The following is a 57,671-nucleotide window of genomic DNA, read 5'->3' on the forward strand; positions in this document are numbered from 1 at the left end:
CAGTGTGGAGTTGCTGGTCAGGCATTGTTGGTTCGTGGTGGGGCGTGAGTTCGTCATCCGGGTCCTGTGACACCGGCACGGACGAATGCGGGAACAGTGCCCGTGACCTGCCGAATGTTGCTCCCGCAGTCCCCGTGGAGCAATTCCCCCGGACCGATTCGCCGGGTCGTCCATAGCACGTGACCCCTGTCGCGCCAGGCCTTCCCGGAACATGGGACGGTCGCAGGTCGAAATGCTTCCGACGCTTGCGCGGCCGGGTCGGGTATTGACAAAAGTCATCGGGCCTGCGTGTGTGGCGGGGTATGAGCGATTCATGATTCCCCTGTGATGAACCTTCGCGTAGACGGTGAGCGCAGGCCTTGTTGAAACACATGCCCGTGCAGCAGGTTTAGATGACGTTCCGCATCACCGGGCAAGCTGCGAGAGGGGACTCCCATGTCTGTCAATGCGACCGAGATTCTCAATGCCTTCTTCTTCGACGGCGCCGACGCTCCGGTGGAGGGCGACGTCCGGATCGACGTCGTGGACAGCTGGACCACCAGCGACCTGGCGGCGGTCCGGCCCACCACCATCAGCTGGAGCGAGGCCCGGACGGACACCGTCCGCTGACGGAACGCGGCGCGACCGACACGGCGCCGACGACCACGAGCTGATTCACGGGGGGAACGAAGTGACAGACACCGACCTGTGGGTGCGACGGTTCCACCCGGCGGACGCGGCGGCGACCAGGCTGCTCTGCCTGCCGCACGCGGGCGGTTCGGCCAGCTACTTCCTCCGGGTGGCCAGGACGCTCGCACCCGAGGTCGACGTGCTCGCCGTCCAGTACCCCGGTCGCCAGGACCGGCTGCGGGAGCCGGCCCTCACCTCGGCCCACGAGATCGCGGACCAGCTGGTGGCGGCGCTGCTTCCGCTGGTCGACCGGCCGATGGCCGTGTTCGGTCACAGCCTCGGCGCGACCATCGGATTCGAGGTCGCGCTGCGGCTGGGGCGGGCGGGCGTCAGCCCCACCGCGCTGTTCGTCTCCGGCAGGCGGGCGCCGCACCTGCGCAAGGAGGAGCGGACCCACCTGCGCGACGACGCCGGCCTGATCGCCGACGTACGCGCGCTGGCGGGCACCGACACCGCCCTGCTGGAGGACGAGGACGTGCTGCGGATGGTCCTGCCGGCCATCCGCTCCGACTACACCGCCGCCGAGACCTACGAGTACCGGCCCGGGCCACGCCTGGACTGCCCGATCGTCGCGCACATCGGCGACAGCGATCCGCGGGTGACGCTCGACGAGGCCCGGGCGTGGCGGGAACACACCGATGCCGGGTTCGAGTTCGTCGTCCACCCGGGCGGTCACTTCTATCTCAACGACAACATGTCCGCGGTGCTGCGCAGCATCAGGGCGCACACCCGGTCGCTCAGCCCGGCCCCGCGTGGCGGCGCCACGGTCGCCCACGCCGAACGATCGAGTTGAGTCGCCGGTCGATCCGAGCCTCAGGAGTGTCCGGAGGTGACCACATGGCACTGATCGAGAGAGAACACCTGCTGTCCGACCTGGCCGAGACGTACGCGTCGGCGGCCGAGGGCCAGGGCGGGGTCGCGCTGGTCGACGGCGGCGTCGCCAGCGGGAAGACCCGGCTGGTGAGCGCGGTCGCCGAGGTGGCCGTCGGCGACGGCGCGCTCGTGCTGACCGCGGCCTGCTCGGTCGCGGAGAGCATGATCCCCCTGGGCGTGGTGGGGCAGTTGTTCCACAGCCTCCGGGCCCAGACCACCTCGACCGACCACCTGCCGCTGCTGCGGCGCGACACCGGGCCGGCGATGGACCCGGGCTCCACCACCCTGCGCCACGCCGACGCGCAACTGCTGGAGGACGTCTGTCAGGTCCTCCTCGACGTCGCCGCCGACCGGCCCCTGGTGGTGGTCGTCGACGACGTCCAGTTCGCGGACTCCCTGTCCTTGCAGGCGCTGCTGTACCTGCAACGGCGCATCCGCTTCGCGCGGGTGCTGCTCGTGCTCAGCGGCTGCGTCGGCGCGCGGCCCGAGGCGGCGGCGTTCCGGGCGGAGCTCACGCGACAGCCGCACTGCCGCCACCTGCGGCTGCTCCCGCTGTCGCCCGAGGGCGTCGGTCTCCTGCTCGCCGAGCGGATCCGGCCGGAGACCGCCCGGCGGCTCGCCGCGTCGGCGCACGCCGTCAGCGGCGGCAACCCGATGCTCGTACACGCGTTGCTCGACGACGCCCTGACCGGCGCCGACGGCGACGTCGCGCCGACCGTGGGCGAGTCGTTCGTGCAGACCGCGCTCGCCTGCCTGCACCGCAGCGACCCCCGGCTGCTCGACGTCGCCCGCGCGCTCGCGGTCGTCGGCCCGGCGGCGTCCGCCGGGCTCGTCGCCGGGCTGGTGGGCCTCTGCGCGGCGACCACCCGGCAGGTGCTCGGCGCGCTCGCGGAGGCGGGCCTCACCCAGGGCCACACCTACCACCATCCGGCCGTGCGTGCCGCGGTGCTCGACGACTGCCCGCCGCAGACGCAGGCGGCACTGCGGTCGCGGGCCGCGCGGCTGCTGCACGAGGACGGCGCGTCCGCCGCCGAGGTGACCGCGCACCTGGTGGGCGCCGGCGAGCCCGCCGGGCCCTGGGCCACGCCGGTGCTGGTCGCGGCGGCCGGGGAGGCCGTCGCCGGCGGAGCCGTACGGCACGCCGTCGACTGCCTGGAACTGGCGCTGCGATCCACCGCCGACGCGCGCGAGCGGGCGGCCGTCGAGGCGGCCCTCGTCCGGGTGCACTGGCGCGGTGACCCCGAGGCGGTGCCGCGCCACCTGTCGTCGCTGGCGGAGGCGGGTCGTGCCGGTCTCCTCGACGAGGCCGACACGCTCCTGCTCGCCCGGTCGCTCGCGTGGCAGGGCCGGCACGACGAGGCGGCGCAGGCGCTCGCCCGGGTGGGTGACGTCACCGGGCACCCGGATCCGGACCTCGGCGCCGACCACCTCGCCACCCGGGGGTGGCTGCGGCACTGTCACCCGCACGGCGGCGACGGCCCCGGCGACCCCGGGCGGGACGCGGCGGTCGACCGCGCCGAGGAGGTGCTGCAACGCGCCCGCCCCGGCGACTCCCTGCTGGTGTCGGTGTGGCACGCGCTGCGGGTGCTGATCCGCGCCGCCCAGCTCGACCGTGCCGCCGAGTGGTGCGAGAAGCTGGCCGAGGAGGCCGAGGCGCACGAGATCACGAGCTGGCGCGCGGTGCTCAGCGACGTGCGCGCCGCAGTGGCCCTGTGCCGCGGCGACCTCGCCGCCGCCGAGCGGCACGCGCGCGACGCGCTGGCCACGATGCCGCCCGCCGCCTGGGGTGTCGCCGTCGGTTCGCCGCTCGCGCACCTGGTGCTCGCCTGCACGATGACCGGGCAGCTCGCCGGGGCCCAGGCGGCCCTGCGGGAGCCGACACCGGCCGCGATGCGGCAGAGCCTGTTCTGGCCGCAGTACCTGCACGCCCGCGGCGTCTACTACGACGCCGTGGACCGGCGGCACGCCGCGGTGGCGGACTTCCAGGCCACCGGCCAGCTCGTCGTGGGCTGGGGCGCCGACGATCCCGGCACGCTGCCGTGGCGGGTGGACCTCGCCCGGCTGTACGTGCGGATGGGCCGGCCCGACCAGGCCCGCAAGCTGGTCACCGAACACCTCGCGCTGCCGGGCGGCGACGCACCCCGCGCGAAGGGCATGGGCCTGCGGGCGTTGGCGGCGGCGTACGCGCCCAAGCAACGCCAGGTGATGCTGCGCGAGGCGATGGACCTGCTGCACGCCAGCGGGGATCGGCACGAGCTGGCGCACGTCTTCGCGGACCTGAGCCAGACCGGGCACGCCCTGGGCGAGTTCGGGCGCGCCAAGATGATGGGCGCGCACGCGCTCCAGCTCGCCGAGGGCTGCCACGCCGAACTGCTGCGGCGCCGGCTCAAGCCGTCCGACGACACCATCGAGGCCGGGGTGACCGGCGCGAAGGACGGGCTCGCCTCGCTGACCGACGCCGAGCGCCGCGTCGTGAACCTGGCCGCCCGTGGGCACACCAACCGGGAGATCGGCGACCGCCTCTTCATCACCGTCAGCACCGTCGAGCAGCACCTGACGCGGGCCTACCGGAAATTGAAGATCAGCACGCGTACGGAGCTGGTGCACATCGACCCGCCGAAGGGCGCGCGAGGCGCGCGACGCCGGCGCGCCCCGGTCGGCCCACCCTCCGGCGACAAGGAAACCACGATGCGATCGGACAGGACATGACCGTTGCCGAGGAAGAACAGGTCGGTACCCGGGAGCGCACGCTCGCCCGGCAGATACTCGAGCTGGTCTTCCGCTTCCGCCGACTCGAACACGCCGACGACCCGTGCGGGGGGCAGCCGTGCGACGACTGCTTCGCCGTCCACGAGGAGCGGGTGGGTCGCTACCTGCGCAGCGGCGAGCCGCTGCACTTCGTACTGCCGGCGTTCCCCGCGAAGTCCCGCAACCCGGAGAAGGTGGTCGGTGCCCTGCCCGACCTCGGTGAGCGGATCTCCGTGGAGTTCCTCCAGTCCTTCTGCGAACAGGTCAGCCACTACCACCCGACAGGCGCGCGGATCCTCATCTGCTCCGACGGGCACGTCTTCTCCGACCTGCTCGGCATCCCCGACGAGGACGTGACCGCGTACCGCACGGAGCTGCAACGCATCATCGACCAGACCGGCGCCTCCTCGGTGTCGATGTACTCGCTCGACGACGCCTTCGGGGCGATGCCCTACGACGACATGCGCCGGCTGCTGCTCGACGGGTACGCCACGTCGCTGGAGGACATCCGCGCCGAGGTGCTGACCGACGTGGGCGCCCGGTCGCTGTTCAACGGCATGCACCGGTTCATGCTCGAGGACCAGGCCCCGCTGCACCCCGGCCTGAGCCGGACGAAGCTGCGGGAGCACTGCAAGGAGTTCGCCTACCAGATGATCCGGCGCAGCCGCGCCTGGGGAGACCTGGTCGGCACGAAGTTCCCGCACTCGCTGCGGCTGTCGATCCACCCGCAGCCCCGGCACGCCGAGAAGATCGGCCTGCACCTCATCCGCACCAGGGACAGCTGGCTCACGCCGTGGCACGGCGTCGTCCTCGACGACGGCGTCAACCTCACGCTGGTCAAGCGCAGCCAGGCCGAGAGCGACCGGGCCTCGCTGGTCTGGCGCAACGGCCGGCCGAGCCACTACGTCAACCCCCACTTCCGGCAGGAGGAGTTCGCGTCATGACCAGAGCAGACGAACTGCGGGTGGAGCGGACGTCGCTGGCGCCGTTCGGCACGCTCGTGACGGCACAGCAGGACGGCGCGGACCTGCGCGACATCGCGCCCGCGACGCTGGAGCGCTGGACGGTCGAGTCCAAGGTGGTCGTGCTGCGCGGCTTCCCGCTGCTCGACCGGGAGGACCTCGTCGCGTACTGCGAGGCCTGGGGCGAGGTGCTGACCTGGGACTTCGGCGCCATCCTGGACCTGGTCGTTCAGGAGGACCCGAAGAACTACCTGTTCAGCCGCACCGACGTGCCGTTCCACTGGGACGGCGCGTTCGCGCGGGCCGCGCCGCGGTACTTCCTGTTCCAGTGCGTCGAGGCGCCGGTGCCCGGCGGCGGTGGCGAGACGGTGTTCTCCGACAGCACCGAGGTGATCCGGCGCGCCTCGCCGGAGCTGGTGCGCGAGTGGGCGGCCACGGAGGTCAGCTACCGCACGGAGAAGCTGGGCTACTACGGCGGCGAGACCGTCTCGCCCCTGCTCACCACGCACTCGGAGACCGGCGAGACGATCATGCGGTACGGCGAGCCGCTCGACCCCGAGCGCTACCGCAACCCGGTGTGGGTGTCCGTCGGCGGCCGGTCGGCCGAGGAGGCCGAGCCGTTCCTCGCCGACCTGCGCGACCGGCTGCACCACCCGGACGTCTGCTACCACCACGAGTGGGTCGACGGCGACATCGTCGTGGTCGACAACCAGGCGCTGCTGCACGGTCGCAACGCTTTCCGCGGCAACTCCTCCCGGCACCTGCAGCGGATCCAGATCCTCTGACCACGGTCAGGGCCGCCCACGGGCGCCACCGAAGGTCCTCAACCCGAAGGAAGACACCATGACCGTCGAAGAGGCGCGCACAGGCGTGCCCACCCCGGCACCGGCCATCGCGCGGCGCCCGATCTACCACTCCATCCGCATCCGCCGGGTCGAGTTCCTGCCCGTGATGCTGGCCATCTACGCGATCCCGTCGCTGCTGTCGGTCGACGACATCGGCACCCTCGCGTCGGTCCACTTCGCGCTGGTGATCGTGATGGCGCTGTCCATCATGCACTTCATCGACATGACCAACGCGTACGCCGACCGTGACGTGGACGCCGTCTACAAGACGTGGCTGTCCCAGGCGGTGTACGGGCTGGGGCTGCGCAACGTCCGCTGGCAGATCGCGGCGACCGGCGCGGGCGTGCTCGCCCTCGCGACCTACTTCACCTTCCGCACCGGGCACTGGGACATCCTTCCCCTGGTCGCGTTCACCCTCTGGATCGGCGCCCAGTACTCCATCCCGCCGGTGCACCTCAAGAGTTCCGGCGTGGGGCAGATCCCGGGCCTCGCCGCCGTGCTGATCTGGCTGCCGATGCTCGTCGTCGTACGGTCCGTGCCCGGTGAGCTGTCGTGGCCGCTGCTGGCCGTGATCGTCGGATTCGGGCTGAACCAGGTCGGCATCGTCATGGTCAACACCGCCGAGGACTGGCCGGAGGACGCGGCGTTCGACATCCGCACGTGCGTACGCGCGCTGGGGCTGTCCCGCGCGATGGCCGTCGCGAGCGGGCTCATCGCGGTCGGCGGCACCACGGTGTGCGTGTCGGTGCTCGCCATCGGCGGGTTCACCTGGGGCGCCGTGCCGATGATCGCCGCCATCGCGTTCGCGCTGGTGCACGTGTCGGGCACCTGGCGCGGCGTGCGGGGCAAGCCCCTCGCGGACGCGCTGGCGTTCCTGCGGCCCCGGGCGAAGCTGGTGCCGCTGCAGGTGGCGAGCACCGGGTGGGGAACCGTGATCGCCGCCGCCTTCGCACAGGCGAGCTGAATCCCGGTGGGGAGGGACACCATGGCGCAGGTCGTGCTGCTCGACGAACAGGGACGTCCCGTCGGCGCCACCGAGGGCGCGACGGTGCACCACCTGCGTACGCCGTTGCACCTGGCGTTCTCCTGTTACGTCTTCACCAGCGACGCGAGGCTGCTGCTCACCATGCGCAGCGACCGGACGCGTACCTGGCCGGGTATCTGGACGAACTCGTGCTACGGGCACCCCGTGCCCGGGGAGCCGGTCCCGGCGGCGGTGACCCGCACCGTACGCGCCGAACTCGGTCTGGCGGCGCCCGCGCCGGAGCTGGTCCTGCCCGCCTTCCGGTACCGCGCGGTGATGGACAACGGGGTGGCGGAGAACGCCGTCTCCCCGGTGTTCCGGGTGGTCACCGACGAACGTCCCACCCCCGACCCGGCCGCCATCGGCGACTTCGAGTGGGTCGACTGGGCGGACTTCGTGTACGCGGTGGGCACGGGGGACATCTCGGTGTCGCCGTGGTGCCGGCTCCAGGTCGCCGAGCTCGTCATGCTCGGCGACGATCCGACGCGGTGGCCCACGGCCGACGAGTGTCTCCTGCCCGGCGGGGCGTTGACGGCCACCGGCTGAGCGGCGCGCGGCGGCCGTACCCACCGGCTGGGGTGGGCACGGCCGCCGCGCGCTCGTCGTCGCCCGGTCACGACCCAGCGCGGACCGTGGCCCGCACCGTGAACGTGCCGCCCTCCCGCCGGGTGAGCAGCGTGCCTCCCGCGTCCCGCAGCCGGTCGGCCAGCGCCGGCAGCCCGCTGGCGGCGATGTCGGGGCCGTTGTCGGCGCCGTCGTTGACGACCGTCAGGCGTGCGCCGGACGCCTCGCGGGCGATCTCGATCGTGCACCAGCGCGCCCTGTCGTGGCGCAGGACGTGGGCGCCCGCCTCCCGCAGCACGGCCACCAGCGGCTCGGTGAGCGCGGGCGGCAGGTCCCGCTTCGGCTGCGTCACCGAGCACCGTAGGCCGGAGTCGCGCAGCCCCCGGGCCACCGCGTGCGCCTGCTCACGCAGGCCGACGGCGCGGTAGCCGTGCACGGCCTCGCGCATCCGGGCCAGCGCGGACGCCGCGAGCGCCCGCATCTCGGCGGTCTCCTGTCTGGTCCGTTCCCCGTCGACCAGCGCCAGCCGCGACGCCAGCTCGGCCTTGAGGACGATCGCCGACAGCTCGTTGGCGAGCAGGGCGTACACGTCCCGGGCGCACCGCAGCCGCTCGTCGGCCGCCGCCAGGCGGGCCACGGCGTCGCGTCCCTCCCGGGCCTGCGCCTGGAACGTCCACAACCACAGGTGCAGCACGTTCCACACCGCCACGCACAGCCCGAGCACGACGGTGACGGTCACCGCGTCGCGCACGGGGCCGCCGAGCCACCAGGCCGTCGCGGCGGTCACCAGCACCGTCCCGGCCATCAGGGTCACCGCGTACCGCGGCGGCAGGAGCAGCGGCGCCGCCCCGGCGAGCGCCGCCCCCACGAACGCCCAGCCCCGCCCCGGGGTGGCGCCGAACGGCCCGACGAGCGGGGCCGACAGCACGACAGCCACGGCGCAGCCGGCGAGCAGCCGCCGGCCGTTCGCCGCCGCCGACCACGGCGGGACCGACCGGTACAGCGCGCCGGCCAGCGCCACGACCAGGAGCAGCGTCCCGAGCGAGGCGAGCACGATCCCGCGCGGGTCGGGCTCCTGACGCAGCTCCAGGGCGGCGAGCAGGACGCACGCCGCGATCCCGCTCGCGGCGGCCGCCAGGACGTACCACCGGGCCTGGCGCATGCCGGGGGTCGACACGGCGTGCGCCGGCCGGGTCCCGGTGAGCATCAGCGCCACGGCTTCCGGCGGACGTGACGCGTGCCGGGCGCGGCTGGCACGCGCGGCCCGGCCGGCGGGGCCCCGCCTGTCGTCTGCCGTACGTCGGTCGACACGAAACGCAGTATATCGATCACGCTCTGTTCGCGCCCAGGTGGCGGCCGGCCGTGACCGGGCCGCGGGTCGACGCCGACGCCGTCGGTCGCCGGAACCGCCCTGCGACTCCGTGCCGGACGCAACCCCCGAACCCGTTCCCGTCACCGACGTGTCCGGATGCCACCCGTCGTGGCGTCACGGTCGCCACCGGGAGAACCGCGCCGGTGAACCGTGCCCGATGCGCGCCAGGAGCGCCGAGGCGGTTTCGGAAATTGTGCGTTCCATCGCCTCGAAATCGTTTCCGCCATCGCTCGGTAATTTGCGCGGCAGCACTGCGTCGATCGGTGTTGTGCGTGATTGCGGTCGATGGTTCGACTCGGCTAATTTGCAGTCACGAAATGCCTCTCCTCTCTGGAGGCTGCTGTGTCCTCATCCGTCGGAATTCTGGGCACCGGATCCTGGGTGCCCACGCGAGCATTGCCGAACGAGGAAATCGCGCGTCGCGTACCGGGAGCGAGTCCGGAATGGATCGTGCGTCGGACCGCCATTCGTTCGCGCCGTTTCGCCGCGCCGGAGGAGGCCACGTCGGACCTCGCCGTACGGGCCGCGACGCGCGCGCTGCGGGACGCGGGCCTCGGCGTCGACCGCGTCGACTACCTGATCGTCTCGACGTCGACGCCGGATCACCCGCAACCGCCGACGGCCTGCCTGGTGCAGGACCGCCTCGGCGCGTACGGGGCCGCGTGTCTCGACGTCAACGCGGTCTGTGCAGGGTTCGTGCACGCCCTGGTGTTGGCGCAGTCGCTGGTGGCGGACCGGCCGGGCACCCACGCCCTCGTGGTCGGCGCCGACGTGTACTCGCGCATCCTGGACTTCGACGACCGGCGTACCGCCGTGCTGTTCGGTGACGGCGCCGGTGCGGCCGTCGTGGGGGCGGTGCCGGCGGGACGCGGCGTCGTCGAGTACGAGCTGGCCAGCAGGGGCGACGCCGGGGACCTGATCCGGGTGGCGGCGGGCGGCAGCCGGCTGCCGGCGTCGGCGGGCACCGTGGCGGACGGCGGTCACTTCTTCCGCATGCACGGCCGTGGCGTCAGCGAGCTGGTCCTGCAGGAGCTCCCGCCGTTCGTGGACAAACTGCTGGCCAGGGCGGGTTTCAGCGCGGCGGACGTCGCGCACGTCGTGCCGCACCAGCCCAACGGCCTGCTCCTCGACGAGCTGGTACGCGCGTGCGGCCTGAGCGCCGCACAGACGCACCGCACCGTGGAGGAGTACGCGAACGTCGGCAGCGCCTCGGTGCCGCTCACCCTCGACCACGCCCACCGGGCCGGCCTGCTCCGCGACGGCGACCTCGTCCTCCTGCTGGGGTTCGGCGGGGGGATGTCGTTCGGGGCGTGCCTGCTGCGCTGGGGCGGGGCGCCCGGCCCGCCACGGGAACGGGGGACGGTCCCCCACGCCGGATCCGATCGCGGGAGGGCCACGTCGCGTCCCCTGCCCGCTTCCACGTCAACCCTGTCGACACAGGACGGTCATCAATGAAAACCCTGACGAAACTCGGCGCGTTCGCGCTCGCCCTGGTGCTGGTGCTCGGGAGCGCCTACACCGTCGGCCGCGTGGTCGGGCCCCCACCAACCGCCGTACCCGCACCCGCGGCAGCCGCGAAGCCGGCCGCCGCGGCCGCGGAGGAGTCCTCGTACGGCCTGGCGCTCTCCCACGAGAGCATGAGCCTGAAGGTGCTCACGGACAACGTCCGGGCGGGCACGAAGCAGACCTTCGCCTTCCAGATCCTGCAACACGACGGTACGCCGCTGGTGAAGTACAAGCCGCAGCACGAGAAGCTGATGCATCTCATCGTGGCGCGGCGTGACCTGACGAACTTCCAGCACGTGCACCCCAACCTCGGCTCCGACGGCGTGTGGCGGGTGCCGCTGACCTTCGCGGCGGCCGGCGAGTACCGGGTCTTCGCCGACTACATGCCGCTGTGGGGCATCCACGGCGAGACGCTCGGGGCGGACGTCTCCGTGTCGGGCGACTACCGGCCGGAGGCGCTCCCCGCGCCTGCCAGCACCGCGACGGTCGACGGGTACACGGTGACCCTCGCGGGCGAACTCGCGCCGGGCAAGGACGGCAAGCTGACGCTCAGCGTCGCGCGCGACGGCAAGCCGGTCACCGACCTGGAGCCGTACCTGGGCGCCTTCGGGCACCTCGTCGCGCTCCGCGACGGCGACATGGCGTACCTGCACGTGCACCCCGAGGGCACGCCGGGCGACGGGCAGACCGCCCCCGGCCCGGACATCCAGTTCCACGCCACCGCGCCCACCTTCGGCGACTACCGGCTGTTCCTGGACTTCCAGCACCAGGGCGTCGTGCGTACGGCGGCCTTCACCCTGCGCGTGGACGGCCCCAACCCGCCCCCGCACGGCCTGAGCGAGGAGGCGTTCGCGGCGGCCAAGGCCCGCAACGAGGAGGCCGTGCGCAACGGCGGAGCCGCTGTCCCCGCCGACACGTCGGGCGGCAGCACGGGGGAGGGCACGCAGCATGGCCACGGCTGAGAACCACCTGGAACTGCTGATCGGCGGCATGACCTGCGCGGCCTGCGCGGCGCGCATCGAGAAGCAGCTCAACGCGATCGACGGGGTGGAGGCGACCGTCAACTACGCCACCGAGAAGGCGAAGGTGCTGGTCACGCCGGGGGTCTCGCGGGAGCGGGTGATCGCCGCCGTCGAGGAGATCGGGTTCACGGCCCGGCCGGTGCAGCCGCCCACGGCGGTGGCGGCGGACGCCCCGGACCCGGCGGCCCTGGAGGAGGCCGAGCACGACCGCGAACTGCGGATGGCCCGCCACCGCCTCTGGGTCGTCGCGGTGCTGGCGGTGCCGGTCATCGCGATGTCGATGTTCTCCCAGCTCCAGTTCGAGTACTGGCAGTGGGCCTGCCTGACGCTGAGCGCGCCGGTCGTCGTGTGGGGGGCGTGGCCGTTCCACCGGGCCGCCTTCGCCAACCTCCGGCACGCCGCCGCCTCGATGGACACGCTGGTCTCGGTGGGCACGCTCGCCGCCTTCGCGTGGTCGCTGTACACGCTGTTCCTCGGCACCGCCGGCGAGCCCGGCATGCGGCACCCGTTCCGGATCACGCTGGAGCGGACGCCGGGCGAGGGCAACATGTACCTGGAGGTCGCCGCGGGCGTGACCCTCTTCATCCTCTGCGGCCGGTACTTCGAGGCCCGCGCGAAGCGCCGCTCCGGCGCCGCGCTGCGCGCGCTGCTGTCGCTGGGCGCCAAGGACGTGACGGTGCTGCGCGACGGCGCCGAGACGACCGTGCCGATCTCGGCCCTCGCGGTCGGGGACCGGTTCCTGGTGCGGCCGGGGGAGAAGGTGGCGACCGACGGCGTCGTGGAGGAGGGTTCCTCCGCCGTCGACGCGAGCATGCTGACCGGCGAGTCCGTGCCCGTCGAGGTCGGGCCCGGCGACGAGGTCGTGGGGGCCACGGTGAACGCCGGCGGGCGGCTCGTCGTACGCGCCACGCGGGTGGGCGGCGAGACGCAGCTCGCGCAGATGGCCAAGCTCGTCGAGGAGGCGCAGACCGGCAAGGCCGACGTCCAGCGGCTCGCCGACCAGGTGTCGGCCGTGTTCGTGCCCGGGGTGATCGCGCTGTCGCTCGCCACGCTGGGCTACTGGCTCGGCTCCGGCCAGCCGGCGGCGGCCGCGTTCACGGCGGCCGTGGCCGTGTTGATCATCGCCTGCCCGTGCGCGCTGGGACTGGCGACGCCCACCGCGCTGCTGGTCGGCACCGGCCGGGGCGCGCAGCTCGGCATCCTCATCAAGGGGCCGCAGGTGTTGGAGTCCACGCGGACCGTCGACACCGTGGTGCTCGACAAGACCGGCACGGTGACCACCGGCGAGATGTCCGTCGTGGAGGTCGTGCCCGTCGACGGCGAGAGCGACGTCCAGCTGCTGCGGCTCGCCGGTGCCCTGGAGGCCGCGTCCGAGCACCCCATCGCCCGGGCGGTCGTCGCGGGCGCGCGGGAACGGTGCGGGGAACTGCCCGCCGTCGCGGACTTCTCCAGCGAGACCGGCGTCGGCGTGCGCGGCACGGTCGACGGGCACGAGGTCATCGTCGGGCGGGCGTCGCTGCTGGGCGCGTGGGCGCAGGTGCTCCCCCCGGAGCTGACCAGCGCCAGGGCGACGGCCGACGCGGCGGGCCGTACGTCGGTGATGGTCGGGTGGGACGGCGCCGTGCGCGGGATGCTGGTCGTCTCCGACCGGGTCAAGCCCAGCAGCAGGGCGGCGGTGGCGCAGTTCACGCGGCTGGGGCTGCACCCGATCCTGCTGACCGGCGACAACGCGGCCGTCGCGGCGGCGATCGCGGCGGAGGTGGGGATCGACGACGTGGTCGCCGAGGTGCTCCCCGCCGGCAAGGTCGACCTGGTCAAGCGGCTCCAGGCCGACGGCAAGGTCGTCGCGATGGTCGGTGACGGCGTCAACGACGCCGCCGCGCTCGCGCAGGCCGACCTGGGCATCGCGATGGGCACCGGCAGCGACGTGGCGATCGAGTCGGGCGACCTGACCGTGGTCCGCGGTGACCTGCGGGTCGTCGCGGACGCGATCCGGCTGTCGCGCCGCACCCTCGCCACGATCAAGGGCAACCTGTTCTGGGCCTTCGCGTACAACGTCGCGGCCATCCCGCTCGCGGCGAGCGGACTGCTCAATCCGATGCTGGCGGGTCTGATCATGGCCGGCAGCTCGGTGTTCGTGGTGTCGAACAGCCTTCGGTTGCGGCGGTTCAAGGCGTTGGCGGGCAACGAGCTCCCGGACCGGGCCGACCCGGTCGAGGCGGCGCGCCCGCCGATGGTCACCGCCTCCTGACGCGTCCACGTGTCGCGCGGGCACGCCCGAAACGGAAGAGATCGGAGCCGCACCATGGCCGAGCCGAGCCGGCTCGCGGAGGATCCTCAGCTCCTGCTGCTGCACGCGGCCGGCCTCGGCCGGGCGAGCTGGGACGCAGTCGTCGAGCGCATCCCGGGATTCGCCCGGACCGTCGCGATCGACCTGCCCGGCCACGGCAGCGTGCCGGGGGTCGCGTACGACCGTGACGTCGTGCCGAGGCTCGCCGAGTACGTCGCGGAGCGGATCGGCGCGCTGGGACTGCGCCGGCCGCACGTCGTCGGGCACTCGCTCGGCGGGGTCGTCGCGCTCGAACTGGCGCGTCGGGTGCCCGTCGCGGCGGTGACGGCCCTGTGCAGCATCGGGTTCCGGGCGGTCTGCCACGCGTCGATCTGCGTCGTGCGGACCCACGCGGTCCTGCGGATGACCGCCGCCGTGGGGCCGAGGACGCGCAGGCGGCTGCTCACCCGGGGGGTCGTCCGCAGGCTCGTCATGGGTGGCGTGTCGGCCCGACCCGTGGCCCTGCGGGCCGACGTGGCCGCCGCCGACGTGACGTCGATGATCACCAGTGACCTGTCCGCCCTGAGCCGGCACGCGGGGCTCTACTCGTTCCGCGCCGACGCCACCGACACGACGCCGGTGAACCTCGTGTGGGCCGGCCAGGACCGCGTCGTCCCGTTGCGCGACGCGCTGCGGGCCCGACGGGTGCTTCCCCGGGCGCAGCACTTCGTCATCCCCGGCAGCGGTCACTTCGTCGTACGCGACGACCCGCACGGCGCCGCTGCCGTCATCCACGCCTGCCACATCCAGGTGCTGCGGGAAAGGCAGGCCGAGAATCGCAGAGGAGCCCGCGGAAATGTGAACCCACAGCGCGGTAATTGAGCTGGCAATTCGGCCCCGCACATCCGTCGGGGCGGGAACTGTTGACCGACCGGACGCGACTACTGAGGTACTCGGATGCCGGGACCACCGCTCAGAGGAGTGCGAATGAAAATCACCCCGCAGGCTGGCAAGAAGTTCGGCGTGATCGTGGAGGGTTTCGACGCGGAAACCGCCTCGGCGCAGGACATCGTCGAACTGAAGAAGGCCATCTACTCGAACAAGATCGTCGTACTGAAGAACCAGGACCTGTCGCCGCGGCAGTTCCTGGCGCTCGGCGAGCGGCTGGGCCGGGTCGCGGAGTACTACGAGCCGGTCTACCACCACCCCGAGGTGAAGGAGGTGTTCGTCTCCTCCAACGTCAAGGAGGAGGACGGCCGCCAGATCGGGGTGCCGAAGACCGGCAAGTTCTGGCACTCGGACTACCAGTTCATGCCGCGCCCGTTCGACATCACGATGATCTACCCGCAGGTCGTGCCGTCGAAGAACCGGGGCACGTACTTCATCAACCTGGCGACGGCCTACGAGCAGCTCTCCGAGGAGCTGAAGCTCGCCGCCAAGGAGACGACGGCGACGCACAGCGTGCTGCGGTACTTCAAGATCCGGCCCACCGACGTCTACCGGCCGATCTCGGAGATCATCGACGAGGTCAACGCGAAGACCCCGCCGGTGACGAGCCCGCTCGCGTTCCCGCACCCGCACACGGACGAGACCCTGCTGTACCTCAGCGAGGGCTTCACCCTGTCGCTGCAGGACGCGGACGGCAACGACCGGCCGGAACTGCTGGCCGAGCTGCTCACGGCCACCGGCCAGCTCGACCGCACCTACCAGCACGAGAACATCCACCTCCAGACGTTCGAGAAGGGCGACATGCTCCTCTGGGACAACCAGAGCCTGGTCCACCGGGCGCTGCACACCGCGACCCCGGAGCCGGCGGTGTCCTACCGCGTCACCGTCTACGACGACGTGGACGCGGCGGCCTAGTCCCGCACGGACGTCGATCTGCGGTGGGATCCGGCGGCACCGACCGTCGGATCCCACCGGTGTCCACATCGCACGAGGTCGAGAGGCATGACGTGGCAGATCAGTTGACGGCGGCGACGATCCGGGCGGACGTCGCCGAGTTGCTCCACCGGCGCCCGGACGAGAGCTTCGACACGGAGGACCTGTTCGACTCCGGCCTGGACTCGGTGCGGCTGATGACGCTCCTGGAGCGGTGGCGGGACGCCGGCGCCGAGGTCAGCTTCGTCGAGCTGGCGGAGCGGCCGACGGTGCAGCAGTGGGTGAAACTGCTGGTGAGCCGGGATGAGTGAGCCACTGCCGCTGGGCGCCGCCCAGGAGGGCATCTGGACCGGCCAGCAGTTCGACCCCGACAGCCCCGCGTTCAACACGGCCGAGTACGTGGAGATCCGCGGCCCGGTCGACCTGCGGTTGCTGGAGGCGGCGGTGCGCGGGGCGGTCGGCGAGGCCGAGGCGCTCAACGTCGTGTTCGAGGAGGACGCCGACGGGCGGGCGTGGCAACGCCCCCGCGACGACGGCTCGTGGCCGGTCGACCTGGTCGACACGAGCGCCGAGGCCGACCCGCTCGCCGCCGCGACGGCGTGGATGCGCGCGGACCTCGACAACCCCGTCGACCTGCGCAAGGACCCGCTGTTCCGGCAGGCGTTCCTCCGGCTCGGCCCGGAGCACGTCCTGTGGTACCAGCGCGTGCACCACATCGCCCTGGACGGCTACGGGCTGTCCCTCGTGGCCCGTCGGGTGGCGGAGCTCTACACCGCGTCCGTCGAGGGGCGGGAGCCGCCGTCCCGCACGTTCGGGTCGCTGGCCGCCGTCGTCGACGAGGACCGCGCCTACGCCGACTCGGAGAGGTACGCCGCCGCGCGCGAGCACTGGACGTCGCGGGCGCGGGGCAGGGCGGCGCCGGTGGTGCTCGCCCGCCGCGGCGGGGAGCTGGCGCGGACGGTGCGTCGCGCCACCGCGGACCTCGACACCGCCGGCATCGACGCGTTGAAGGCGGTCGCCACGGCCACCGCGACCACGTGGAGCGAGACGCTCACGGCGGCCTTCGCGGCGTACCTGCACCGGATGACCGGCGCCGACGAGTTGACGCTCGCGCTGCCCGTCATGGCCCGGCTCGGCTCGGTGTCGCTGCGGGTGCCGTGCATGGTGACCAACGTCGTGCCGCTCTGGGTGCGCGTCGCGCCCACCGCCACGCTGGCGGACCTCGCCGGCCAGGTCGCCGCGGAGCTGCGGGCCGGGCGTCCACACCTGCGTTACCGCTACGAGCAACTGCGCCGCGACCTGCGGATGGTGGCCAGCGAGCGCAAACTGTTCGGGCCGTCGGTCAACATCATGCCGTTCGACTACGGCCTGCGCTTCGCCGGGCAGCGGGGCGTCGTGCACAACGTCAGCGCCGGGCTCGTCGAGGACCTGGTGGTCCACGTGTACGACCGGGGCGACGGCAGCGGCCTGCGGATCGTCCTCGACGCCAACCCCAACTGCTACGACGACGGGGAACTCACCGGTCACCTCACCCGGTTCCTGGCCTTCCTGCGTCGCGTGACCGCCGCCCCCGACGCGCCGGTGGCCGGGGTCGACACGCTGCTCGACGGCGAGCGCCGACTGCTGCTGGAGGAGTGGAACGACACGGCCCGGCCGCTGCCGGCGGTGACCGTACCGGCGCTGTTCGCCGCCCAGGCCGCCGCGACCGGAGACCGTACGGCGCTGGTGGCCGGCGACGCCACGCTCACCTTCGCCGAACTCGACCGCCGTGCCGACCGCCTCGCCCATCTGCTCGTCGCCCGGGGGGCCGGTCCCGACCGGCACGTGGCGCTCCTGCTGCCGCGTACCTCCGAGGCGATCGTGGCGCTGCTCGCCGTGCTCAAGGCCGGCGCCGCGTACGTGCCCGTCGACCCGGACCTGCCCGCCCGCCGGGTCGCGGCGATGCTCGCCGACAGCGCACCCGTCGTGCTGCTCACCACCGCGGCACTCTCGGCCGGTCAGCCGACGGACGTCCCGGTGCTGCTGGTGGACGCCCCCGCGACGGCCGCCGAGCTGGCCGGGCTGCCCGACGGGCCCGTGGCGGACACCGGCCTGACGCCGGAGCACGCCGCCTGCCTCATCTACACGTCCGGCTCGACGGGCGTGCCGAAGGGCGTCGTGGTCGAGCACCGCGGGCTGGTCAACCTCTTCCACCACCACCGCGACACGATGATCCGGCCGGCGGCCGACGGGCGGGTGTGCCGGGCCGCCCTGTCCGCGTCGCTGTCGTTCGACACCTCGTGGGAGGGCCTGCTGTGGCTGCTCGACGGCCACGAGCTGCACTACGTCGACGACGACCGGCGCCGCGACCCCGCCGCGATGCTCGACTACGTCGCCCGGCACCGGATCGACTTCATGGACATCACCCCCACGTACGCCGAGGAACTGGTGGCCAACGGGTTCCTCGACGCCGGCCGGTACCGGCCCGCCGTGCTCGCCCTCGGTGGTGAGGCCACCGGCCCCGCCCTCTGGACGGCGCTGCGCGGCACCGGCATGACCGTCTACAACCTGTACGGCCCCACCGAGTGCACGGTGGACACCCTCTGGTGCCGGCTCGCCGAGAGCGCCGAGCCGATCGTGGGCCGGCCGCTGACCAACACCAGGGCGTACGTGCTGGACCCGGCGCGCCGGCTCGTGCCGCCCGGCACGGTGGGGGAGCTGTACTTCGCCGGGGCACCGGTCGCCCGCGGCTACCACGAGCGCCCGGAGCAGACCGCGCAGCGGTTCGTCGAGGACCCGTTCGGGCCGCCGGGCAGCAGGATGTACCGCACCGGCGACCTCGCCCGCTGGCGGCCCGACGGCACCCTGGAGTTCCTCGGCCGCGCCGACGACCAGGTCAAGATCCGGGGCTTCCGCATCGAGCCGGGCGAGATCGAGGCGGTCCTGCTCGCCCATCCCGCGGTCGCCCAGGCGGCGGTGGTGCCCCGCGAGGACGCGCCCGGCCAGCTCCGGCTCGTCGGCTACGTCGTGCCGGCCGGCGACGCCGCGCCGGAGCCCGCCGCGCTGCGGCAGTTCGTGGCGCAGCGGCTGCCCGACTACATGGTGCCGCCCGCGTTCGTCGCGCTGGACGCCATCCCGCGTACCACGAACGGCAAGCTCGACCGCGCGGCGCTGCCCGCGCCGGAGGTGAGCGCGACGGTCGGCGGGCGCGCGCCCCGCGACCACCGCGAGACGGTGCTGTGCGGATTCTTCGCCGACCTGCTCGGCCTGCCGGAGGTCGGCATCGACGACGACTTCTTCTCGCTCGGCGGGCACTCCCTGCTCGTCGCCCGGCTCATGGGCCGGGTGCGCGCGGAGTTCGGCGTGGAGATCAGCATCCGGACGGTGTTCGAGGCGCCGACCGTCGCGAAGCTCGCGCCGGCGCTCACCACGGACACCGGCGGCGGCGCGACGGAGGTGCTGCTCCCCCTACGTACGCGGGGCAGCGGGCCGCCGCTGTTCTGCGTCGCGCCGGCCACGGGGCTGGCGTGGTCGTACGCCGCGCTGCTGGCGGGCCTGCCCGACCGCCCGGTGTACGGGCTCCAGTCAACCGCTGTGGGGCCGTGCGCGAGCGTCGCCGAGCTGGCCGCCGACCACCTGCGCCGCATCCGCGAGATCCAGCCCGTCGGGCCGTACCACCTGCTCGGCGCGTCGTTCGGCGGGCTGGTGGCGCACGAGATGGCCACGCGCCTCACGGAGTCGGGCGAGTCGGTGGCGCTGCTGGCGCTGCTCGACTCGTACCCGGTGCCGGACGCCTGGCGGGACCTGCCGCCGCCCGGCGAGCACGACGCGGCCGCCGCCGTGCTCGGCCAGGCCGCGCTGGGCGGTCTCGACGAGGGGCAGCGCCGCCTCGCGTACGGCGCGTTCGCGCGCAACTCGCGGCTGGCCGCCGGCTGGACGCCCCGCCGCCTCGCCGGTGACGTGCTGGTCGTCGAGGCGACGGCCGGCAAGACCCCGGACTGGCCCGGCCCGCACAGCTGGCAGCCGTACGTCGACGGGCGGATCGACGTGCACCGGCTGGACTGCACCCACGACGGCATGCTCGCCGCCGGTCCCCTGGCGCGGGTCGGCGCCGTACTCCCACCTGTCGGCGATCTCCGGAGGGCAGCATGAGCGAACGGCGTGAGTGGCTCGGACTCGGCGCGGTCCTCGCCGCGACGTTCATGACCCAGGTGGACGGGTTCGTCGTCAACGTGGCGAGCCCGTCCATCCAGCACGACCTCGGAGCGGGTTTCGACCAGATCCAGTTCGTCGGCGCGGCGTACGTGATCGCGTTCGGGGCCCTGATGGTGACCGGCGCGCGGCTCGGCGACCGGATGGGGCACCGCACGGTGTTCCTCTGGGGCGTGGCCGGCTTCACGGTGACCTCGCTGCTGTGCGGCGTGGCGCCGGACGCCGACCTGCTCATCGTGGCCCGCTTCCTCCAGGGCGCCGCGGCGGCGTTCATGGCGCCCCAGGTGCTCGCGATCATCCGGGCCACGATGCGGGACCCGGACCGGCTGGCGCGGGCCATCAGCGTCTACGGCGTGGTGATCGGCCTCGGCGTGATCAGCGGCATCGCGGGCGGCGGGCTCATCGTCGAGGCCGACATCCTCGGCCTCGGCTGGCGGCCGGCGCTGCTCGTGAACGTGCCCGTCGGGATCGTGATCCTGGCGCTCGGCGGGATCCTGCCCCACACCGTGCCGAAGGCGCCGCACCGCCTCGACCTCGCGGGCGCGGCGCTCACCATCGTGGCGGCACCCGCCCTGCTCGTACCCCTGGTCTTCGGGCCGGGCGGCTCGGCGTGGCTGTGGCTCGGGGTGCCGCTGGCGGTCGCCCTGGCCGTCGTGCTCGTCAACCAGCAGCGGCGTCTGCACCGCGAGGGCGGCGAACCGCTTTTTCCGCCCCGGGTCGTCACGGCCCCGGGGATGCGGCTGTCCCTGCTGACCGTGCTGGCGCTGTTCGCCACGAACTCGGGGCTCTTCCTCGTGTTCACCTACTACCTGCAGACGGGGCTGCGCCTCACGCCCCTCACGGCGGCGCTGATGTTCGTGCCGCTCGGGATCGGCTTCTCGCTGGGCTCGGCGGCGAACCGGCGGGTGGGTCGCCTCGTGGCGACGCCGACCCCGGTCTGGGGCTGCGGCCTGCTCGCCGCCGTCCTGCTGGCGAGCGCGGGCGTCGTCCAGGCGCCGGAGTCCGCGCAGGCGCCCATGCTCGTCGCGGTGGTCACGTTGGCCGGCTTCGGGCAGGGCCTGGTCGTCTCGCCTCTGGTGGCCGGGATCCTCGGCCGGGTCAGGCCGACCGAGGCCGGCGCGGCGTCCGGCATGGCGACGACGGTGACGCAGTTCGGCCTCGCGCTCGGGGTCGCGGTCGCGGGGGTCTGGTACCGCACCGTGCTCGGCGCGACGCCCGGCGACCCCGGGGTGCCCTTCGCCGACCACGCGAACGCCTTCGCGGCCACCGCGCTCCTGCTCGCGGCCTCCGCGACCTGCGCCGGCCTGGTCAGTGCCCGTCTGCACCATCTGCCCGCGCCGACGGCTGCGGCAGCGGAACCGGAAGGGGCGGCGGCGCCCACGCCCGTCGCCACGTCGACCATTCGGAGGACCGGATGAAACTCAAGCGATTCCCCCTGGCGGCGGCGGTCGCCGCCCTGCTGTTCAGCACGGCCTGCACGGCGGCCAGGAGCGAGGCCGAGCTGTCGGGCGGGCCGCCGGCGGCGGGCTACCCGGTGACGATCAGCAACTGCGGCAAGAAGTACACCTACGAGCGGCCGCCGAGCCGCGTGGTGGTGATGAACGGCGGCTCGGTCGCGGAGGTCTCCGCGCTGCTGGAACTCGGCGTCGCCGACCGCATCGTCGCCAACGCGCAGTCCTACGGCGCCTCGGAGGTCGACGGCCGGGTCGACGCGATCAAGCAGTTGCCGACGGGGAACATCAAGCTCAACGACATGTCGGACATCCCGCGCGAGGCCATGATCGGTCTCACGCCCGACTTCGTGATCTCCACCTACGACGGGGGCTTCCGGGCCGAGGCGGGCTTCGCCACCCGCGACGACCTCGCGGCGGTCGGGGCCAACACGTACGCGCCGCAGAACTCGTGCGGCGAGGTCGGCACGGTCTCCGGCACGCCGACCGTCGAGGACAGCTACGCGCTGCTGCGCGACCTCGGGGCCATCTTCGGGGTGTCCGATCGGGCCGAGAAGATCATCGCCGACTCGAAGGCGCGCATCGCCGAGGTCGGGGCGAAGACCGCGAGCCTGCCGAAGCAGAAGGTCATGCTGATCATCCCCGGCATGGCGATGGGCGGCGAGTTCAGCTCGGTCGGCGGCAACGGGATCTGGAACGACATCATGGCCAGGTCCGGTGCGGTGAACGCCTTCGCGGGCGCCACCGAACAGATGTTCGCCAACCTCTCCCGCGAGCAGGTCGCCAAGGCCGACGTGGACGTCCTGCTCGTCGTGAACTACATGTCGAAGGATCCGGACGCGGACGCGAAGAAGCTGCTCGCCCAGTTCCCGCAGTGGGACGCGGCGAAGAACAACCGCTACGTCGTGCTGTCCGACTCGATCTACCTCGGCCCCAGCAACCACCTCGCGGTCGCCAAGATCGCGCAGGCCGCGCACCCCGAGGCGTTCTGAGCGCCATGACCACCTTGACGCGTTCTCCGAACGGCCGGGTGACGGCCCTGCCCAAACGCCACGCCGTCCGGCCGGCCCCACTGCACGCCGCACCGTTGCCACTGTGCCTGCTCGTGCTCGGCGTACTGCTGGTCGCGCTGATCCTCGTCGCGGCGGCCGTCGGATCGGTCCAGGTCTCCGTCGGCGACACCGGCCGGATCGTCTGGGCGCACCTGACCGGGGCGACCCCCGCGGTGGACCCGGCGCACGACCAGATCGTCTGGACCTTCCGGATCCCGCGCGTGCTGCTGGCGGCGCTGTGCGGGGCCGGCCTCGCGGTCGCGGGCGTCGTGTTGCAGGCCCTCGTGGCCAACCCGCTCGCGGACCCCTTCATCCTCGGGGTGTCGGCGGGCGGCTCGGTCGGTGCCGTCACCGTGATGGCGCTCGGCGCGGGCACGCTCGGCGGGCTCGGCGTCTCGGGGGCGGCGTTCCTCGGCGCGATGCTCGCGGTGGCGTTGGTGTTCGCCCTCGGCCAGCAGCGCGGCCGGATCAACCCGGTCCGGCTCGTGCTCGCGGGCGTCGCGATCAGCTACGTCTTCACGTCGATCACCAGCCTGTTGCAGCTGCAGACGACGCCGAACAACATGCGCCAGATCATGTTCTGGCTGCTCGGCAGCGTGGCGGGCGCCCGCTGGGAGCAACTGCAGGTCGCGGGCGTGGTCGTCCTGGCCGTGACCGCGCTGCTGACCCTGTACGCCCGGCAGTTCAACGCGCTCGTGACCGGCGACGAGTCGGCGACCGCCCTCGGGATCGACGTCAAGCGGCTGCGGGTCGTGGCGATCATCCTGACGTCGTTGCTCGCGGGCGCGCTCATCGCCGTGGCCGGTGGCATCGGCTTCGTCGGGTTGATGGTGCCGCACCTGGTGCGGCTCGCGTTCGGCGTGGACCACCGCCGGGTGCTGCCCCTCGCGGCGCTCGTCGGCGCGGTCTACCTCGTGGTCGTCGACCTGCTGTGCCGGACGGTCGACCCGCCGAACGAACTGCCGCTCAACATCCTGACCGCCCTCTTCGGCGCACCGTTCTTCATCTGGCTGATGCGCCGGGATAGGAGCCTGTCCCACTCATGAAGCTTCAGGTGCAGCAGGTGTGCGTCTCCATCGGCAGTACGCCGATCCTGCGCGACGTCAGCCTGGACGTCGCGCCCGGCGAGGTCGTCGGACTGATCGGCCCCAACGGCAGCGGCAAGTCCACGCTCCTGCGGACCATCTACCGGTCGGTGCGACCGTGCGGCGGGCAGGTGCTGCTCGGCGACGAGGACGTCTGGTCGCTGTCGGCGCGGGCGGCGGCGCGGCGGACCGCCGCCGTGTTGCAGAACAGCCCCACACCCCCGGGACTGACCGTGCGGGAGGTCGCGGCGCTGGGGCGTACGCCGCACAAGGGGGTGTTCGACCGCGAGACGGCCACCGACCACGACATCGTCGTCGACGCGCTGACGCGTACCGGGATGCTGGAGCACGCGGACCGCATCTACGGCTCGTTGTCCGGCGGCGAGAAGCAGCGGGTGCTGCTCGCCAGGGCGCTCGCCCAGCAGCCGAAGCTCCTGGTGCTCGACGAGCCGACCAACCACCTGGACATCCGGGCCCGCTTCGAGCTGCTGGAACTGGTGCACACGCTGGGCGTCACCACGCTGGCGGTGCTGCACGACCTGGACCTCGCGGTGCGTAGCTGCGACCGCCTCGTCGTGCTGGACCGTGGGCAGGTGGTCACGGTGGGGCCCGTGCTGGACGCGCTCACGCCCCAGGTGCTCTCCCGGGTCTTCGGGGTCACCGCCGAGACGGAACGCCACGACGACGGCATCGTCCGCGTCACCTACGGCGCACGACCCCTGGCCCGGGTGGGCTGAGCCGTGGTGGGGCGGACGTGTCCGCCGCCCGGGCGGCGCGCACCCCGGGCGGCCGGCGTCGCCCGGGGTGCGCGCCGTCGACCCTCCCGCCACCGCACCCGTACGCAGCCGCGCAGCGGGTCCGCGGGCGTGCTGGGCGACCCGTTCCAACGAATTCTGGTCGTCGGCCATGAGGCCTGCTGGACCACCACTGGAAGCCATTCATCCCCGCATTTCGTACGGTTAACGTGAATCCATGTCGGAGTCACTGGGAGAGAACGCGGTCACGGCCCTGGCCCTGGCCGTCGGGCGGGGGGACCGCGCCGCGGCGGACCCGTTCATCCGTAGCACGCAGCGTGACGTCTGGCGCTTCCTGGTCTATCTCGTGGGGCACGCCGACGCCGAGGACCTGACACAGGAGACGTTCGTCCGCGCGCTGGGCAGCGCGCACCTGTTCACCGGGCGCCACCACGCGCGGGCCTGGCTGCTGGCCATCGCGCGGCACGTGGCCGCCGACCACTTCCGTGCCGCCGCGAGCCGGCCCCGGATCGTCTCCGGCCCGGACTGGCAGGCCACCGCGGAGCGCTCCGGCGCGCTGCACTCGCCCGGCCCGGACGACGCCGTCGCCCTCAGCCTCGCGCTGCGTACGCTGCCCGCCGGCCGCCGCCTCGCGTTCGTCCTCACGCAGGTGATCGGATTCGGGTACGCGGAGGCGGCCGAGTTCTGCGGCTGCCCCGTCGGCACGATCCGCTCCCGGGTCGCGCGGGCCCGCCGTGACCTGGTGTCGGCGCTGGCGACGGCGTCCGGCGCTCCCTCGGGAGGCGGCGGCCGGGCGCGCCGATCCCCGCGCCAAATGTCCCTACTAGAGGTTATGACGTGACGGCGGCAAATGTTCCCTAGCATCGAGTAGGACCCTTTCGCGCCGCGGCGACTGCGCGTTAGCGGCTTGACGCCCGTGATTTTTATGTGGAAAGGTCGTCCTCAGGGGGAAGGTGTTCGTAGGGACACGCACAATTCGTGGGCGGGAATCTGTTCAAAAGCGTTTGCGGTGCGTAATGACTCGTGGGCTGCGGCGCCCCGTCGGCGTCGGTTCGGCCGTAGCGGGTTTCGCGCGCGCCGACGAGGAGCATTCCCACCGCCGGGTCGACCAGTGGGGAGAGTTCCGTGGCTGTTGGACCGACGCCCGTCACCGGGCATCGCGGTCGGCGGGGGACCGGCCGGAGCGGGTGCGGGGCGGGTTTGCCGCTGGGCGTAGGCCGGCTGCGCTAGAGCGCACGAGAGCGCTGCTGCCGTGAACCTCTCCGTCACACCAGGGCGCTCGTCATCGCGAGACGAAGTCGCGCCGCTGCCGCCACCGCGTCTCGCGATGGGCGTCGTCACCGCCGTCTTCGCGAGCATCAGCCTCATCGGCTTTCTCCACGTCATGCTCCTGCCGGTCGGGCCGATCGCCATCGCGCTGTCGTTCACGTGCATCGCCATCCTGATGACGATGCAGTTGCTGTGGTACGGCCGGGACAACGGACGACTGCGTACGCCGCTGGGCTACGGCGTCCTCGTCACCCAGGCGGCGCTGGTCTACCTGCCGATCCTCGCCTTCGGCCAGGCATGGGTCGGCATGCCGGGCTTCCTGGCCGGCAGCGTCCTGCTCGTCCTGCGCCCGATCACGGCGTGGGTGGCCTTCAGCGTCGTCGTCGCCTCCATGGCCGTCGCCCAGTGGATCTTCACCCAGGCGCCGATCGACATGCTCTACACCGCGATCTCCACCGTCACGACGGGCCTCGTGGTCTACGGGCTGTCCCGGTTGACCGCCCTCGTCGTCGAGGTGCAGGAGAGCCGGGCGGAGATCGCCCGCATGGCGGTGCTGCGGGAGCGGCTGCGGTTCGCCCGCGACCTGCACGACCTGCTCGGCTACAGCCTGTCCGCGATCTCGCTCAAGATCGAACTCGTGCACCGGCTCATGGAGAAGTCGCCGCAGGAGGCGAGCGACCAACTGCTGGAGATCCTGGAGATATCGCGGGTCGCCCTCTCCGACGCGCGCACCGTGGCCAGCGGCTACCGCGAACTGTCGCTGGAGGAGGAGTGCCGCTCCGCCGTGTCCGTGCTCTCCGCCGCCGACATCCAGGTGCGGCTGGACAGCGACCACCTCGACCTGCCGGTGCAGGTGAGCACCGTGCTCGCCACGGTGCTGCGGGAGGGGGTGACCAACATCCTGCGGCACAGCAAGGCCAAGCGCTGCGACATCACCATCCGCCAGACGCAGGACGACGCCTGGATCGAGATCGTCAACGACGACTTGGCCGTCGGGGCACCCAGGGACCCGGGCAGCGGTCGCAACGGGCTGCGCAACCTGTCCGTACGCGCCCAGGAGATCGGCGGCTCGCTCTCGGTCGAGCAGCAGCCGGACCTGTTCCGCCTCTGTGCCAAGGTGCCCCTGCGGCTGGAGCGCCACGGGGCGTCCCGGTCACAGCCAGCCGGCCTCCCGGGCGACCCGGATGGCGTCGACGCGGTTCCGGGCGGACAGCTTGTTGACGATCGTGGTCAGGTAGTTGCGGACGGTACCGACTGAGAGGAACATCCGCGCCGCGATGTCGACGGCCTGGAGTCCCTCCGCCGTGAGGCGGAGCACCTCGGTCTCGCGTGCCGTGAGTGGGCACTCCGCGCTGTCCCAGGCGGCCATCGCGAGCTGACTGTCGACGACCCGGCGCCCGGCGGCGACGCTGCGGATGGCGTCGACCAGTTGCTCGGTCGGGGCGTCCTTCAGCAGGAAGCCGGTCGCCTTCGCCGACAGCGCCCGGCGGAGGGTGCCGGGCCGGCCGAGCGCGGTCAGGACGAGGGTGCGGATCTCCGGCAGGTGGGCCTGGATGTCCGCGATCGCGGAGAGCCCGTCCTTGCCCGGCAGGTCGATGTCGATGACGGCGACGTCGGGCCGGAACCGCTGCGCCATGGGCAGGATCTCCGTGCCCGAGGCGACCGCGGCGACGACCTCGATGTCCGGCTCCAGGTTGAGCAACGCGACCAGCGCATCCCGGACCATGTGCATGTCCTCGGCCAACAACACCTTGATCAACTTGGCATCCCCTGTCGGGCCGGCGCAATTAACCCCGTTCTATCACGCGCCCGCACGCATCATGAATGCCCTTTTCGCGCCCGCACGCGCAGTGCGGCGGTGCCATTTTCCGAAGGTGCCCGGTCTATTTACATTCCGTGTACGCCCAGGTACTCCTCGTTACAGGAAATGTCGTTTTCGGGTAGTCCGATGGCGAATTCGCCGACGCCGACCTCGGCCGGCCAGTCGAGTCCGAACGCCGAGGCGGAAACCCGTGCGTCACCCATGGTGAGGGCGCAGGTGGCGAGCCCGAGCATCGTGGCGACGAGAGAGAGCGTCTGCTGGAGCATGCCGACGTGCTTCAGGGTGGTGGCGTAGGAGATGCTGTCGTACACCCAGGACAGTCGGCCCGTCCGCGCCGTCATGGTGATCAGCACCGGCGGAGGTCGTCGGCCGCCGACGGAGACCCGCGCGTTGTCGAGCAGCTCGTCGACGTCGGCCGGGCTGGCGTTGACGAGGGTCAGCGCGTGCTCGACCGGGCTGTAGTGGTAGATCCCGCGCCCGAGGTCGGCGCAGCGGTCCACCGTCAGGTACAGCTCCAACTCGTACAGCGAACCCGCACTGGGGTACGGCCGTCGCGTCACCGTGTACCGCACGTTGTCCGGGGCCGTGGCCACCGTCTGCATCCGGACCCGCGCGGCGTGGAACAGCAACTCCCCGAGTTCCCGGGTCGACGGTGCCGCCTCCGCGAAGGCGCGGGTCGACCGGCGCCGGTCGACAGCCTCGGTGAGGGTCATCCCGTGCGGGACGGTGACGGGTGGCCGGTACATCGGGATCCGTGGCCCGGCGGGCGCCGGCTTGGCGGCGACCGGTGGCGGCAGGGCCGCCACGTGGCGGAACGTGGCGCCGGCGGGGTCGTCGTGCGTGCCGAGCCTGCTGCGCGAGTGGAACAACAGGTCGTACGGCGACCACATCCGCAGTGTGGGGTCGGTGTCCTCGTGGAACCGCGACGTGTCATCCGCACCGGCGACGACCATGCCGGCAGCGACCAGGTAGGCGACGATGTCGGCCACCTCCGGCAGCGCCAGGCCGGCCCTCCGGCTCACCTCCACGATGGTCGTCGCGCGGGGGAGCGCGCCGAGAACCAGCGCGGCCTGCGGCCGGTGCAGCACCACCCGGTGGTGCGACAGCGGGGACTCGAGCACCAGCTCGCCGTCCCGCTGGTGCGCGAACGCGAACCGGGACAGCTTGACGACCTGGTCCTCGGCGACCTCCGGCAGCTCGAGCATCCCCAGCGGGGACACCGGCTGGACGGAGAGCAGCGGCACCGGCGAGTCCCGCGAGCCGAGCGAGCGGACGATCCGGCCGGGCAGCCGGTCGAAGACCGTCCGGAGTGCGCGCCCGTCCAACCCGGCGACGTTGCCGAGCGCGACCGGCCCGTAGGTCATGCGGTGCAGGACCTCCTCGACCGAGGGCGCGGGCCGGCCCACCGGAACGTCACCCCAGCGGGTGAGGATCGTCAGACTGCCGTCCTCAGCCGTCTCGATGGTCACGTCGTCCCGGAAGGACCACAGCGACAGGCTCGGTCCGGGGCGGGACGTGTCGGCGTCGGATGGCAACCTGGCTCCTCGACGGGCGCGGCGGGTGACGCCGGATACGCCCTCTCTACACGAAAAGTGGTATCGGATTGAGGTTCTCGTACTCCGTGGGGCGGTCGAGCCGGCCCAGCCGCACCGGGACGTCGAACAACCGGCCCGGCGCGAACCGTGCCCAGAAGCCGCGCATCCCCGGCACGATGGCCTTCACCACGGGGAGCCCGACGTCCGGGCGGGTCTGGTCGAGCACGAGCACGTCGAGCCCGAGCGCCTCCAGCCGGTGCTGCACCGAGCGGACGTCGTCGAGCAGGTCGTCCGCCGGGGTGTGGCGGTAGTCGACCAGCCTGCGTGCCGGCACCGTCGGGTCGGGACGCAGGTAGGCGTCGCCGGCCCAGGTGGCGGTACGCCACCACCGTACGGCGTCGGGATCGGACCAGCCATACCCGCCGTCGTCGTCGCCACCGACCTCCGCCACGGTCGGCATCAACTGGTTCATCTCCGTCAACGCCCGGACCAGCGCCGCCCGTGGATCCGGGTGGGCGCCGAAGCCGAACATGATGTCCTCGCACCGTTTGTCGGTGCGCCGCGACAGCGCCGCCATCGTGGGGATGCCGACGTCGGACGTCACGTCCAGGACCCAGACCTCGCGGTGCAGGCCCGCGTAGACCTCCCGCAGCTCGTCGATCCAGCGGTCGCGGAAGCTGTCGAGATCCACCGCGGGGGCCTGCGTGCGGTTGTACCACCACAGGGCCACCGCGTCGCGCTCCACCAGCTCCAGCAGGCCCTGCAACAGCGCGTCCTCCAGGCTGCTGCCTGCGGCGTTGCCGTTCGAGTCCGCGCACAGCGTCAGGCCGCCGTGCTGCTCCGGCACGTTGAAGTAGAGCATCGAGGTGGGCAGCAGACGGTGCCGCTGCCCGGTGAGCGACCACACCGGCGTCCAGCTCGTCACGGCCCGCTCGTCGAACGGCGCGCACACGTACTGGAACGGCGAGCAGGTGGCGTTCCAGCGGGCCCGGTCGGCGTACTGCCGTTCGTCGAAGAGCAGGCAGGCGTCGGGGTGGATGGCGGTGTCCGCCAGCTCGGTGTAGCTGCCGGTCACCCGGGCCTCGTCGCCGTGGAAGTAGGCGCTGTGCCGCTCGACGGCCTCGCACAGCGCGCTCACCTCGGCGTGCAGGGGGCTCACGCCCTTGCCGCCGTTCTCGGCACGCAGCGCGAAGCGCATCTGCTCCGCGTTGCGGCGCGTGGTCAGCGCGAGGTTCGGGCCGGAGCGGTACGAGTTGAAGAAGGCCGGACCCCGCCCGTCGCGGGCGATTTCCTTGACCACGCCGCTGACCGGGCTCACCAGGTGCCCGTAGTCGTGCAGCACCCGCTCGGGCGGCAGAGCGCGGTGGCTGCCGCCCGAGCGGGACGCCTTCGGCCGGCTGCGCAGCGGCACGGGCCGGAACGCCCGGTCCCGTTCGATGCCGGGGTCGCCGCACTCCGGGCACTGCGGCCGTACGCGTACCTCGTGGTGCACGCCGCGCAGGCTGACGCTGTCCAACGTCCACACCGCGCGCTGCCCCTCGTCCCGGAGCCCGGCCGTCCACTTGACGGCCTCCAGCGCCACCAGGTGCAGGGCGGCGGCGCCGAGCGGGGGCAGCGTCACCGGCGGAGTGCCGATCCGGGTGTCGGAGCCGACGACGGCGCGCAGCCGCGTCTCGGCCTGGCGGTGGCCGCGCAGCCGATGCGCCAGGCAGTGCCAGCATCCCGTCGCGGCGGAGGGGTCGAACACCGGACCCACCCACACCTGTGCGCCGCCCGGCTTCGCGAGCAGCCAGGGCCGGCGTGCCGCGCGATGCGCGGCGTCGACGGCGGCCAGCCCCTCGTCGAGGTAGTCCGTACAGAGCACAATCGATAAGTCGGCGGACGAACGCGAAAAGTTCCCGGAAATCGGCGTCACCGTCAACCCGGCCGCCCGCAGCGCGTCCCGCGCCGCCCCGGCATCGGCCGGAGTGCCACCGAGGGAGACGAGGTCGACCCGGGCGCCGGCAGTGGCCCGTACGGCGGCGGTGGGCTCCAGCCCCGCCGACTCCCAGTACGCGAGCGCGGGCTCGTCGGCCGCCGCCTCCGGCGGGGGCCGCAGCGTGACCAGACCGGCGTCGACGAGCCGCCGGACGACCGCGCCGATCTCGGCGGACGACATCCCGGCAGGGCTGTCCCGGACGAGTTCCGCGAGGCCCCGAGTGCCGTCGAGCAACGGGGCCAGGGCCTCGACGTGCGCCCCGCTGACCGAGGTGGCGTCGCGTTCGGACAGCAGGTAGACCGCGTCGCCGGGCACCACGTGGGCCCGCAGGTGCCGCTTGAACCCGACGCGCAGTTGGGCATCCCCACCCGACATGGCTGCTCCCTGCTCGACCAGTGCCGCTCCAGTGACATTCCAGCGTGCCTCCAGCCAGCCTCCCGCCAGCGCACGCCCTGGGCAAGTGCCGCCGTCACATGCTGCCCCCTCGTTTGGTCACGCCCGCCCATGACGCGGTCACTATCGGCTCGACCCCGGCTTGGAATAGCGTGGAAGCCTGTCCTGACTCCCCCTGGTCGGAATCGTCGCTCTCGTCACGGAACCAGTACGCCGACACCACTCGTCGGCGGGTGGAATGTGCGGTGGATCCGACTGATAGCGAGGTCGGCGAAATGATTACCAAGTTTGCGGAACTGGGATCGATGTCGCACGAGGAGAAACTGACACTCCTCGCCGCGTTGCTGGAGTCGGCCGCCGACCCCGTGACCGAAGTCCGACGCCCCGAGCCACCGCCCGCCGTGCCGTCGGCGCGACCGGCGGGGAACCCGCTCGCCGGAGTGCGCTTCGAGTTGCTCGGCCCGCTCGTCATCCGGCACGACGGGGTCGACATCGCGCCGAGCGCACCGAAGCTGCGGCTGGTGCTGTCCGCGTTGCTGTTCAACGCGAACCAGCCGGTGGGCGCGTCGGTGCTCGTACGGGAGCTGTGGAGTTCGGGGGCACCCCGTACCGCCCACGCCACCCTCCAGACGTACATGTTCAAGGTGCGCAAGCTCTTCCGCGACGTGGCCGGCGGGTCCGTCGAGGACATCGCGCGCGACGTGCTGCTCACCTGCTCCGGCGGCTACACGCTGCGGGTGGACCCGAAACAGCTCGACATCGTCGAGTTCGACGACCTGGTCACGGCGGGCACGGCGGCGATGCACGCGGGCGACTACGAGCAGGCGGACGCGCACCTGCGCCGGGCGCTGGCGCTGTGGCGCGGCAACGTCGTGCACCAGGGCCAGTGGGGCCCGCAGCTGCGCGCCCAGGCCGCCCGGCTGGAGGAGCGGCGGTTCTACGCGTACACCACCCGGATCGACGCCGACCTGTGCCTGGGCCGGCACCGGGAGGCGACCTCCGAACTCGCGTCGCTGGTGGTGGAGCACCCGCTGCACGAGTCGGCGCACACGATGCTGATGCTCGCGCTGCACCGGTCCGGCCGTACGCCGGCCGCGCTGGAGGTCTACCTGCGGTTCCGCCGACGGATGCGGGGCGAACTCGGCATCGAGCCCTCGGACCGGATCCAGGCGCTGCACCTGGCCTTGCTGTCGACCGATCCGCTTCTCGCCGACCTGTCGCTCACCTCCGACATGCTGCTGGACCGGCTCGTCGGTCGGGCCCGTCAGGGGCGTCGACTGAGTTCTTCCGCTGTTACCGGGTGATGGACAGGCCGCGATTACCTTCAATTTCGCACTCGTGCGCAAAGGAGGAATAGCAATGACCACATCGCCGGTGAGAAACGGCACGTCGATCGGGCGTGCGACATTTGCCAACGACCCGGGACTGCTTTCGGACGTGCTGCGCCCGTACGCGAGGCCGAAGACCCAGTACCTGAAGTCGGCGACGGTCACCGTCGCGAACGGGCTGGCGAGCGCGGAGGGCGAGTTCGCCATCCCGTACCCGTGCTACATCGACGACACCGGGCACCTCAACTCGGTCGAGGTGAACATCTGCTTCAACCAGCTCATGTACTACCTGATCGCCAAGTGCGTCCAGGACCGGGCGGTTCCCGCGCTGGGCGCGTGGACGATGGACGACTACTGGGCCAAGCAGCTGCCGGACATGCTCATCGCGAACTTCACCAGCAAGTTCCGCCGGCCGATCGACTCGTCGTCGTTCCGCGGCGAGGTGGCCTTCGCCGAGTTCAGCGAGCGCAACCGCAGCAAGCCGGTGCAGATCATCGACATGCCCTGGCGCTTCTGGGACCACCAGGGCGGTGTGGCCGAGGGCGAGGTGCGGATGGCACTGATCAACCCGCCCGGTATGCGCTTCCAGGCCGACGCGGCGTGAGCCGCCCCCACCCGTACGTCCCCTGAGGAGGAGCCGGTGACTGTTCAGTTGCGCACCCTCGTCGACGTGGTGCGCAGGCACGCAGTCCAGCAGCCGGACGTCGTGGCCATGGTCTGCGAGGGCCGGCGCGTCGACTACGCCGCCCTGCACCGCGTCAGCAACCAGGCCGCGCGTGCCCTCCAGGCGGCGGGCCTGCGCCCCGGCGACCGCATCGCCTACCTGGGCAAGGAGTCCGAGCACTTCTACGAGCTGCTCTTCGGGGCCGCCAAGACCGGCGTGGTGCTGGTGCCGATCAACTGGCGGCTGGCCGCCGGCGAGGTCGAGCACATCCTGCGCGACTCCGGCGCCGCCCTGCTGTTCGTCGACTCCGACTCCGCCACCACGGCCGAGAAGCTGGCGGCGGAACTGCCGGCGCTGACGCGGGTGGTCGCGCTCGACGAGCCGGGTGCCGCCGGGGCGGGCTTCACCGCCTGGACGTCGGCGCAGCCGGACGCGAACGTGCTGGCCAGGGTCACCGCCGACACGCCGCTGGTGCAGATGTACACCAGCGGCACGACGGGGCTGCCCAAGGGCGTCGTCCTCGCGCACCGCAGCTTCTTCGCGGTACGCCAGGCGCTCGCCTCGGCCGAGCTCGACTGGATCGACTGGCGCGCGGGCGACGTCAGCCTCGTGGGCATGGCCGGTTTCCACATCGGCGGCCTCTGGTGGGCCACGCAGGGCTTCGTCTCGGGCGTGACGAACGTCGTGATGCGCGAGTTCACCACGGCGGGCGCGGTCGAGCTGATCAGGACGCTGCGCGTCACCACCGCCTGCCTGGTGCCCGCGATGCTGCGGCTGCTGCTGGCGGAGCCCGGTGTCTCGCGGGACGACTTCACCTCGCTGCGCAAGGTGGTCTACGGTGGCGCGCCCATCTCGGCGGCGCTGCTCGCCCGCTGTGTCGAGGGCTTCGGCTGCGAGTTCGCCCAGATCTACGGGCTGACCGAGACCGGCAACACGGCCATCTGCCTGCCCCCGGGAGACCACACGCCGGACAGCGGCAGGATGCAGGCGGCCGGGCGCCCGTACCCGGGCTTCCAGGTCAAGATCGCCGACGAACAGGGCAACCCGCTGCCGCCCGGCGAGGTCGGCGAGGTCTGGCTGCGTACCCCGGCGGCGATGGTGGAGTACTGGAACCTGCCGGAGGCCACGGCGAAGACGCTGGTCGACGGCTGGGTCGTCACCGGTGACGCCGGCGTGCTCGACGAGGACGGCTACCTGTTCATCCGGGACCGGATCAAGGACATGATCATCGTGGCGGGGGAGAACGTCTACCCCGCGGAGGTCGAGCACGTCATCGGCCGCCACCCGCTGGTCGCCGAGTCGGCCGTCGTGGGCGTGCCGGACGAGCGCTGGGGCGAGGCCGTGCACGCGTTCGTGGTGCCGGTGGAGGGCCAGCAGCTCACCGAACGCGACCTGGCCCTGCACCTGCGCGGCAAGCTCGCCGCGTTCAAGCAGCCCCTGCACTACGAGTTCATCGACCGGGTGCCCCGTAACCCGAGCGGCAAGATCCTGCGCCGCGAGCTGCGCGAGCGATTCTGGCAGGGCCACGAGCGCAGGGTGAGCTGATCGCGATGACCGGGGCGACCAGCGAGCGCGAGCCCTCCGCCCCGCTGTACCGGCCGCCACGGCGGCGCGCCCGTCCCGTCCGACCGCCCGCCGCCGGCCCCGTCCGGCGGCGCGGCGCGGACGGCAGCACCCCGCTCTAGCACCCGATTCCCCCCACCGGTCAGCTCTTGGAGTGACGTCGATGCCCGACAACGAGGAAAAGCTGCTCGACTACCTCCGGCGGACGACAGCGGAGCTGCGCGAGACGCGGCGGAAGCTGCGTGACGCGGAGGAGGCCGCACACGAGCCCATCGCGATCGTCGGCATGGCGTGCCGGTATCCGGGCGGCGTGCGTACGCCGGAGGAGCTGTGGGACCTGGTCGCCGCCGGGCGTGACGGGATCGGCGACTTCCCCACGGACCGGGGCTGGAACGTGGGGGAGCTGTACGACCCGACCCCGGGCGTACCCGGTCGGTCGTACACCCGGGAGGGTGGCTTCCTGCTGGACGCCGCGGACTTCGACGCCGAGTTCTTCGGGATCAGCCCGCGCGAGGCCTTGACGACGGACCCGCAGCAGCGGCTGCTGCTGGAGACCTCGTGGGAGGCGTTGGAGAACGCGGGCATCGACCCGACGGTCCTGCGCGGCAGCGACACGGGCGTCTTCGCCGGGATGATGTACCACGACTACGTGGGCAGCAGCGCCACGGGCTCGATCGCCTCGGGTCGGGTGGCGTACACCCTCGGGCTGGAGGGGCCGGCGGTCACCGTCGACACGGCGTGCTCGTCGTCGCTGGTCGCCCTGCACCTGGCCGTGCAGGCGCTGCGCAACGGCGAGTGCACGCTGGCGCTGGCCGGCGGCGTGACGGTGATGGCGACGCCGGAGACGTTCATCGAGTTCTCCCGGCAGCGGGGACTGTCGCCGGACGGGCGGTGCAAGTCCTTCGCCGCCGCCGCCGACGGGACCGGCTGGTCCGAGGGTGTCGGTGTGCTCGTGGTGGAGCGCCTGTCGGACGCCCGCCGCAACGGTCACCGGGTGCTGGCGGTGGTCCGCGGCACGGCCGTGAACTCCGACGGCGCGTCCAACGGGTTGACCGCCCCGAACGGGCCGGCGCAGCAGCGGGTGATCCGGGCCGCGCTGGCCAACGCCCGGCTGTCGGCGAGCCAGGTCGACGTGGTCGAGGCGCACGGCACCGGCACCACGCTGGGCGACCCCATCGAGGCGCAGGCGATCCTGGCCACGTACGGGCGGGACCGGGACCAGCCGCTGTGGCTGGGCTCGATCAAGTCGAACATCGGCCACACCCAGGCCGCGGCCGGCGTCGCGGGCCTGATCAAGATGGTGGGCGCGTTGCGGCACGGGCTGCTGCCGCGCACCCTGCACGTCGACGAGCCGTCCGGAAAGGTCGACTGGTCGGCGGGCGCGGTGTCGCTGCTGACCGAGCCGGTCGCGTGGCCGGCAGGCGAACGGCCGCGCCGCGCCGCCGTGTCGTCGTTCGGCATCAGCGGCACCAACGCGCACGTCGTGCTGGAGGAACCCGAGCCGGCCGAGCCCGTCGAGCCCGTCGAGCCCGCCCGACCTCCGGTGATTCCGTGGGTCCTCTCCGGACGCACCCCGGAGGCGGTACGGGCCCAGGCCGCGCGCCTGGCCAGGGCGGTGGCGGGTCGCGGCCCCGGCGACGCCGGGTTCGCCCTGGCCGTCGGGTTGACGCTGGCCGTCGGGCGTACCGCGTTCGAGCATCGCGCCGCGGTGGTGGGCCGCGACACCGGGGAGCTGGTACGCGCGCTGGAGGCCGGGGTGCGGCCAACCCGGGCGGGCAGCGGCGGGCGCCTGGCGTTCCTTTACACCGGCCAGGGCGCCCAACGCATCGGCATGGGCGCCGAGCTGGCCGCCGCGTATCCGGTGTTCGCCGCCGCCTACGACGAAGCCTGCACCGCTCTGGACGTGCACCTCGACAAGCCGCTACGGCAGGTCATCGACACCGACGAGGTGCACCAGACCGGCTACACCCAACCCGCCCTGTTCGCCTTCGAAGTCGCCCTGCACCGACTCCTCGAATCGTGGAACATCCGTCCCGACCTCGTCGCCGGACACTCCATCGGCGAACTCACCGCCGCCCACCTCGCCGGCATCCTCACCCTCACCGACGCCGCCACCCTCGTCACCACCCGCGCCCGCCTCATGCAAACCCTCCCCACCGGCGGCGCCATGATCGCCGTCCAGGCCACCGAAGACCAAGTCCGTCCTTACCTCAACGACCACGTCCACATCGCCGCCGTCAACACCAGCAGCGACCTCGTCATCTCCGGCGACGAAACCCCCACCCTCGCCGTCGCCGAGAAACTCGCCGCCGCCGGCCACCGGACGAAGCGGCTCACGGTCTCCCACGCGTTCCACTCGCACCTGATGGACCCGATGCTCGACGACTACCGGGCCGTCGCCGAATCCATCACCCACCACCAGCCCCACATCCCCGTCATCTCCACCCTCGACGGACAACCACTACAACCCACCCCCGACCACTGGGTCGACCAGGTCCGCCACGCCGTCCGCTTCCACGACGCCGTCACCACCCTCACCACCGACCACCACGTCACCACCCTGCTCGAAATCGGCCCCGACACCGTCCTCACCACCGCCGCCACCGGCGACACCACCACCGCCATCGCCACCACCCACCGCAACAAACCAGAGACCCACACCCTCACCACCGCCGTCGCCGCCCTGCACACCAACGGCATCCCCGTCGACTGGCCCACCTTCTTCACCGGCGCCCAGAGCACCGATCTGCCGACGTACCCCTTCGAACGCCAGCGGTACTGGGCGGAGAACACGACCGCGACGGGGGCGGCGAGTCGACTCGGCCTCGCCGACACCGAGCACCCCCTGCTCGGGGCGGCCGTCGCGCTGCCCGACCTCGACGGCGTCGTCTACACCGGCCGGCTGTCGACCGGCACCCACCCATGGCTCGCCGACCACGTCGTCGGAGGGGCCGTGCTCGTCCCCGGCGCGGCGCTCGTCGAACTCGCGATCCACGCCGCGGACGCGGTCGGCTGCCCGGTGGTGGAGGAGCTGACCATGGTCGCCCCGCTCGTCCTGCCCGCCGACGGCGCGGTGCAGTTGCGGCTGCGTGTGGGCGAACCGGACGACCAGGGCCGCCGTACCGTCGAGATCCACTCGCGCGGCGAGCGCACCGAGACCTGGACGGCGCACGCCACCGGACTGGTCACCGCCGAGCCGGCCACCGCGCCGCCCGCCGAGGCCGACTGGCCGCCCGCCCGGGCCGCGCCGGTCGACCTGACCGGCGCCTACGACCGGCTCGCCGACTCGGGCTACGAGTACGGGCGGGTGTTCCGTGGCGTCACGGCGGTGTGGGTACGCGGCGACGAACTGTTCGCCGAGGTCACGCTCCCCGAGCCGGACGAGCGGTACGCGCTGCACCCCGCCCTGCTGGACGCGGCGCTGCACGCCCCGCTGCTGGCCGACCCGACCGGTACGGGCGACACCGTGCTGCCGTTCTCGTGGCAGCAGGTGGTGCTGCACGCCACGAACGCCACCGCCCTGCGGGTCCGAATCGCCCCCGTCGACTCCGGCTGGGCGATCACCGCCACCGACGGCACGGGCGCGCCCGTGGTGTCGGTGGGCAGGCTGGAGACCCGCCCGGTCGGCGCGCTCGACGTCCGGCCGGCCCACCACGACTCGCTGTACGAGCTGACCTGGACCCCGGTGCCGGCCGCCGGAGGACGGGACGGGGACGTCCGGGTGCTCGACACGACCGCCTTCCCGCCCGGCCCGGCGGACACCCCTGCCCGCGTCCGCGCCGTGCTGCACCGCGTACTCGACGAACTCGGGTCGTGGCTGGCCGAACCCGCCGGCCCCCGCATCGTCGTACGGACCCGGGGCGCGGTGGCCCTGCCCGGCGAGGACGTCACCGACCTCGCGGGCGCGGCCGTGTGGGGCTTCGTCCGCTCGGTGCAGGCCGAACAGCCCGACCGGGTCGTACTGGTCGACGGCGACGTGCTGCTGGCCGACGACGAACCCCAGCTCGTGGTCCGCGACGGCGTCGCGTACGCCGCCCGGCTGGCCCGGGCAGCCACCGCCGACCCGGTCACCACGGACTTCGGCACCGGGACGGTGCTGGTCTCCGGCGCCTCCGGCGCCCTGGGCGCGGTGGTGTCCCGGCACCTGGTGACGGCCCACGGCGTACGCGACCTGCTGCTGGTGTCCCGCCGGGGCGCGGGCGCGCCGGGCGCCGAGGAGCTGGCGGCGGAGCTGACCGCCTCGGGCGCGTCGGTGCGGTGGGCGGCCTGCGACCTCGCGGACCGGGACGCGGTGGCGGCCCTGGTCGCCGGCCGTGACCTGTCGGCGGTCGTGCACGTCGCCGGCGTACTGGACGACGGCCTGCTGGCCTCGCTGTCGCCGGAACGCGTGGACCGCGTACTGGCGCCGAAGGTGGACGCCGCCTGGCACCTGCACGAGGCGACGGCCGGTAGGGAGCTGTCGGCGTTCGTGGTGTTCTCCTCGGCGGCGGGCGTCTTCGGCAACGTGGGCCAGGCGGCGTACTCCGCGGCGAACACGTTCCTGGACGCGCTGGTGGTGCGCCGCCGCGCGGCCGGCCTGACCGGGCAGTCCCTGGCCTGGGGCATGTGGGACGGCGGCATGGCGGGCGAGCTCACCGCCGCGGAGCGGCAGCGGCTGGCCCAGGCGGGCATCCGCGCCCTGCCGGTCGACGAGGGCCTGCGGCTCCTCGACGCGGCGCTGACCTGCGCCGCGCCGCTCCTCGTACCCATCGGGCTCGATCTCGGCGTGGTCGACGGCGCGCTCTACCGCGGCCTGGTCCGCCCCCGGCCCCGGCGGGCGTCGGCCACCGGCGACGACCTCGCCGCGCAACTGGCCGGCAGGTCCGGGCCGGAATGCGCCGACCTGCTGCTGGACCTGGTCCGCACCAACGTCGCGGCGGTGCTCGGGCACCGTGACCCCGACGCCGTCGACCCCGGTCGCGCCTTCACCGAGCTGGGCTTCGACTCCCTCGCCGCGCTGGAGCTGCGCAACCAGCTCAACGCCGCGACCGGCCTGCGGCTGCCCGCCACCCTGACCTTCGACCGGCCGAACACCCGCGCGGTCGCCGAGCTGCTGTACGAGCGGCTCGTCCCCGAGACGGGCACCGGCGGCGGGCTGCCGGAGGACGAGGTACGCCGCATCCTGCTCGCCATCCCCCTCGGCCGGCTACGCGACGCCGGCCTGATGGACAGCCTGCTCGAACTCGGCGGCGTACGGGTCGCCGCCGACGAGCCGGCCGACGAGCCCAGCGGATCCATCGACGACATGGACGCCGACGCACTGATCAGCATGGCGCTCGCCGACCTCGGTGGAGCGACGACGGAAGCGGGGAGCTGACCACATGGCCAACTCGCAGGAGAAGCTCGTCACCGCGCTGCGGGCCTCGCTCAAGGAGAACGAGTGGCTGCGGGAGCAGAACCGCAAGCTCAACTCGACGCTGCGCGAGCCGGTCGCCATCGTCGGCATGGCCTGCCGCTACCCGGGCGGGGTGCGGACGCCGGACGACCTGTGGGACCTCGTCGCCGCCGGCGGGGACGGCATCACCGGCTTCCCCACCGACCGCGGCTGGAACGTCGCCGACCTCTACGACCCCACGCCCGGCACGCCCGGCCGGTCGTACACGCGGGAGGGCGGGTTCCTGCACGACGCGGCCGAGTTCGACCCGGAGTTCTTCGGGATCAGCCCGCGCGAGGCGCTGACGATGGACCCGCAGCAGCGGCTGCTGCTGGAGATCTCGTGGGAGGCCCTGGAGAACGCCGGCATCGACCCGACCGGACTGCGCGGCAGCGACACGGGCGTCTTCGCCGGGATGATGTACCACGACTACGCCGAGAACAACGCCACCGGCGCGGTCGCCTCGGGTCGGGTGGCGTACACCCTCGGGCTGGAGGGGCCGGCGGTCACCGTCGACACGGCGTGCTCGTCGTCGCTGGTCGCCCTGCACCTGGCCGTGCAGGCGCTGCGCAACGGCGAGTGCTCGCTCGCGCTGGCCGGCGGGGTCACCGTGATGGCGACCCCGGAGACCTACGTCGCGTTCTCGCAGCAGCGCGGGCTCTCGCCGGACGGCCGGTGCAAGTCGTTCGCCGCCGCCGCCGACGGCACCGGCTTCGCCGAGGGCGTCGGCATGCTGGTCGTCGAGCGGCTCTCCGACGCCCGGCGCAACGGGCACCCGGTGCTCGCCGTCGTACGCGGCACCGCCGTCAACCAGGACGGCGCCTCCAACGGGCTGACGGCCCCGAGCGGGCCGGCGCAGCAGCGGGTGATCCAGGCGGCGCTGGCCAACGCCCGGCTGTCGGCCAACCAGATCGACGTCGTCGAGGCGCACGGCACGGGCACCACCCTCGGCGACCCGATCGAGGCCCAGGCCCTCCTCGCCACGTACGGACAGGACCGGGACCGCCCGCTGCGGCTCGGCTCGATCAAGTCGAACATCGGCCACACCCAGGCCGCCGCGGGCGTCGGCGGCATCATCAAGATGGTCCTCGCCATGCGGCACCGACTGCTGCCGAAGACGCTGCACGTGGACGCCCCCAGCGACCAGGTCGACTGGACCGAGGGCGCGGTCGACCTGCTGACCGAGGCGGTCGCCTGGCCCCGGGGCGCCGAGCCGTCGCGCGCCGGTGTCTCGTCGTTCGGCGTCAGCGGCACCAACGCCCACGTGATCCTGGAGGAACCGCCCGCGCGGGAGGAGACCGGGTCCGACCCCGAGGCGACCGGACCGGTGCCCTGGGTGCTGTCCGGCCGTACGCCCGAGGCGCGGCGCGACCAGGCGGCCCGGCTGGCAGCCCACCTCGATTTGCACCCCACGGCCCCGGCCGACGTCGCCGCCGCCCTGGCGGCGCGTACCCGCTTCGAGCACCGGGCGGTCGTCGTCGGCACCGACCCCGCCGAACTGCGGGCCGGCCTGGCCGCCGTCGCGGCGGACGAACCGGCGCCCGGCGTCGCCACCGGCACCGCGCCGGGCGACGCGCCACGGGTCGTCTTCATGTTTCCCGGTCAGGGCTCGCAGTGGGCGGGCATGGCCGTCGAGCTGATGGACACCGCCGAGGTCTTCGCCGACCGGATGGACGAGTGCGCGAAGGCCGTCGACGCCTTCACCGACTGGTCCCTGCTGGACGTCGTCCGGGGCGTGCCCGGGGCGCCGTCGCTGGACCGGGTGGACGTGGTGCAGCCCGTGCTGTTCGCCGTCATGGTGTCGCTGGCGGCGCTGTGGCGCTCGTACGGCGTGCGGCCCGCCGCCGTGGTGGGGCACTCCCAGGGCGAGATCGCCGCCGCCGTCGTCGCCGGCGCGCTCACCCTCGACGACGGCGCGCGGGTCGTCGCGCTGCGCAGCCGGGCGATCGCCGCCGGGCTGGCCGGACGCGGTGGCATGGCCTCCGTGGCGGCACCCCGGGCGGAGGTGGAGGCGCGCCTCGCCCGGTGGGACGGGGCGATCTCGGTCGCCGCCGTCAACGGGCCCGCCGCCACCGTCGTCTCCGGCGAGCCCGACGCGCTCAAGGAACTGCTGGCCGCGTGCGAGGCCGACGGGACCCGGATGCGGATGATCCCGGTCGACTACGCCTCGCACTCCGCGCAGGTCGAGGCCATCCGGGAGGAGCTGCTGCGCGTCCTCGCCGACGTCCGGCCGCGCCGCGCCGACGTGCCGCTCTACTCCACCCTCACCGGCGAGGTCGCCGACACCGCCACCCTCGACGCCGCCTACTGGTACGCGAACCTGCGCGGCACGGTCCGGTTCGAGGAGGCCATCGACCGCCTCCTCGCCGACGGGCACGACGTCCTCGTGGAGATCAGCCCCCACCCCGTGCTCGGCATGGGCGTGCGCGAGATCCTGGACCGGGCCGACGCGCCGGCCACGCTCGTCGCGTCGCTGCGGCGTGACGAGGGCGGCCTGTCCCGCTTCCTGCTCTCCCTCGCCGAGGCGTACGTGCGCGGGGTCGGCGTCGACCTCTCCCGGCACACCCGGGGCGTCCCGGCCCCGCTGCCGACGTACGCGTTCCAGCACCAGCGGTTCTGGCAGCTCGCGGCGGCGTCGGCCGTGGACGCGCGCGGCCTCGGCATCGACGTCGTCGGCCACCCGCTGCTCGGCGCCGCGCTCACCGTCCCGGAGCGGGACCTCGTCGTGCTCGCCGGCCGGATCAGCCTCCAGACGCACCCGTGGCTCGCCGACCACGCCGTGCTGGACACCGTCCTGCTGCCCGGCACGGCGCTGGTGGAACTCGCCGTACGCGCCGGCGACGAGGTCGGCTGCCCCGCCGTCGAGGAACTCGTCATCACCGCCCCGCTGGTCGTTCCGGCGCACGGCGGGGTGGCCCTGCGGCTCACCGTGGAGGCGCCGGACGAGCACGGCCGCCGTGCGCTCGGCGTCTACGGGCAGACCGACGGCGAGGCGCGGATCGGGATGTGGACGCGCCACGCCACCGGCGTGCTGGCCCCCGCCACGGCGGCGGGCGAACACCTCACCGAGTGGCCGCCGGCCGACGCGCTGGCGGTCGACCTCGGCGACCTGTACGACCGGCTCGCCGGGCTCGGCCTGCGGTACGGCCCCGTGTTCCAGGGGCTGCGGGCCGCGTGGCGGCGCGGCGACGAGACGTACGCCGAGGTGGCCCTGCCGCAGGGCGTCGACGTCGACGGGTTCGGCCTGCACCCGGCGCTGTTCGACGTCGCCCTGCACGCCCTCGCCGGGGACGCCGGCGACGGCGCGGCGAGACTGCCGTTCTCGTGGAGCGGCGTGACGCTGCACGGGGCGGGCGCGACGAGCCTGCGTGTCCGGCTCACCAGGACGGGGCCGGACAGCGCGGCCCTGCTCCTCGCGGACGACACGGGCACCCCGGTCGCCTCCGTGGCGGCGCTGACCGTACGCGCGTTGGCCCCGCAGGCGCTCAAGGGGCGCAGTGGCTTCGTCGAGTCGCTGTTCCGGCTGGAACAGGTGCCGCTGACCGTCGGCCGGGGCGAGCGCGGCACGTGGCAGACGCTGGGCGACACGGCCGTCTTCGACGCGCCGCCGGTGGCGCTGGCCGACGTGGCCGCCGACACGCTCTTCCTGCCGTGCTCCGCCGCCGCCGCCGACATCTCCGCGGTGCCCGACCTCACGGCGTACGCGCTGAACACGCTCCAGCGGTGGCTCGCCGACCCACGCCAGTCCGAGACGAGGCTCGTCGTCGTGACCCGCCCGGACGACCTCGCCGGCGCGGCGGTGCACGGTCTGGTCCGCTCGGCCCAGGCGGAGAACCCGGGGCGGATCGTCCTGCTGGAGGCCGACCACACCGCCGGCGACCTGGTGGCGGCGGCGCTGGCGACCGGCGAGCCGGTGCTCTCCGTCCGCGACGGCGTGGTGCGCGCGCCCCGCCTGGCCCGGGTGCCCGAGCAGGACGTCGCCGAACCGGCGGTGTTCGGCCCGGAGAGCAGGGTGCTCGTCACCGGCGGCACCGGCACCCTGGGCGGGCTGGTCGCCCGCCACCTGGTCACCGAGCACGGCGTACGCGAGCTGGTGCTGACCAGCCGCCGGGGTCTCGCCGCCGCCGGCGCCGAGGTGCTGCGCGACGAACTCGAAGAGCTGGGCGCGAGCGTGACCGTCCTGCCGTGCGACGTCGCGGACCGGGAGCAGGTGGCGGCGCTGCTCGAGGCGTACCCGGTCACCGGCGTCGTGCACACGGCGGGCGTGATGGCCGACGCCACCATCGCCACGCTCACCCCCGACCGGCTCGCCGAGGTGCTGCGGCCCAAGGTGGACGCGGCCTGGCACCTGCACGAGCTGGCCGGCGACGTCACCGCCTTCGTCCTCTTCTCCTCGGCCGCCGGCATCTTCGGCAGCCCCGGCCAGGGCGCCTACGCGGCAGCGAACGCGCTGCTCGACGCGCTCGCGGCGCGGCGGCGCGCCGCGGGCCTGCCCGCCCACTCGCTCGCCTGGGGACTCTGGGCCGAGCGCAGCGAGATGACCGCCGACGTGGGCGGCGCGCAGCTGAGCCGGATGGCGCGCAGCGGCATGGGCGAGCTGCCCAGCAAGGACGGCCTGGCGCTGTTCGACGCCGCGATCCGGTCGGCCGACGCGCTGCTGGCGCCGGTGCCGGTGGACCTGGCCGCGTTCGGCCGGGACGACCGGGAACCGCCGGAGCTGCTGCGCGGTCTGGTCCGCGCCCCGGCCCGCCGGACGGTGGGCGGCTCCTCCCTCGCCCAGCGGCTGGCCGAGGTGCCCGCCGAACGCCGGCACGAGGTGGTGCTGGAGGCGGTGCTCACCCGGGTCGCGTCCGTCCTCGGCTACGCCCGGGCGGACAAGCTGCCGGCCGGCCGCCCCTTCAAGGAACTCGGCTTCGACTCGCTCACCGCGCTCGACCTGCGCAACCAGCTCGGCGCGGCGACCGGGCTGCGGCTGCCCGCGACGCTGGTCTTCGACTACCCGACGCCCGAGGCGCTGGCCGGGCACCTGGTGACGCAGCTGGCCGGCGGGCGGACCGCGACGGCGGACGTCGCCTCGGCGCGACACGAGCACGAGCCGATCGCGATCGTCGGCATGGCCTGCCGGTTCCCCGGCGACGTGCGTACGCCCGAGGACCTGTGGCGGCTGCTGGCCGGCGGCGGCGACGCCATCGGGCCGTTCCCCACCGGTCGGGGGTGGAACCTCGACGCGCTGTTCGACCCGGACCCGGACAACCCGGGCACCAGCTACGTCGACCGGGGCGGCTTCCTGCACGACGCGGCCGACTTCGACCCCGGCTTCTTCGGCATCTCCCCGCGCGAGGCGCTGGCCATGGACCCGCAGCAGCGGCTGCTGCTGGAGACCTCCTGGGAGGCGCTGGAGCGCGCCGGCATTGACCCGACCGCGCTGCGCGGCAGCCGCACCGGCGTGTACGCGGGCGTCATGTACAACGACTACGGCACCGTGCTCAGCGGCTCCGCCGAGTCGGTCGACGGGTTCCTCTCCACCGGCAACTCCGGCGGCGTGATCTCGGGCCGGATCTCGTACTCGCTCGGGCTGGAGGGCCCGACGATGACCGTCGACACGGCCTGCTCGTCGTCGCTGGTCGCCCTGCACCTCGCCGTCTCGGCGCTGCGCAACGGCGAGTGCTCCCTCGCGCTCACCGGGGGCGTGTCGGTGATGTCGACGCCGGGCACCTTCCTGGAGTTCTCCCGGCAGCGCAACCTCGCCCCCGACGGGCGGTGCAAGTCGTTCGCGGGCGCGGCCGACGGCACGTCGCTCTCCGAGGGCGTCGGCGTGCTGGTCGTCGAGCGGCTCTCCGACGCCCGGCGCCACGGGCACCCCGTGCTGGCGGTGGTACGCGGCTCCGCCGTCAACTCCGACGGCGCCTCCAACGGCCTCACCGCCCCGAACGGGCCGTCGCAGCAGCGGGTGATCCGGGCCGCCCTGGCCGACGCGCGGCTGTCCCCGTCCGACGTCGACGTGGTCGAGGCGCACGGCACCGGCACCACCCTGGGCGATCCGATCGAGGCGCAGGCCGTCCTCGCCACGTACGGCCAGGACCGGACCGCGCCGGTGCTGCTCGGTTCGGTCAAGTCGAACCTCGGGCACACGCAGGCCGCGGCCGGCGTCGCCGGCGTCATGAAGATGGTGCTGGCGCTGCGCCACGGCGTGCTCCCGCAGACGCTGCACGTGGACGAGCCCTCGCCGCACGTGGACTGGTCCGCCGGCGCGGTACGCGTCGCCGCGGAGGCCGTCCCGCTCACCACCGCCGACCGTCCGCTGCGGGCCGCCGTGTCATCCTTCGGCATCAGCGGCACCAACGCCCACGTCGTGCTGGAGCAGGCCGACCCGGTGCCGCCGGCCGACGAGCCGGACGTGCCGTTCACGCCGTGGCTGCTCTCGGCGCGTACCGAGGAGGGGCTGCGGGCGCAGATCCCGCGGCTGCGCGCCCACGTCGCCGCCGACCCGACGCTGCGCCCGGTCGACGTCGCGTACACGCTCGCCACCGGGCGGGCCGGGTTCCCGCACCGCGCGGTGCTGCTCGGCGACAAGGTGGTGACCGGCACGGCCGACGGCGGGAAGCTCGCGATGGTCTTCACCGGGCAGGGGTCGCAGCGGGTCGGCATGACGGCGGAGCTGATGGCCTTCCCCGCGTTCGCGGCGGCGTTCGACGAGGTGTGCGCGGAACTCGACAGGCACCTTGAGCGGCCGTTGCGGGAGGTGCTGGACACCGAGGAGGTGCATCAGACGGGGTGGGCGCAGCCGGCGTTGTTCGCGGTGGAGGTGGCGCTGTTCCGGTTGTTCGAGTCGTGGGGGGTGCGGCCGGACTTCGTGGCGGGGCACTCGATCGGTGAGCTGGCGGCGGCGCACGTGGCGGGGGTCTGGTCGCTGGCCGATGCCGCGAAGGTCGTCGCGGCGCGGGGCCGGCTGATGCAGGCGCTGCCGGCCGGTGGTGCGATGGTGGCCGTACGCGCCACAGAGGACGAGGTGGCGCCGCTGCTGTCGGGCGACGTGGCGATCGCGGCGGTGAACGGGCCGGAGTCGGTGGTGCTCTCCGGCGACGAGGCCGCCACCCTCGCCGTCGCCGAGAAGCTGTCAGGGAAGGGCCGCCGGGCGCGGCGGCTCACCGTGTCGCACGCGTTCCACTCGCCGCTGATGGACCCCATGCTCGACGCGTACCGCGCCGTGGTGGCCCAGGTGGACTGCCGGGAGCCGGCCGTCGAGCTGGTCTCGACGGTCACGGGCGGGCCCACCACCCTGGACGCCGGCCACTGGGTGCGGCAGGTACGCGAACCGGTCCGGTACGCCGACGCGGTCGCCACGCTGGCCGCGTCCGGGGCCACCACCTTCCTGGAGATCGGGCCCGACGCGGTGCTCACCGCGCTCGGCCGCAACGTGGCCGACGGCGAGTGGATCCCGGCGTGCCGCAAGGGCCGCGCCGAACCGGAGACCGTGGCCGACGCGCTCGCCCGGCTGGTGGTACGCGGCACGCCCGTCGACTGGCCCTCGGTGGTGCCGGGACGGACCGTGGAACTGCCCACCTCCGTCTTCCAGCACCAGCCGTACTGGCCCCGGCCGGGCACCGGCACCGGCGACGCGAGCGGGCTGGGCCAGACGCGGGCCGACCACCCGCTGCTGGGCGCGGCGGTCGAACTGCCGGACGGCGGCGCGGTCTTCACGGGCCGGCTCGCGCTGGCCACCCATCCATGGCTGGCCGACCACGCGGTGGCGGACCTGGTGCTGCTGCCCGGCGCGGCGCTGGTCGAGCTGGCAGCCCACACCGGCCGGGAGCTCGGCTGCCCCCGGGTCGAGGAACTGACGTTGGAGGCGCCGCTGGTGCTGCCCGAATCCGGCGGCGTCCAGGTGCGCGTGACGGTGGGCGCCCCGGCAGCCGACGGCGAGCGGGAGGTGGGCGTGCACTCCCGGGCAGAGGACGGCGACGGCTGGACGACCCACGCGGTGGGCCTGCTGACCCCGGCCGGGACCGCCGGCACCGACCTGCGGGCCTGGCCCCCGGACGCCGACCCGGTCGACGTGTCCGCCGCGTACGACGACCTGTTCGCGCGCGGCCTGCGCTACGGCCCGGTGTTCCAGGGCCTGACGGCGGCCTGGCGGCGCGGCGACGAGGTGTTCGCCGAGCTCACCCTGCCCGAGGCGGCGCACGCCGACGCGGGCCGCTTCGGCCTGCACCCGGCGCTGCTGGACGCCGTCCTGCACGCGGTGGCGTCGACCGGCGACGGCGACGCGGTGCTGCCGTTCTCGTGGCGCGGGTTCACCGTGCACGCGGCGGGCGCCGACCGGCTGCGGGCCCGGATCGTGCCCGGCGACGGCACGGCGGCCATCACCCTGGCCGACGCGGCCGGCACCCCGGTGGCCACCGTCGAGGCGCTGGCGGTGCGCCCGGTGTCGCCGGAACAGCTGGCCGCCCTGCGCCGCGACCGGCACGAGTCGCTGCTGCGTATGGAGTGGACGCCGCTGGCCGGAGTGTCCCGGCCGCGTACCGTGGTGGTGCTCGGGGACCGGATCGACGGCCTCGACGCGACCGCGTACCCGGACCTGGCGGCCCTCGCCGCCGCCGTCGACGCGGGCGCCGCGACGCCCGAGGTGGTGGTGGCGCGGTGCGCCGTCGACCGGGGGCCCACGGAGGACGTACGGGCGCGCGCCGCCACCCACCAGACTCTCGACCTGGCGCAGCGGTGGCTCGCCGACGAGCGCTTCGCCGCCGCCCGCCTCGCCGTCCTGACCAGCGGCGCCGTGGCCACCGGCCCCGACGCCGACGTCACCGACCTGGCGGGGGCCGCCGCCTGGGGCCTGCTCCGCTCCGCCCAGTCCGAGCACGGCGACCGGTTCGTCCTGGTCGACGTCGACGCGGACACCGACGCCGGTCTGCCGGCCGCGCTCGCTTCCGACGAGCCGCAGCTCGCCGTACGCGGCGCCGACGTCCTGGTGCCCCGCCTGGTCCGGGCCGGCGGCACCGCCGACCCCGACGCGGCCGGGTTCGAGGGAACCGTCCTGGTCACCGGCGCCACCGGCGCGCTCGGGCGGCTCGTCGCCCGGCACCTGGTCGCCCGGCACGGGGTCCGCGAGCTGGTGCTGGCCAGCCGCAGCGGCCCCGCCGCCGAGGGCGCGGCCGACCTGCGCGACGAACTCGTCGCCCTGGGCGCCGAGGTCACCGTCGCCGCGTGCGACGTCGCCGACCGCGACGCGCTCGCCGCGCTGCTCGCGACGCACCCGGTGCGCGGCGTGGTGCACACGGCGGGCGTCGTCGACGACGGCGTACTCTCCTCGCTCACCCCGGAGCAGGTCGACCGGGTGCTGCGACCCAAGGTCGACGCCGCGACGAACCTGCACGAGCTGACCGGGGACCTGACGGCGTTCGTCCTGTTCTCCTCGGCCTCCGGGGTGCTCGGCGGGCCCGGCCAGGGCAACTACGCCGCCGGCAACGCCTACCTGGACGCGCTCGCCCAGCACCGGCGGGTCAACGGACTGCCGGGCGTGTCGCTGGCCTGGGGCCGCTGGGCGCAGGCGGGCATGGCCGAGCAGCTGAGCGAGGCCGACCTGCGGCGCATGTCGCGCTCCGGCATCGACGCGCTCGCCGTCGAGGAGGCGCTGGAGCTGTTCGACGTGGCGCTGCGTACCGGGGGCATGGTGGCGCCCATCAAGCTCGACCAGCGGGCCCTGCGGGAACGCGCCGTCGCCGGCATGGTGCCGCCGGTGCTCAGCGGGCTCGTCCGGGTGCCCGCCAGGCGGGCGGCCGACGCCGACGCGGGGGCGGCCGACGCCCTGCGGCAGCGGCTCGCGGGACAGGGCCCCGAGGAGGCCGAGGCCATCCTGCTCGACGTGGTGCGTACCCAGGTGGCGGGGGTGCTGGCCTACCCGGACCCGGGTGCCGTCGCCGCCGACCGGCCGTTCAACGAGCTCGGCTTCGACTCGCTCACGGCGGTCGAGCTGCGCAACCGGGTGAGCGCGGCGACCGGGCTGCGGCTGAGCGCGACGCTGGTGTTCGACCACCCGACGTCCAAGGCCCTCGCCGCGTACCTGGGGGCCGAGCTGTCCGGCGAGTCCGGCGGAGCCAACGCGGTGCTCTCCGCGTTCGCCGAACTCGACCGCCTCGAGGCGGTCCTGCGTGACGTCGACGAGCAGTCCCGTACCCGGCTGTCGCTGCGGCTGCGGGACGTGCTCGCGAAGCTCGGCGGCGAGCCGGCAGCCACCGGAAACGACATCGAATCCGCGACCGACGACGAGGTCTTCGCTCTCATCGACAGCGAACTCGGGATCTCATGACAGTGCGAGGAGGGCGACCGTAGTGGCCAACGAGGACAAGCTCCGGGACTACCTGAAGCGGGTCACGGTCGACCTGCAGAAGACCCGGCAGCGCCTGCACGAGGTGGAGGCGTCCGCGCACGAGCCGGTCGCGATCGTCGGCATGGCCTGCCGCTATCCGGGGGGCGTGGCGAGCCCCGAGGACCTGTGGCGGCTGGTGGAGTCCGGCACCGACGCCACCGGCGCCTTCCCGACCGACCGTGGCTGGGACCTGGAGTCGCTCCACGACCCCCGGTCGCTGCGGGAGGGCACCTCCTACACCGCGCGCGGCGGCTTCCTGTACGACGCGGCGGACTTCGACCCGACCTTCTTCGGCATCAGCCCCCGCGAGGCCGTCGGGCTGGACCCCCAGCAGCGGCTGCTGCTCGAGGTCGCGTGGGAGAGCCTGGAGCGGGCCGGCATCGACCCCGCCTCCCTCGCCGGCAGCCCGACCGGCGTCTTCACCGGCCTCATGTACCACGACTACGCGGGCAGCAACAGCTCCGGCAGCGTGGTCTCCGGCCGGGTCGCCTACACGCTGGGGCTGGAGGGGCCGGCGGTCACCGTCGACACCGCCTGCTCGTCGTCGCTCGTCGCGCTGCACCTGGCGATCCAGGCCCTGCGCCGGGGCGACTGCACGCTCGCGCTCGTCGGCGGCGTCTCGGTGATGGCGACGCCACTGACGTTCGTCGAGTTCTCCCGCCAGCGGGGCCTGTCGCCGGACGGGCGGTGCCGCTCGTACTCGGCCGACGCCGACGGCACCGGCTTCGCCGAGGGCGCGGGCGTGCTGCTGGTGGAGCGGCTGTCGGACGCGCTCGAGCACGGGCACCGCGTACTGGCGGTCGTCCGGGGCTCCGCCGTCAACCAGGACGGCGCGTCGAACGGGCTGACCGCGCCGAACGGGCCGTCGCAGCAGCGCGTCATCGAGGCGGCGCTGGTCGACGCGGGCCTGTCGACGCGCCAGGTCGACGTGGTCGAGGGGCACGGCACCGGCACGACCCTGGGCGACCCCATCGAGGCGCAGGCGCTGCTCGCCACGTACGGCCAGGACCGCGAGGACCCGCTCTGGCTCGGCTCGGTGAAGTCGAACATCGGGCACACCCAGGCCGCCGCGGGGGTCGCCGGGGTCATCAAGATGGTCGAGGCGATGCGGCGTGGCGTCCTGCCCGCGACGCTGCACGCCGAGCAGCCCTCCGACCAGGTGGACTGGACAGCCGGCAACGTACGGCTGCTGACCGCCGCCACGCCGTGGCCGCAGACGGGGCAGCCGCGCCGGGCGGCGGTCTCCTCGTTCGGGTTCAGCGGCACGAACGCCCACGTGATCGTGGAGCAGGCGCCGGACACCGACGCGCCCGGGCCCGCCTCGGCGCCGGTGACGTCGCTGCTGCTCACCGCCCGCGACGCCGACGCGCTGCGGGACCAGGCGCGGCGGCTGGGCGCCGTCGTGTCGCGGGTGGAACCCGCCGAGCTGGGGTACGCCCTGGCCACCACCCGGACCCGCTTCGCGCACCGGGCCGCGGTGCTCGGCTCGTCCGCCGAGGAACTGGGCGCCGGGCTGGCCGCTCTGGCCCGCGACGAGCAGGCCGCCAACGTGCTCCGTGGCCGGGTCGCCGACGGCCGGATCGCGATGCTCTTCTCCGGGCAGGGCGCGCAGCGGATCGGGATGGGTCGCGGCCTGTACGCGGCGTACCCGGAGTTCGCGGCGGCGTTCGACGAGGTGTGCGCCGCCCTGGACCCGCACCTGGACCGGCCCCTGCGCGACGTCCTCGACACCGAGGCGCTGCACGAGACCGGCTGGACCCAGCCCGCCCTGTTCGCCGTCGAGGTGGCCCTGTACCGGCTGGTCCGGTCCTGGGGCGTCACCCCGTCGGTCCTCGCCGGGCACTCGATCGGCGAGCTGGCCGCCGCGTACGTCGCGGGGGTGTTCCCGCTCGCCGACGCGGCCCGGTTGGTCGCGGCCCGGGGCCGGCTGATGCAGGCGCTGCCGGCCGGCGGGGCGATGCTCGCCGTCCAGGCCACCGAGGACGAGGTCACGCCCCTGCTCGGCGCGGACGTCGACCTGGCCGCCGTCAACGGCCCGGACTCGGTGGTCGTCTCCGGCACCGAGGCGGCGGTGGCGGCGGTGGCCGCGCGGTTCGCCGACCGCCGGACCCGGCGGCTGACCGTCTCGCACGCCTTCCACTCGCCGCTGATGGACCCGATGCTCGCGCGGTTCCGGGAGGTGGCCGAGGCCGTCTCCTACGCGCCGCCGACGATCCCGCTGGTCTCGACGGTCACCGGCGCGCCGGTGGGCGACGAGCTGGCGACGCCCGAGTACTGGGTCGGGCAGGTCCGCGCGACCGTACGCTTCGCCGACGCGGTACGCGCCGCCGCCGCGACCGGTGTGACCACGTTCCTCGAACTGGGCCCCGACTCGGTGCTCGCCACCATGGCGGCGGACTGCCTGGACGGCGACGTGCTGGCCACGCCGGTGCTGCGCCGCGACCGGGACGAGCCGCGTGCCCTGGTGGAGGCGCTGGCCCGGCTGGAGACCCGGGGTGCCGCGGTGGACCCGCGGGCGTTCTACCACCGGTCCGGCCCGTCCCTGGTCGACCTGCCGACGTACCCCTTCCAGCACGAGCGGTTCTGGCAGGACAGCATCGAGCCGGCGACCGCCGGCGGTTCCGGCGACGACGACGGCCTGTGGGCGGCCGTGGACAGCGGCGACCTCGACACCGTGGTCACCACGCTCGACGTGGACCCGCAGGCGCCCCTGGCCTCGGTGCTGCCCGCGCTCTCCGCGTGGCGCAGGGGGCGGCAGGAGCGGTCCACCCTGGACGGCTGGCGCTACCAGGCCCGGTGGGAGCGCCGCCCCGGCGGCACCCCGGCCCCGCTGACCGGCATCTGGCTGCTGGTGGCCGCCGACCCGGCGGTGCGGGGCGACGCGGGCGAGGCGGTGGCCGACGCGCTCACCGCGCACGGCGCCACGGTCGTCCCCACCGACCCGGCCGGCCTGGCGGGCCACCTCGACGGGGAGCTGTCCGGCGTGGTGTCCCTCCTCGCGCTCGACGAGGCGTTCCTGCCCGGGCGCCCCGGCGTCCCGGCGGGCGCCGCCGCCACCCTCGGCCTGATCCGCGCGCTCGCCGGGCGGGACGTACCGCTGTGGTGCCTCACCCGTGGCGCCGTCGCCACCTCCCCGGCCGACCCGGTGACCCAGGTGGCGCAGTCGCAGGTGTGGGGCCTCGGCCGGGTCGCCGCGCTGGAGCTGCCCGACACCTGGGGCGGCCTCGTCGACCTGCCCGCTGAGCTGGACGGACGCACCGCCGCCGCGCTGGCCGGCGTGCTCGCCGGCATCGGGGAGGACCAGGTCGCCGTGCGCCCTGACGGGGTGTTCGTCCGCCGGCTGCACCGCGCGCCGGTGACCGGGGCCCCGCGGTGGCGCGGCGCGTCCGGCACCGTGCTGATCACCGGCGGTACCGGCACCCTCGGCATCGAGGCCGCCCGCCTGTACGCGCGGCACGGCGCCGAGCGGCTCGTCCTGCTGAGCCGGCGCGGCACCGCCCCCGCCGAGGCGCTCGACGAGCTGCGCGGACTGGGCGCGCAGGTCGACGTCGTGGCCTGCGACGTCGCCGACCGGGCGGCCCTGGAGGCGGTCGTCGACGCCTACCCCGGCGTCCGCGCCGTCGTGCACGTGGCGGGGCTGGCGCAGCTGACCGGCATCGTGGACATGGACCTCGCCGAGTACGCCGACGTCGTCTCCGCGAAGGTCGCCGGCGCCACCAACCTCGACGCGATCTTCGCCGAACGGGACCTCGACGAGTTCGTGCTCTTCTCCTCCGTGGCCGGCGTCTGGGGCAGCGGCGGCCAGGCCGCCTACGCCGCCGGCAACGCGCACCTGTGCGCCCTGGCCGAGGCCCGGCGCGGCCGGGGACAGCCGGCCACCGCCCTCGCCTGGGGCCCGTGGGCCGAGAGCACACTGGTGGACGACGAGATCTCGGCCTCGCTGCGCAAGCGGGGCCTGGCGCCGATGGCGCCGGAGCGGGCCGTCGCGGCCATGCGTACCGCCCTGGGGGCCGGGGACACGGACGTCGTGCTCGCCGACGTGGACTGGGCCACCTTCGTGCCGTCGTTCACCGCGCTGCGGCCGAGCCGGCTGTTGGACGCCATTCCCGAGGCCGTCGCCGACGAGGCGCCGACCGGGACGTCCACCTCCTCGGACTTCGCCCGCCGGCTCGCCGACCTGCCCGAGGCGGACCGCCTCGACCACGTCGTCGGGCTGGTCCGCGCGCAGGTCGCGCTCACGCTGGGCTACGCGGGCCCGGAGGCGGTCGAGCCGACCTCGGCGTTCAAGGAGCTGGGCTTCGACTCGGTCACCGCCGTGGAGTTCCGCAACCGGATGGTCGAGGCCACCGGCGTACGGCTCTCCGCGGCCGTCGCCTTCGACTATCCGACCCCGGTCGCGCTGGCCGAGCACCTGCTGGAGGCCGGCCGCGCCGAGGTGGTCGTCGGCACCGTCACCGCCGACGAGCCGATCGCCATCGTCGGCATGAGCTGCCGGTTCCCCGGTGGCGTCAGCTCCCCCGAGGAGCTGTGGGCGATGCTGCGCGACGGCCGCGACGGCATGGGCCCGTTCCCCACCGACCGCGGCTGGGACCTCGACGGACTGTTCCACCCCGACCCGGAGCACTCCGGGACCAGCTACGTCCGCGAGGGCGGCTTCCTCGCCGACCTGCCGGGCTTCGACGCGGCGTTCTTCGGCATCAGCCCGCGCGAGGCGGAGGCCATGGACCCGCAGCAGCGGCTGGTGCTGGAGGCGTCCTGGTCGGCCCTCGAGGACGCCGGCATCGACCCGACCACGCTGCGGGGCAGCGCGACCGGCGTGTACGTCGGCGCCAACAACGTCGACTACGCCCGGATCAACGGCGGGGCGGGTACGAGCGCGGAAGGCTTCATGGCCACCGGCAACGCCGCCAGCATCCTCTCCGGCCGGCTGTCGTACGTGCTGGGGCTGGAGGGGCCGGCCGTCACCGTGGACACCGCCTGCTCGTCGTCGCTGGTGGCGATGCACATGGCGGTGCGGGCGCTGCGCTCGGGCGAGTGCGCGATGGCCGTCGCGGGCGGCGTCACCGCCATGTCGACGCCGGGCGCCTTCCTGGAGTTCAGCCGGATGCGCGGGCTCGCCCCGGACGGGCGCTGCAAGGCGTTCGCGGCCGGCGCGGACGGCACCAACTGGGGCGAGGGCATCGGCGTGGTCGTGCTGGAGCGGCTCTCCGACGCGCTCGCCGCCGGCCACGAGGTCCTCGCCGTGGTACGCGGGACCGCCGTCAACCAGGACGGCGCGTCCAACGGCCTCACCGCCCCCAACGGACCCTCACAACAACGGGTCATCCGGCAGGCGCTCGCCGACGCGGGGCTCTCCACCGCCGACGTGGACGTGGTGGAGGCGCACGGCACCGGCACCACGCTGGGCGACCCCATCGAGGTCGACGCGCTCTTCGCCACGTACGGCCGCGACCGCGCCGCCGAGCGCCCGCTCTGGCTCGGCTCGGTCAAGTCGAACATCGGGCACACCCAGGCCGCCGCCGGCGTCGCCGGGGTGATCAAGATGGTGCTCGCGCTGCGCCACGGCGAACTGCCCCGGACCCTGCACGTGGCCGAGCCGACGGCCCACGTCGACTGGTCGGGCGGGGTACGGCTGCTCGCCGAACCGCAGCCGTGGGGCCGCAACGGCCACCCGCGTCGCGGCGGCGTCTCGTCGTTCGGGTTCAGCGGCACCAACGCCCACCTCGTCATCGAGGAGGCACCGGAGGCGCCCGAGGCCGAGCGGACGCCCGACGACGGGCCGGTCGCGCTCGTGCTCTCCGCCCGCTCCGACGGGGCGCTGCGCCGGCAGGCCGCCGACCTCGAGCCGCTCCTGGCCGAGGTGGCGCCCCGCGACCTGGCGTACTCGCTGTCGCTGCGGGCCACCCACCCGCGCCGCGCGGTCGTGGTGGGCGGCGCCGACGAGCTGCGCGCCGGCCTCGCCGCGCTCGCGGCGGGGGAGCCCGCGCCGAACCTGGTCAGCGCAGTGGCCGCCGGCACGGCGGGAAAGGTGGCGTTCTCCTTCCCCGGGCAGGGCTCGCAGTGGATCGGCATGGCCGTGGAGCTGCTCGACACCGCCCCGGTCTTCGCCGCCCGGATGGCCGAGTGCGAGGCCGCGCTGGCGCCGCACGTCAACTGGTCCCTGGAGGCCGTCCTGCGGCAGGGGGAGGAGCTGGACCGGGTGGACGTCGTCCAGCCCGTCCTGTTCGCCGTCATGGTGTCGCTGGCCGAGCTGTGGCGCTCCCACGGGGTCGAGCCCGCCGCCGTGGTGGGGCACTCCCAGGGCGAGATCGCCGCCGCCTGCGTGGCGGGCGCGCTCTCCGTGGCGGACGCGGCCAGGGTCGTCGCCCTGCGCAGCCGCGCGCTGCTGCGGCTGTCCGGCAAGGGCGGCATGGTCTCCGTGCCGCTGCCCGTGGCCGAGGTACGCGACCGGCTGGAGCGCTTCGGCGGCCGGGTGACCGTGGCGACCGTCAACGGGCCGCGCTCGACGGTGGCGGCCGGCGAACTGGACGCCCTCGACGAGCTGCTCGCCGAGTGCCAGCGCGACGGCGTACGCGCCAAGCGCATCGACGTGGACTACGCGTCGCACTCGGCGTACGTGGAGGAGCTGCACGAGGAGCTGCGCGACGTGCTGGCCGGGCTGGCGCCCCGCCGGCCCGAGGTGCCGCTCTACTCCACGGTGGACGACCGCTGGCTGGACGACGTCGCGATGGACGCCGAGTACTGGTACCGCAACCTGCGCCAGACCGTCTGGTACGAGCCCGCCGTCCGGGCCCTGCTCGACGCGGGCGTCACGACGATCGTCGAGGTCAGCCCGCACCCCGTGCTGACTATCGGCGTGCAGGACGTCATCGACGACGCGGAGGCCACCGCCACCGTGGTCGGTTCGCTGCGCCGCGACGAGGGTGGCCTGGCGCGCTTCCTGCTCTCCCTCGGCGAGGCGTACGCGCACGGCGTGCGGCCCAACTGGGGGTTCGCGGACGCCCGCCGGGTCCGGCTGCCCGGCTACCCGTTCCAGCACGAGCGCTACTGGCCGCCTGCCGCGACGGGCAC

29 protein-coding genes and 1 pseudogene (1 of these 30 running past the window's edge) are annotated in these 57,671 nt (G+C 73.8%); 26 read left to right on the top strand and 4 right to left on the bottom strand.

Annotation, left to right across the window (positions count from 1 at the left end):
• Positions 1–435: 435 nt before the first annotated feature.
• The 7 genes from ACGFIG_RS29410 to idi all read left to right on the top strand — a co-directional run bounded on the left by ACGFIG_RS29410 (position 436) and on the right by idi (position 7,667).
• Positions 436–609: a hypothetical protein gene (locus ACGFIG_RS29410; RefSeq protein WP_393008423.1), complete on the top strand. Its 174-nt coding sequence runs from the start codon at positions 436–438 to the stop codon at positions 607–609.
• Between the two features lie 61 nt (positions 610–670).
• Complete coding sequence (locus tag ACGFIG_RS29415) at positions 671–1,462, top strand: thioesterase II family protein (RefSeq protein ID WP_393008425.1); 792 nt, start codon at positions 671–673, stop codon at positions 1,460–1,462.
• Between the two features lie 44 nt (positions 1,463–1,506).
• Positions 1,507–4,251 carry an AAA family ATPase gene (locus tag ACGFIG_RS29420; protein WP_393008427.1) on the top strand — a complete coding sequence of 915 codons (2,745 nt, stop codon included), beginning with the start codon at positions 1,507–1,509 and terminating at the stop codon, positions 4,249–4,251.
• Entirely contained in the window at positions 4,248–5,234 is a 987-nt protein-coding gene (locus ACGFIG_RS29425) for an L-tyrosine/L-tryptophan isonitrile synthase family protein (RefSeq protein ID WP_393008429.1), read from the top strand. Before ACGFIG_RS29420 ends, ACGFIG_RS29425 begins: the two co-directional genes overlap by 4 nt.
• A complete protein-coding gene (locus ACGFIG_RS29430) occupies positions 5,231–6,037 on the top strand; it encodes a TauD/TfdA dioxygenase family protein (protein WP_393008431.1) in 807 nt (268 codons plus the stop codon). The genes ACGFIG_RS29425 and ACGFIG_RS29430 overlap by 4 nt, the downstream gene beginning before the upstream one ends.
• A gap of 58 nt (positions 6,038–6,095) precedes the next feature.
• Complete coding sequence (locus ACGFIG_RS29435) at positions 6,096–7,061, top strand: UbiA family prenyltransferase (protein WP_393008433.1); 966 nt, start codon at positions 6,096–6,098, stop codon at positions 7,059–7,061.
• Positions 7,062–7,082: 21 nt separating this feature from the next.
• The gene (gene idi, locus ACGFIG_RS29440) at positions 7,083–7,667 is read left to right on the top strand and encodes an isopentenyl-diphosphate Delta-isomerase (protein ID WP_393008435.1); all 585 of its coding nucleotides are present in this window, start codon (positions 7,083–7,085) and stop codon (positions 7,665–7,667) included.
• A 67-nt stretch (positions 7,668–7,734) separates the two neighbouring features.
• On the opposite strand, the gene ACGFIG_RS29445 is transcribed toward idi, so the two are convergent.
• Positions 7,735–8,892 (bottom strand): sensor histidine kinase, encoded by a 1,158-nt coding sequence (locus tag ACGFIG_RS29445; RefSeq protein ID WP_393008436.1) that lies wholly within the window; start codon positions 8,890–8,892, stop codon positions 7,735–7,737.
• 507 nt (positions 8,893–9,399) lie between these two features.
• Between ACGFIG_RS29445 and ACGFIG_RS29450 the strand changes: the two genes are divergently transcribed.
• The 13 genes from ACGFIG_RS29450 (at position 9,400) to ACGFIG_RS29510 (ending at position 26,796) form a co-directional block, all read left to right on the top strand.
• Positions 9,400–10,512, top strand: a complete 1,113-nt coding sequence (locus tag ACGFIG_RS29450) for a 3-oxoacyl-ACP synthase III family protein (RefSeq protein WP_393008438.1) — start codon at positions 9,400–9,402, stop codon at positions 10,510–10,512.
• Positions 10,509–11,525 (top strand): hypothetical protein, encoded by a 1,017-nt coding sequence (locus ACGFIG_RS29455; protein ID WP_393008440.1) that lies wholly within the window; start codon positions 10,509–10,511, stop codon positions 11,523–11,525. Before ACGFIG_RS29450 ends, ACGFIG_RS29455 begins: the two co-directional genes overlap by 4 nt.
• A complete protein-coding gene (locus ACGFIG_RS29460; protein WP_393008442.1) occupies positions 11,512–13,836 on the top strand; it encodes a heavy metal translocating P-type ATPase in 2,325 nt (774 codons plus the stop codon). The genes ACGFIG_RS29455 and ACGFIG_RS29460 overlap by 14 nt, the downstream gene beginning before the upstream one ends.
• A 54-nt stretch (positions 13,837–13,890) precedes the next feature.
• Positions 13,891–14,736 carry an alpha/beta fold hydrolase gene (locus tag ACGFIG_RS29465; RefSeq protein WP_393008444.1) on the top strand — a complete coding sequence of 282 codons (846 nt, stop codon included), beginning with the start codon at positions 13,891–13,893 and terminating at the stop codon, positions 14,734–14,736.
• Between the two features lie 105 nt (positions 14,737–14,841).
• Complete coding sequence (locus tag ACGFIG_RS29470) at positions 14,842–15,717, top strand: TauD/TfdA dioxygenase family protein (RefSeq protein ID WP_393008446.1); 876 nt, start codon at positions 14,842–14,844, stop codon at positions 15,715–15,717.
• 92 nt (positions 15,718–15,809) lie between these two features.
• Positions 15,810–16,046 carry a phosphopantetheine-binding protein gene (locus ACGFIG_RS29475; RefSeq protein WP_393008448.1) on the top strand — a complete coding sequence of 79 codons (237 nt, stop codon included), beginning with the start codon at positions 15,810–15,812 and terminating at the stop codon, positions 16,044–16,046.
• A complete protein-coding gene (locus ACGFIG_RS29480) occupies positions 16,039–19,866 on the top strand; it encodes an amino acid adenylation domain-containing protein (RefSeq protein ID WP_393008450.1) in 3,828 nt (1,275 codons plus the stop codon). The genes ACGFIG_RS29475 and ACGFIG_RS29480 overlap by 8 nt, the downstream gene beginning before the upstream one ends.
• Positions 19,863–21,344, top strand: coding sequence for an MFS transporter (locus tag ACGFIG_RS29485; protein WP_393008452.1), 1,482 nt, complete (start codon positions 19,863–19,865; stop codon positions 21,342–21,344). Before ACGFIG_RS29480 ends, ACGFIG_RS29485 begins: the two co-directional genes overlap by 4 nt.
• Positions 21,341–22,369 carry an ABC transporter substrate-binding protein gene (locus ACGFIG_RS29490; protein WP_393008454.1) on the top strand — a complete coding sequence of 343 codons (1,029 nt, stop codon included), beginning with the start codon at positions 21,341–21,343 and terminating at the stop codon, positions 22,367–22,369. The genes ACGFIG_RS29485 and ACGFIG_RS29490 overlap by 4 nt, the downstream gene beginning before the upstream one ends.
• A gap of 5 nt (positions 22,370–22,374) precedes the next feature.
• On the top strand, positions 22,375–23,475 hold the full coding sequence (locus ACGFIG_RS29495) for a FecCD family ABC transporter permease (RefSeq protein WP_393008456.1): 1,101 nt from the start codon (positions 22,375–22,377) through the stop codon (positions 23,473–23,475).
• On the top strand, positions 23,472–24,251 hold the full coding sequence (locus ACGFIG_RS29500; protein WP_393008458.1) for an ABC transporter ATP-binding protein: 780 nt from the start codon (positions 23,472–23,474) through the stop codon (positions 24,249–24,251). Before ACGFIG_RS29495 ends, ACGFIG_RS29500 begins: the two co-directional genes overlap by 4 nt.
• Before the next feature lie 235 nt (positions 24,252–24,486).
• Positions 24,487–25,110: a sigma-70 family RNA polymerase sigma factor gene (locus tag ACGFIG_RS29505; RefSeq protein ID WP_393008460.1), complete on the top strand. Its 624-nt coding sequence runs from the start codon at positions 24,487–24,489 to the stop codon at positions 25,108–25,110.
• 486 nt (positions 25,111–25,596) lie between these two features.
• Complete coding sequence (locus ACGFIG_RS29510) at positions 25,597–26,796, top strand: sensor histidine kinase (protein ID WP_393008462.1); 1,200 nt, start codon at positions 25,597–25,599, stop codon at positions 26,794–26,796.
• Here ACGFIG_RS29510 and ACGFIG_RS29515 read toward each other — a convergent pair.
• From ACGFIG_RS29515 to ACGFIG_RS29525, 3 genes are all read right to left on the bottom strand, one after another.
• Complete coding sequence (locus ACGFIG_RS29515; RefSeq protein WP_393008464.1) at positions 26,692–27,297, bottom strand: DNA-binding response regulator; 606 nt, start codon at positions 27,295–27,297, stop codon at positions 26,692–26,694. The two genes, ACGFIG_RS29510 and ACGFIG_RS29515, sit on opposite strands and share 105 nt — an antisense overlap.
• Before the next feature lie 128 nt (positions 27,298–27,425).
• On the bottom strand, positions 27,426–28,895 hold the full coding sequence (locus ACGFIG_RS29520; protein WP_393008466.1) for a SagB family peptide dehydrogenase: 1,470 nt from the start codon (positions 28,893–28,895) through the stop codon (positions 27,426–27,428).
• Between the two features lie 46 nt (positions 28,896–28,941).
• On the bottom strand, positions 28,942–31,248 hold the full coding sequence (locus tag ACGFIG_RS29525) for a TOMM precursor leader peptide-binding protein (protein ID WP_393008468.1): 2,307 nt from the start codon (positions 31,246–31,248) through the stop codon (positions 28,942–28,944).
• Positions 31,249–31,541: 293 nt separating this feature from the next.
• Here ACGFIG_RS29525 and ACGFIG_RS29530 point away from each other — a divergent pair, with 293 nt between their 5' ends.
• The 6 genes and pseudogenes from ACGFIG_RS29530 to ACGFIG_RS29555 all read left to right on the top strand — a co-directional run.
• Positions 31,542–32,570, top strand: coding sequence for a BTAD domain-containing putative transcriptional regulator (locus ACGFIG_RS29530; RefSeq protein WP_393008470.1), 1,029 nt, complete (start codon positions 31,542–31,544; stop codon positions 32,568–32,570).
• Between the two features lie 55 nt (positions 32,571–32,625).
• Positions 32,626–33,198, top strand: coding sequence for an FcoT family thioesterase (locus tag ACGFIG_RS29535; RefSeq protein WP_393008472.1), 573 nt, complete (start codon positions 32,626–32,628; stop codon positions 33,196–33,198).
• A gap of 36 nt (positions 33,199–33,234) precedes the next feature.
• The gene (locus ACGFIG_RS29540; RefSeq protein ID WP_393008473.1) at positions 33,235–34,803 is read left to right on the top strand and encodes a fatty acid--CoA ligase; all 1,569 of its coding nucleotides are present in this window, start codon (positions 33,235–33,237) and stop codon (positions 34,801–34,803) included.
• A 172-nt stretch (positions 34,804–34,975) separates the two neighbouring features.
• Positions 34,976–40,177, top strand: coding sequence for a type I polyketide synthase (locus tag ACGFIG_RS29545; RefSeq protein ID WP_393008475.1), 5,202 nt, complete (start codon positions 34,976–34,978; stop codon positions 40,175–40,177).
• 4 nt (positions 40,178–40,181) lie between these two features.
• The gene (locus ACGFIG_RS29550) at positions 40,182–50,540 is read left to right on the top strand and encodes an SDR family NAD(P)-dependent oxidoreductase (RefSeq protein WP_393008477.1); all 10,359 of its coding nucleotides are present in this window, start codon (positions 40,182–40,184) and stop codon (positions 50,538–50,540) included.
• A gap of 22 nt (positions 50,541–50,562) precedes the next feature.
• Positions 50,563–57,671: pseudogene (locus tag ACGFIG_RS29555) on the top strand (type I polyketide synthase); its annotated part runs 3,739 nt beyond the window's last position; the annotation flags it as partial.

This window comes from Micromonospora sp. NPDC049048 (genome assembly GCF_043197615.1).
Taxonomy (GTDB): domain Bacteria; phylum Actinomycetota; class Actinomycetes; order Mycobacteriales; family Micromonosporaceae; genus Micromonospora.

Excerpts from the sequence above, each read along its gene's own strand:
- ACGFIG_RS29410 (WP_393008423.1), top strand. The coding sequence starts at position 436 with ATGTCTGTCAATGCGACCGAGATTCTCAATGCCTTCTTCTTCGACGGC.
- ACGFIG_RS29420 (WP_393008427.1), top strand. The coding sequence starts at position 1,507 with ATGGCACTGATCGAGAGAGAACACCTGCTGTCCGACCTGGCCGAGACG.
- ACGFIG_RS29425 (WP_393008429.1), top strand. The coding sequence starts at position 4,248 with ATGACCGTTGCCGAGGAAGAACAGGTCGGTACCCGGGAGCGCACGCTC.
- ACGFIG_RS29430 (WP_393008431.1), top strand. The coding sequence starts at position 5,231 with ATGACCAGAGCAGACGAACTGCGGGTGGAGCGGACGTCGCTGGCGCCG.
- ACGFIG_RS29435 (WP_393008433.1), top strand. The coding sequence starts at position 6,096 with ATGACCGTCGAAGAGGCGCGCACAGGCGTGCCCACCCCGGCACCGGCC.
- idi (WP_393008435.1), top strand. The coding sequence starts at position 7,083 with ATGGCGCAGGTCGTGCTGCTCGACGAACAGGGACGTCCCGTCGGCGCC.
- ACGFIG_RS29445 (WP_393008436.1), bottom strand. The coding sequence starts at position 8,892 with ATGCTCACCGGGACCCGGCCGGCGCACGCCGTGTCGACCCCCGGCATG.
- ACGFIG_RS29455 (WP_393008440.1), top strand. The coding sequence starts at position 10,509 with ATGAAAACCCTGACGAAACTCGGCGCGTTCGCGCTCGCCCTGGTGCTG.
- ACGFIG_RS29460 (WP_393008442.1), top strand. The coding sequence starts at position 11,512 with ATGGCCACGGCTGAGAACCACCTGGAACTGCTGATCGGCGGCATGACC.
- ACGFIG_RS29465 (WP_393008444.1), top strand. The coding sequence starts at position 13,891 with ATGGCCGAGCCGAGCCGGCTCGCGGAGGATCCTCAGCTCCTGCTGCTG.
- ACGFIG_RS29470 (WP_393008446.1), top strand. The coding sequence starts at position 14,842 with ATGAAAATCACCCCGCAGGCTGGCAAGAAGTTCGGCGTGATCGTGGAG.
- ACGFIG_RS29480 (WP_393008450.1), top strand. The coding sequence starts at position 16,039 with ATGAGTGAGCCACTGCCGCTGGGCGCCGCCCAGGAGGGCATCTGGACC.
- ACGFIG_RS29485 (WP_393008452.1), top strand. The coding sequence starts at position 19,863 with ATGAGCGAACGGCGTGAGTGGCTCGGACTCGGCGCGGTCCTCGCCGCG.
- ACGFIG_RS29490 (WP_393008454.1), top strand. The coding sequence starts at position 21,341 with ATGAAACTCAAGCGATTCCCCCTGGCGGCGGCGGTCGCCGCCCTGCTG.
- ACGFIG_RS29495 (WP_393008456.1), top strand. The coding sequence starts at position 22,375 with ATGACCACCTTGACGCGTTCTCCGAACGGCCGGGTGACGGCCCTGCCC.
- ACGFIG_RS29500 (WP_393008458.1), top strand. The coding sequence starts at position 23,472 with ATGAAGCTTCAGGTGCAGCAGGTGTGCGTCTCCATCGGCAGTACGCCG.
- ACGFIG_RS29505 (WP_393008460.1), top strand. The coding sequence starts at position 24,487 with ATGTCGGAGTCACTGGGAGAGAACGCGGTCACGGCCCTGGCCCTGGCC.
- ACGFIG_RS29510 (WP_393008462.1), top strand. The coding sequence starts at position 25,597 with ATGGGCGTCGTCACCGCCGTCTTCGCGAGCATCAGCCTCATCGGCTTT.
- ACGFIG_RS29525 (WP_393008468.1), bottom strand. The coding sequence starts at position 31,248 with ATGTCGGGTGGGGATGCCCAACTGCGCGTCGGGTTCAAGCGGCACCTG.
- ACGFIG_RS29530 (WP_393008470.1), top strand. The coding sequence starts at position 31,542 with ATGATTACCAAGTTTGCGGAACTGGGATCGATGTCGCACGAGGAGAAA.
- ACGFIG_RS29535 (WP_393008472.1), top strand. The coding sequence starts at position 32,626 with ATGACCACATCGCCGGTGAGAAACGGCACGTCGATCGGGCGTGCGACA.
- ACGFIG_RS29550 (WP_393008477.1), top strand. The coding sequence starts at position 40,182 with ATGGCCAACTCGCAGGAGAAGCTCGTCACCGCGCTGCGGGCCTCGCTC.